The following is a 57,671-nucleotide window of genomic DNA, read 5'->3' as shown; positions in this document are numbered from 1 at the left end:
AGGAGGTTGCCCAGTCCCTGCTCCGTCGCCGCCGCGGTCGGTGGAGCGCTCACCGCGATCCCTCCCCGGTTCCGCCGGCGGGCGCCTCCGCGTCCCGGGCCGGGCCGCCGGTGGACGCCTGCGCGCCCTCGGGCGGGTTTCCGGTCAGGTGGAGGAAGACCTCGTCCAGGGTGGGTCTGCGCAGGCTGAGCACCTCGGGTTCGATCCCCGCCCCGTCCAGGGCGCGGGCCAGGCGGGCCACCGTGCCCGCGTCCGGCGCCGGGACGATCAGCGCGCCGTCCTCCTCCTGGACCCCGGCCGCCTCCGAGCGCAGCAGTTCCCGGGCGCGCCCGCGCTCCTCCGGGGGGACCCGCACCTCGCACACCGATCCGCCGACCCGCGCCTTGAGCTGCTCAGGGGAACCCTCGGCGACGAGTCCTCCCCGGTCCACGACCACGACGCGGTCGGCGAGCCGGTCCGCCTCCTCCAGGTACTGGGTGGTGAGCAGGACGGTGGTGCCCGCGTCGCGGCGCTCGCGCACCACGTTCCACAGGTCGCCGCGCGTGCGGGGGTCGAGGCCGGTGGTGGGCTCGTCCAGGACCAGGACCGGCCGTTCCACGATGAGGCTGGCGGCCAGGTCCAGGCGCCGCCGCATCCCGCCCGAGTAGGAGCCCACGGAGGCGTCCGCGGCGTCGGACAGGCCGAACCGGTCGAGCAGCTCCCCGACCCTGGCCTTGGCCCTCGCCCGGGGCAGCCGCAGCAGCCGGGCGAAGAGCATCAGGTTGGCTCGGCCGGTCAGGACCTCGTCGACCGCGGCGAACTGGCCGGTGAGGGCGAGGGAGGAGCGCACCCCGGCGGGGTCGGTGCGCACGTCGTGTCCGTCGACGACCGCCGTCCCGCGGTCCGGGACGAGCAGCGTGGAGAGGCAGTGGACGAGCGTGGTCTTTCCGGCGCCGTTGGGTCCGAGGAGCGCGGTCACTGTTCCGGGGGGCACGTCGAAGGTGACCCCGTCGAGCGCGGTCACCTTTCCGAACGTCTTTCCGATTTCCTCGACCCGTATTCCCTGGACACCCACTCGGTGGTCGCCTCCTTGCGTTCTCTGGTGAACCCGTCACGCCCTTTTTCCCCGCGGCGGGGGCTGCCATGATGCCACAGCCGAAGCCTCGCGAAGAAAGGGTCGCGAAAGGCGGATCGCCGCCGGGACGGCGACCCGCCGCGGGCGGCGCCGATCAGGACGAGACGGGCGTCTGCTGGTGGAACAGCAGCCGCCAGGCCCCGTCCCTGCGGGCGTAGACGCTGGTCATGTACAGGCGGTAGACCATGTCGCGGCCGGTGACCTCCGCGGTGGCCCGGTAGGTCAGGACCGCGCTGTCGTCGGTGATGCGTACCAGTTTCGGATTTTCCAGGGTGAATCCGACGAACGGGCTGTCATTGGCCTCGATCTCCTCCACGAGGTCCTGTCCGGTTCCGACGCCGTCGTGTTCGACGACGACGGTGTCATCGGTGACCATTTCTCGGTAGAAGTCCGCGTTCGCGCTGGAGATCGCCTCCCATCCGCGGTGCTCCAGGTCGAACAGTTCCTTGAGCAGGGCGTCGGCGGTGTTGTCGGACATCGTTCTCTCTTTCCTTTTCTCGGCGTTCTCGTCGCGGTTCTCAGGGCGTGGAGGGCCAGGGGTCGTCGGCCGGGGCCAGGCCCACCTGCGCGAGCAGCGCCCCGACGACGTCCCCCGGCCGGTCGATGAGGTAGAAGTGCCCGCCGGGGAACCCCGCCGAGCGGAACTCCCCGTGGGTGACCGCGGCCCAGTCCCGCGCCTCCTCCGCGGTCACCTCCGGGTCCTCGGTGCCCCGGACGGCCAGGACCGGCGTGGCCAGCGGCGGCCCGGGGCGCGGGCCGTACCCCTCGATGAGCGCGTAGTCGGCCCGGATGGAGGGCAGGACCAGGTCGCGCACCTGCTCGTCGCCGAACAGCGCCGGATCGGTGCCGCCGAGCCTGCGCACGTCCTCCAGCACGGCGGCCTCCCCTCCGGCGGAGACGGCGGTGTCGCGCTGCGTCCGGGGCGAGGGGCGGCCGGACACGACCAGGGACCCCAGCGCGCGACCGGTGCGCGCCTCCAGCGCACGCGCGACCTCGTAGGCGACGGCGGCCCCCATGCTGTGCCCGAAGAGCACCAGGTCGGGGCCCGCGGCCGGGGCCAGCGCCTCGGCCAGCGGCCGTACCAGCCCGTCCATGTCGCGGGCCGGGGGATGGGCGATGCGGTCCTGGCGCCCGGGGTACTGCACGGCGTGCAGCACGGCCCGGTCCGGCACCAGCCTGGCCCAGGGGCGGAAGAAGCCGGCGGTCCCGCCGGCGTGCGGGAAGCACACCACCGAGACGGCGCCGGGCCCGGCCGGAGCGCTCAGACGGCGCAGACCGGCCGCGGTCGCCTCAGGTACGGACACGGCGGTGTTCCTCCTCGGCCTCGGACGGCACGCGTGCGCGCAGCTCCTCCAGGGAGAGCGGCACCGGTTCGGGTTCGTGCAGCGGCTCCGGCCGGCCCAAGGGGGCGGAGGCCTCCTGCCAGACCCGGGACAGGGTCAGGTGGTACTGCCCGCGGCGCAGGGCGTCCTCGGCGGCGTCGGCCGCCCGGCTCAGCTCCGCCAGCCCCAGCTCGGCGGCCCGCGGCCAGAGCCCCGTGAGGATCTCCCGGTACCCGGGCGCCGAGGCGGGTCCCCACGGCTGGACGCTGGGCAGGTCCAGATGCGCGGCCTCGGCGTCGCCGTAGTCGGCCAGCTCCCGGCCGGAGCGGGGGAAGTGCGGCCGGGGACTCCACAGGACCGGGCCGTGGGCGTTGGCGAGCAGCAGATGGCCGCCGTCGGCCCCCGCGGTCACGCGCAGGAGGACGTGGGCGTGGTTGTCGGGGTCGGCGGGGTTGAGCTGGTTCTGCACCCGCAGGGTCACCGGGACCCCGCCGACCGCGCCCTCGACCGTGCGGAACGGCCCGCCCGCCCCGGTGGCGTCCGCGCCGGTCGCGGCGGTGAAGGACCAGGGTCGCCACCGGCCCACGGCCGCGCCGACGACGTCCAGGGCGTGGTAGAGCACCTGGAGGCCGCAGACGACCTCGACGTAGCGCAGCGGCTGGAGCGAGCGCAGCGCGCGCACCCCGCCCAGGAAGCGGCGCACCGGGGCGACCCGGTCGTAGTGGGTGCTGACGCGGTAGGCCGCCCCGCCCTCGCGGGCCGCGCCCAGGGTGGCCGCGAGTTCGTCGTGGTGCAGCGGGCCCTCCTGGATCACGTGCACCCCCCGGCGCAGCAGGGCGCGGGCCAGCTCGCTGCCCGGTCCGCCGTTGACCCCGGCGTAGACGGCGACGCAGGCGAAGCGCACGCTCGCGGGCAGGTCGTCGACGGAGGTGTACAGGGGGACCCCGGCCGCGCGGGCGCACTCCGCCGACCTCGCGCTGCCCCGGGCCAGGACCCCGGCCAGGCGCAGGTCGGGGTGGTCGCGCAGGGCGGCGAGGTAGACGCGGCCGAAGCCGGTCCCGCACACGACGGTCTCGCCGCGCCCGTCTCCGGTGCCTGTCACAGGACCCCCTCCTCGACTCCAGAGTGCGCGTCATCGTCGTCGGTGAGGCGCAGGAACGCGACTCCGGGCGCGTCCCGCAGGCCGTCGAGGACCCCGGCGGTCGGCAGCGCCTCGCCCGCCCAGTGCGTTCCGTCCGCCGCCCCGCCCCCGGCCGCGAACCGCACCGCCAGGGCCGCGGCCTCGGCGCTCAGGGCCGGGCCCGCGCCGGTGAGCGCGAGGACCCGGGTACGCTCACGGCCGCCGATCCGGCCCCCGGCCCGCAGCACCAGCGCCTGGTACTGGGTGCGGCCGAACACCTCCAGGCCGGAGGCGCGCACGAGCAGGTCCGCCAGGGCGTCGGGGTCGGTGACGCCCCGGCCCCGCGTCCCGGCGAGCGCGTCGGTGGTGCGCGTCCCCTCGAAGACGTGCCACCAGTCCAGGCGCTCCAGGGACAGGGCGCGTGCCAGGCGCTCGGCCTCGGGGCTCAGGAAGGGGTGCAGGGACACGGGCCGGGGCAGGAAGGGCAGCCGCGCGTCCGCCTCGGGCCGCAGGGCGCCCGCGACACGGCGGCCGCCGCGCCAGGCCGCCAGCGAGCGGTCCGCGCCGGAGGCCAGCCCCGCGACGTAGTCGCGCGCGGCCGCCGGGGTGAAGCGCTCCAGGCCGCCGGAGTGGACCGTCATGTCCGTCACCCGGTCGAAGCCGTCGGCCAGGACGCGGGGCAGCAGTGTGCTCAGCCCCGGCAGCAGGCCCGCCCCCAGCAGGGCGCAGCGGCCCGGCGCCGGGGCGGGGTCGTCCGGTCCCGCGGGGGAGAGGTGGTCGCGTCCGTCGTCCCCCACTGACACGTAGTGGGCGCCGGCCGCGGCCGCGGCCCGCAGGATCCGGTCCCCCAGGAGAGCGGAGGGGCCCGCGCAGTTGACCACCACGTCGTGGGAGGAGCAGAACTCCGCCAGCCCCGCGGGGTCCTCGGCGTCGACCACGCGCACGGCCGCCCCGGGGGGAGGGTCGGACAGGCGGCCGGGGTCGCGCACGCCCGCCGTCAGGCGCGCCCCGGTACCGGCCAGCCGCGCCAGCAGCGCGGAACCGACCGCCCCCGCACCGCCGAGTACGCCCACGCGGGTCATCGCGGCCCCCTCCGTCCCGTGCCGTGCGGCGCGCGTCGGCCCGCCGCGAGGAGGAGCCGCGCGGTCGTGTCCACGTGCGGCTCGCGCAGACAGGAGAAGTGGTCCCCGGGCACGTCCTGCACCGTCAGCTCGCCCAGGCACAGGTCCCGCCAGAACCGCGTCATGTCCTGGCGCAACCAGGGCAGGAACCTGGTGTCGGAGGCCTCCCGCAGGAAGACGGCGTCGCCCGCGTAGGGCTGGGGCCGGTGCGCCGCCACCGCGGCCATGCTGTGGCGGTACACCGGGTACAGCGCCGCGACGTCCTCGCCCGCGAGCCCCGGACCCACCGCTTCGGCCATCGTCTGGAAACGGGCCGCGGCCCCCTTGTCGGCGAGGGCCCGGAACGCCCGCGCCGCGTCGGCCAGGCCCTCCTCCTCGGGGAGCCGGGCCAGCGCGCCCTCGGGCACCCGTCCCGGCGTCCGCGCCAGGACGGCGTCGAAGGCCCGGGCGAGCACCGCGTCGTCGGGGTAGCCCAGCTTGGCGGTGTCGGCGCCCAGCACTCGGGCGAAGACGAACTCCAGGACGAGCTCGTCGCGGACATCGTGGGGCAGCCGGTAGCTGCTGATGATGCTCAGGCTGGCCACGTCGGCCCCGGCCTCGGTGAGGTTGCGCGCGACCTCGGTCGCCAGCAGCCCGCCCATGCAGTAGCCGACCACGTGGAAGCGGTCCCCCTCGCGGAGCAGGGACTCGGCGTAGTCGGCGGCCAACCGGTCGATGTGCCCCTCCGGGGGGTCGTCGTCGATCCGGCCGCCGTCCAGCGCGATCCCCAGGAGCGGGCCGTCCGCGGCCAGCAGGGGCGACAGCGACCGGTAGGGGTTGAGCGTGCCCGTGCCGTCGTGGACCAGGACGCGGGTGGCCTCCGTGTCGGATCCGCCCGTGCCCACCAGTGAGAACCCGGGGGAGCGCCGTCCGGAACCGGCGGGCGCGGCCGTCCCGGCGTCCTCCCCCAGGGCCGCGGCGAACCCGGAGACGGTGGGGTGGTTGAGCAGGGTCCGCAGGACGGTGTCGTAGTAGTGGGCCCCGACCTCGGGGACGCTCTCGCGCATCCGCCCGGCGACCTGGGCGATGAGCAGGGAGTCCCCGCCCAACTGGTAGAAGTCCTCGTTGCGGCCCACACGGGAGACCGGCAGCAGGTCGAGCCAGACCCGCGCGATCCGCTCCTCCAGGCCTTCGCGGGGCTCCTCGGCGGCGTCTCCGCCGCCGCCGGAGGCCCCGGGCAGCGCCCCCGCCAGGCGTTCGGCGTCGACCTTGCCGTTGGAGGTCAGCGGCAGGGAGTCCAGCACGGTCACGCTCGCGGGCACCATGTGGGCGGGCAGCGCGGCGGCCAGTCGCGCGCCCAGTTCGGCGGGGCGCGGGTGCGCCCGGTCGCTCTTGTACACGGCGGTGAAGACGTGCTGGCCCAGGGAGTCGGCGGGGTCGTCCGGGCCGGGCAGCACCGCCGTGGCGTCCGCGCCCGACTCCGCGAGCAGCCTGCTCCACTGCGCGACGGACAGGAAGGTCTGGTCGGTGCCCCGGCGCTCGTCCCGGTAGTCCCACTCCCGCGGGTCGTCCTCGGGCATCATGAACTCCATCGAGGTCATGATCTGGAGGTTCTCCCGGGTGGTCTCGATGAACACGAGCCGCCCACCGGGAGCGAGCAGGCCCGCGAGGCGTTCCAGCACCTGCCCGGCGTCGCGCGAGTTGTGCAGCACGTTGGCGGCGACCACGACGTCGTGGCTGTTGGGCGCCAGGCCCTGCTCCCTCGGCTCCCGGTTGATGTCGAACAGCCCGTAGTCCACCCACGGCAGGTCGCCGTGGCGGGCCCGGGCCTCGTTGAGGAAGAACTGGGAGACGTCGGTGAAGGTGTACCTGACGTGGGCGCCGGTCAGGCGCGGGATCAGCTCACTGCTGGTGCCGCCCACGCCCGCGCCGACCTCCAGCACCCGGCAGGGCCGGTCGGGGCCGAAGGCCGAGGCCGCGCCGACCACGCTCTCCACCGCGGCGGCGTTGACGTAGCGGCTGATGACGTTGTCGCGGTAGGCGGCGTGGGAGACGTCCACACGCCCCTCGGGGAACAGCAGGGGCAGCGGGTCGGTGTCGTCGCGCAGCAGTTCGGGCAGCCGCAGCAGGCTCTGGCGGAAGTAGTCCAGGAGCAGCCGGGGGTAGGCGTCCTCGCGCTGGAGCCGCATCGCGTGCGCCCAGGCGCGGTCCCGCGCACCGGGGTCGAACGGGAGGCCGGCGCTGAGCAGGTCGCCCTCCCTGCGCAGCAGTCCGTCGCGTTCGAGCGCCAGCAGCCAGCGGCGCAGCAGCCGGTGGTGGCGGGGCGCGGCGGCGGTGGCGTCCGCGATCTCGTCCACTGTGTGCCCGCGCCCGGGGTCGGCGAGGACCCCCTGGGACGCCAGGGCGTGCAGCATGCCCTGGCGGCAGGCGTCGTCCAGCCGGGACATGAACGCGGCGGTCTCCTCCGGGTCGACGTCGCCGACGGCCGCGGAGGCGCGGGCGTGCGCCCGCGCGCGCTCGGCGCCGAGGTCGGGGCGGACCGCGCCGGGAAGCGGGGCGGGTTGGACGAAGGCGGCGAGCCTGCGGGTCAGCGGGCTGTCCCCGACGGGGAGCACGACGGCCGCGCCGACCTCCGGCGCCTCCATGAGGGCGGCCTCGACCTCCCCGGGTTCGATGCGGTGGCCGCGCACCTTGACCTGGCGGTCGCTCCTGCCCAGGAACTCGATCGTGCCGTCGCCGCGGTAGCGGCCCAGGTCGCCGGTGCGGTAGAGGCGCTCCCCGCTCCCGGGGCGGGTCACGAACCTGTCCGCGGTCCGCTCCGGGTCGCCCAGGTAGCCCGACGCCAGTCCCGCCCCGCCGATGTACAGCTCGCCCGGCACGTGGTCGGGGCGGTCGCGCAGGGCGTGGTCGAGGACGTGGAAGGTCTGGTTGGCCAGCGGCCTCCCGTAGGGGATGGAGGCCCAGGCGGGGTCGACCTCGTCGACGGGGAAGGCGATGGACCACACGGCCGCCTCGGTGGCTCCGCCGAGGGAGACCACCCGCAGGCCGGGCGCCCGGCGGCGGATCCGGTCGGGCAGGGCGACGGGGATCCAGTCCCCGCTGAGCATGGCCAGCCGCAGGCTGCCGACGTCCCGGCCGCCTCCGGAGGCGAGGTGGTCCTCCAGCATCTGCATCTGGGCGGGTACGGAGTTCCAGACGGTGACACCGTGGCGCTCGACCAGCTCGGCCCAGTGGGAGGGGTCCCCCCGCCGGTCGGCGTCGGGCAGGACGAGGCAGGCCCCGGCGCCGAGGAGCCCGAAGACGTCGAAGACCGACAGGTCGAAGCCGAGGGAGGCCAGGGCGATGCCGCGGTCGTCGGCCGTGACGCCGAAGCGCCCGCGCACGTCGTGCAGCGTGTTGAGGGCGGCCCGGTGGGAGACCATCACGCCCTTGGGCCTTCCGGTGGAGCCCGAGGTGTAGATGACGTAGGCCAGGTCGTCCGGGCCCGCGCCGGTCGGGTCCGGCACGTCCGACGGTTCCGGGACGGAGTCCGCACCGTCGTCGTCCACGGTCAGGACCCGGGCGCCGGTACCGGCCGCGGCTCCGTCGGCCGTCCACGGCTGGGCCAGGACGAGGCCCGCCCCGGCGTCGCCCAGCAGGAGCCCGCGGCGGGCCGCGGGCTGCCGGGCGTCCACGGGAAGGTAGGCGCCTCCGGCCAGGAGGACGGCGAGGACGGCCACGACCTCCTCCCAGCCCTTGTCCATGACCACGGCGACGACGTCCCCGCGGCGCAGCCCCTCCCGCCGCAGCCGGTCGGCCAGGCGGACGGCCCGGGACAGGACCTCGCCGTGGGTCAGGACGCGTGTTCCGCACACCAGGGCCGGGCGCTCGGGGTGGGCCCGGGCGGAGGCGACGGCGTCCTCGTGCAGCAGCCCCTCGGGCAGGGGAGCGGCGGTGTCGTTGGCGGCGAGCCTGGTCCGGGCCTGGTCCGCGGGCAGCGCCACCGGCGCGGCCTCGTCCCAGGCCCCTCCCTCGGCCAGGCGGCCCAGGAGACCGTCGAAGGCGGCGAACATCGCCTCCACGACACCCTCGCGCAGCACTCCCCGGCGCACGTCCCACCGTGCCGACAGGCGGCCCTCCTCGGCGACGGCCTGGGCGTCGATCCACACCTGGGGGGTCTGGCTGCGCCCGTAGGTCGGGGTGCCGAGGGTCCCCGGTTCCCGCTGTTCCGCCTCCTCCATCCCGACGGTGCTGGTGAAGACGACCGGCATGAGGGAGGCGCCGGGGCCGCGTGTGCGGGCCGTCTCGCGGATGACCTCGACACCGCTGAAGGAGCGGTGTTCGAGGTCGGTCAGGAGCTGCTCCTGCGCGGCGCGGGCGCGCCCGGTGAAGGAACCGGCGGAGTCGGTGTGCAGCTCCAGCAGGTTCACGGAGGTGAAGTCGCCGACCAGGCGGTCCACGTCGGGGTGGTGGGCGTTGCGGTTGAGCAGGGTGAGGTTGAGGCAGAAGGCCGGTGCGGCGCTCCAGGCCCCGACGACCTCGGAGAACGCCGCGAGGACGGCGGTGGACGGGGTGATGCCGCGTGCCCGGGCCTGTTCCTGGAGGCTCCGCCAGGCGTCGGGGTCCAGCCCGGTCTCCCACCGGTCGAACCGGCCCGGCGCACCGCGGGCGGCCCCGGGAAGCACGGGGAGCTCCGGTCCCGGGGGGAGGCTGTCCACGCGCCGCGCCCAGTAGGCGCGGTCGCGTTCGTACACGGGCCCCTCGCGCAGGCGGTGCTCGGCCAGCAGGTGGTCGCGGAAGGTGATGCCGAGCTCCGGCAGTTCGGCCTCCGGGTCGCGGTGCAGGAGGTCGAGTTCGCGCACCAGGACGCGCACGCTGGCGTAGTCGGCGGTGAGGAAGTCGATGGAGACGTGCAGGAGGTCGCCGTCGTCGGCCCGGGTGACGCGCACGTCGAACATCGGCCACGTGCCCGGCTCGTAGACGCGGTGGTCCATCTGCTCCCGGACGCGCAGGCGGCGCGCGCGCACCTCCTGCGGGGGCCGCCCGCGCACGTCCTCCACGGCGACGGTGTACTCGGGGACCTCGGGCCGCACCCGCTGGTGGCCTTCGGGGTCCACGACGGCCCTGAGCATGTCGTGGCGGCGCACCAGCGCGTTCCACGCCCATTGGAGGCGGTCGGGGCGAAGGTCGCGCACGGGCATCTCGGCGTAGACCTGGCAGGGGGAGCCGCCGTAGTCGAACGCCCCTCCCCGGCCCAGGAGGTAGGAGGACTGGACGTCGGTCAGCGGGAAGGGGTCGTGGCGGCCCTCCGCGTCGTGGCGGACCGCGTCCGAGGCCTCCTGGAGGCAGGCGATCAGCCCTTCCCTCCGCGCGCTCAGGCGCTCGCGCAGAGCCGGGTCCAGGACCCCCCGGGGCGCGCGGAAGCGCAGCCGTCCCTCCTCCACCCACAGGTGGACCCCGAGGTCGTGGAGCTCGGCGAGGAGCTGTGCGTGGCCTCCGTTGTCGGAAGTCATAGGGTTCCTTCCTCGAACTCGTGGTCGGCTGAGGACGGGCCGCGGTCCAGCAGGGCGGCCAGGCCCCGGACCGTGGGCGCCTCGAAGACGCGGCGCAGGGGCAGTTCGGCGCCGAAGCGGCGGCGCAGGGCCTCGGTCATGCGGGTGGCGAGGAGGCTGTCCCCGCCGAGCGCGACGAAGTCGTCGTCGCGGTTGACGGTGTCCAGGCCGAGCAGGTCGGCCCAGATGTCGGCCACCGCCCGTTCGGTCGCGCCCTCGGGCGGTGCGCCCGCGGCGGCGGCGTTCCCGGCCTGCTGCCCGGCCAGGGCCGTCAGGGCGGCCCGGTCGACCTTGCCGTTGGCGTTGAGCGGCATCCGGGGCACCGTCACCACGTGGGCGGGGACGGCGTGCTCGGGCAGCCGTTCGGCGAGGAAGTCCCGCAGCGAGTCCGGAGCCTCCCGGCCCTCCACGGCGGTCACGAACGCGACCAGGCGGGGTGAGGGTGCGGGGGAGACCACGACCGCGGCCGTGCCCACTCCCGGGTGGGCGCGTGCGGCGGCTTCGACCTCCCCGAGTTCGAGTCGGTGGCCCCGGATCTTGATCTGGTGGTCGTCGCGGCCCAGGAACTCCAGTCGTCCGTCGGGCCGGTAGCGTCCCTGGTCGCCGGTGCGGTACCAGCGTGTGCCGTGTTCGTCGGTGACGAAGCGGGCGGCCGTCGTGGCGGGGTCGCCCCGGTAGCCCACGGCCACGCCCGCGCCGCCGATCCACAGCTCGCCGGGTACCCAGTCGGGGCGGTCACGGCCGTCGGGTCCCACGACCCGGAAGCACTGGCCGGACAGGGGGCGGCCGTAGGGGATCGAGGGCCAGTCCGGTTCGAGCTCCCCGACCTCTTCGTAGTTGGACCAGATCGCGGCTTCGGTGGCCCCGCCCATCGCCACGAAACGACAGTCCGGAGCCGCCCGCGTGACCTGCCCGGGCAGGTCCAGGGGCACCCAGTCACCGGAGACCATGACCACCCTCAGCCCCGCCAGGGACTCCGGTGCGCCGACGGCCGCTTCCACGAGCATCTGGGCGAGGACGGGGACGGTGTTCCAGACCGTCACGCCGTGTCGGCTGACGGCCCTGCACCAGGCGGCGGCGTCCCGCCGCTGCTCCTCGGTGGGCAGGACCACCGCGCCGCCGACGCCGAGGAGGCCGAACACGTCGAAGACGGACAGGTCGAAGTCCAGTGCCGACACGGCGAGGACGCGGTCGTCGGGGCCGATGCCGAAGCGTGCGCACACATCGGTCACGGTGTTCACCGCCGCCCGGTGGGTCACCTCCACACCCTTCGGTTCGCCCGTCGAGCCGGAGGTGAAGATCACGTAGGCGGACGCGTCCGCCCCGACCCGGGCCGGTCGCTTCCAGGGCTTCGCCGCCAGGGCGGGGCCCAGGTCGTCCAGGACCAGTGCGGCGTCGGCGCGGTGGAACATGCGTTCGCGGCGCAGGGCGGGTTGGTCCACTCCCACGGGTACGTAGGCGCAGCCTGCGGCGAGGACGCCCAGGACCGCCGCGATCTGGTCGGGGCCCTTGGGCAGGCTCACCGCGACGGTGTCGCCGGGGCGGGCGCCGTGTTCGTTCAGGTGGGCCGCAGTGCGCAGGGCGCGTTCGGCCAGTTCGGCGTAGGTCCACCGGCCCCCGTCCCAGACCACGGCGACGCGGTCGGGTTCGCGTTCGGCCCAGGCGAAGAAACCGCCGTGCAACAGGTCCGAAGCCGGACGCACCGGGGTGTCGGCCGCGATCCGGTTCACCCGCTCACGCGTGAGGAGCTGCTCCGGCGGGGGAGTGTGCACCGGACGCCGCGTCCAGTCGCCGTCCAGCAGTTGGCGCAGCACGCGGCCGTAGGCGTCGAACATCGCGTCCAGCACGCCCTCGGGGAACAGGCCCGACACCGCGTCCCACACCAGGGCCAGACCGCCGTCGCGCTCCACCACCTGGTGGTCCAGCCACACCTGCGGCGTCTGGGACACACCCCAGACCGGCTCGGCGAAGGAGGGGCGTACGGCCGCGTCGCCCGTTCCGGTCGCGCCTATCGTGCTGGTGAAGACCACGGGCATGGACACGTCCAGGGAGCCCCGGTGGCGGGCCAGTTCGGACAGGACCCATCGGGCGGTGACCTCGCTGTGGTCCAGGTCCTGTCCCATCCGGCGGTGCAGGCGCGTGACGCGCTCGGCCCAGCTGTCCTCCGGTTCGGGCTGGTAGCCCGCCAGGAGCAGGGAGGTGAAGTCGCCGACCAGGGACCCGACGTCGGGGTGGACGTCGCGGCGGTCGAACAGGGTGAGGTTGATCGTCAGGTGCGGGTTCGCGCTCCAGGCGCCGAGCGTCTCGCAGAACGCCGTGGCCAGCACGGCCGAGGCGGTGACCCCGTGGGCCCGGGCCGCGGCGAGCAGGGCCTCCCGTTCGCGGGTGTCCAGCCACTGCTCGCGCCGCTCGAAGCGCGGGGCCCGCACGAGAGAGGGGTCGGTCGCCAGCGGCAGCTCCGGCGGACCGGGCAGGGCGCGGACCCGGGCGGCCCAGTGGCGTTCGGCGCGTTCCCGTCGCTCCGGGGACGGGTGCACGCCCAGCACGTAGTCGCGGAAGGTGAGCCCGAGCGGTGCCAACCGGGCGTTCGGGTCGGCGTAGAGGCGGTCCAGCTCGCCCAGGAGGATCATCGCGCTGAGCGCGTCCACGGTGAGCGCGTCGATGCTCAGGCCCAGACGGACCCTTCCGCCGCCGTAGCGCACCGCGCGCAGGTCGAACAGCGGCCAGGTCTGCGGGTCGATGAGCTGGTGGGACATGGCCGCGCGCAGGTCCGCCAGGGCCTGACCGGCGTCCTCGTCGGAGGCGTCGGTGACCGGGACGGTGAACCGGGGCACCTCGGGGAGGACGCGTTGGCGTCCGTCCGGGGTGAGCACGGCCCGCAGCATGTCGTGACGCAAGATGAGCAGGTTCCAGGCCTCCTCCAGCCGTGCGAGGTCGATGTCGGCACCGTCGTACTCGGTGTAGAAGTGGCAGTCGACCCCGCCGAGCGCGAAGTCGTCGCCGCGGCCGATCCGGTACGCCTGCTGCACCGAGGTCAGCGGGAACGGTTCGTGGCGCTCCTCGGGGCGTGCGACCGGAGCGCTGAAGCCCGCTTCGCCGGTCCCGTCCCGCAGTCCCCGGGCGAACTCCCGCAGCGAACCGGCGGAGAACAGCAGGCCCAGGTCCGCTCCGCGCAGCCCCCGGTCGTTGAGGCGGACGATCATGCGGGTGGCGAGGAGGCTGTCCCCGCCGAGCGTGAAGAAGTTGTCGTCGCGGTTGACGGTGTCCAGGCCGAGCAGGTCGGCCCAGACGTCGGCCACCGCCCGTTCGGTCGCGCCCTCGGGCGGTGCGCCGGTCGCGGCGGTTCGTCCGACCTGTTCTCCGGCCAGGGCCGTCAGGGCGGCCCGGTCGACCTTGCCGTTGGCGTTGAGCGGGATCCGGGGCACCGTCACCACGTGGGCGGGGACGGCGTGCTCGGGCAGCCGCTCGGCGAGGAAGTCCCGCAGGGCCTCCGGTGCCGTGCTTCCTCCGGTCACCGTCACGAACGCGACCAGGCGGGGTGAGGGTGCGGGGGAGACCACCACCGCGGCCGTGCCCACCCCCGGGTGGGCGCGTGCGGCGGCCTCGACTTCTCCCAACTCCAGCCGGTGGCCCCGGATCTTGATCTGGTGGTCGTCGCGGCCCAGGAACTCCAGTCGTCCGTCGGGCCGGTAGCGTCCCTGGTCGCCGGTGCGGTACCACCGCACTCCCCGCTCGTCGGTGACGAAGCGGGCGGCCGTCGTGGCGGGGTCGCCCCGGTAGCCCACGGCCACGCCCGCGCCGCCGATCCACAGTTCACCGGGTACCCAGTCGGGTCGGTCACGGCCGTCGGGTCCCACGACCCGGAAGCACTGGCCGGACAGGGGGCGGCCGTAGGGGATCGAGGGCCAGTCCGGTTCGAGCTCCCCGACTTCCTCGTAGTTGGACCAGATCGCGGCCTCGGTCGCCCCGCCCATCGCCACGAAACGGCAACCGGGGGCCAGGTCCTCGATGCTCCGGGGCAGGTCCAGCGGGACCCAGTCACCGGAGACCATGACCACCCTCAGCCCCGCCAGGGACTCCGGGACACCGGTCGCCGTCTCCGTCAGCATCTGGGCGAGGACGGGGACGGTGTTCCAGACCGTCACGCCGTGTCGGCTGACGGCCCCGCACCAGGCGGCGGCGTCCCGCCGCTGCTCCTCCGCGGGTACGACCACCGCGCCGCCGACGCCGAGCAGGCCGAACACGTCGAAGACCGACAGGTCGAAGTCCAGTGCCGACACGGCGAGCACCCGGTCGTCGGGGCCGATGCCGAAGCGCGTACACACATCGGTCACGGTGTTCACCGCCGCCCGGTGGGTCACCTCCACACCCTTGGGCTCACCCGTGGACCCCGAAGTGAAGATCACGTACGCCGACGCCTCCGGGGAGACCTCGGTCGGGCCGTCCCACGGCCGCGTCTTCGACACCGGTTCCAGGTCGTCCAGGACCAGTGCGGCGTCGGCGCGGCGCAGCATGCGTTCGCGGCGCAGGGCGGGTTGGTCCACTCCCACGGGTACGTAGGCGCAGCCCGCGGCGAGGACGCCCAGGACCGCCGCGACCTGGTCGGGGCCCTTGGGCAGGCTCACCGCGACGGTGTCGCCGGGGCGGGCTCCCCGCTCGCTCAGGTGGGCCGCGGTGCGCAGGGCGCGTTCGGCCAGTTCGGCGTAGGTCCACCGGCCCCCGTCCCAGACCACGGCGACGCGGTCGGGTTCGCGTTCGGCCCGGGCGAAGAAACCGCCGTGCAACAGGCCCGCACCGGCGGCCACACCGTCCGTCAGCGGCGAGGCGGCCATGGCGGCCTCGTTGACCCGTCTCCTCACCGCCAGGTGGTCCCGTGTCGGTACGGCGACCACCGGTGTCGACCAGTCGCCCGCCAGGACCTGTTCGAGCACGCGGCCGTAGGCGTCGAACATCGCGTCCAGCACGCCCTCGGGGAACAGGCCCGACACCGCGTCCCACACCAGGGCTAGACCGCCGTCGCGCTCCACCACCTGGTGGTCCAGCCACACCTGCGGCGTCTGGGAGATCATCCACCCCGTCTCACCCAGAACCTCGCGGACCCGCGGTTCGATCAGCTCGCCCATGCCGACGGCGCTGGTGAACACCACGGGAGCGGGGGCGGGCGGCCCGCCCCGCCGGGTCAGGTCGCGCAGCACCTCCACACCGCTGTAGTCGGAGTGGGCGACGTGCTCGCGCAGACACGCCTGGGCGGCGGCCACCCGGTCGGCGAAGGAGGCGGTGCCGGTGAGGTCGAACGCCACCAGGACGAGGTTGGTGAAGTCGGCCACGACCCCCTCGACACCGGCCCCCGCCCCGTCTAAGGCCTCGCGGTCGAACAGGGGCAGGTTGAGCAGGAAACGGGGTGTGGCGCTCCACGCGCCGACCACCTCGGCGAACGCGGCGGCCAGGACCATCGGCACCGTGGCCCCGTGCGCCCGGGCGAGTCCGGCCAGCCGTTCCCGGCGCTCGGGGCCGAGCCACTGCTCGCGCCGCTCGAAACGCGGAGCACCCGCCCGGGCGGGATCGGCCGCCAGCGGCAGCTGCGGCGGACCGGGCAGTTCGGGTACCCGCGACGCCCAGTAGTCGCGGTGCGCGTCACGGGAGGGGGCCCGGCGACTCTCCCGCGCGGCGAGGTAGCTCGCGAAGTCCGTGCCGAGCGGGGGCAGCTCGTCCCGGGGGCTGCGGTAGAGCTCCGCGAGTTCGACGAGGGCGATGCGGATGCTCTGGACGTCGGTGGCCAGCAGCTCGAAGTTCAGGTGCAGCCGGTGCCCGCCGTCCGGCAGCAGGGAGAGGCAGGCTGCGAGCACCTGCCCGGAGGCGATGTCCAAAAGGCGGTGGGAGAGGCGCTCCCTGCGCTCCTCCAGGCGCCGGTCGGCCTCCGCCTGGTCGAGGTGGCGCAGGTCGTCGGTCTCCAGCGGCTCCACGCGGGGCTCGGGGAGGACCCGTTGCCCGCCGTCGTCGGTGTAGGCCGTGCGCAGTGCGGGGTGCCGCTGGATCAGCGCGCGCAACGCCCTCTCCAGGCGCCGGGGGCGCAGCCCGCGGCCGTCGAGTTCGACGTAGAAGTGGCAGGCGACGCCGCCGAGGACCTGGTCGTCGCGGCGTCCGATCCAGTAGGCGTGCTGCACGGGCGTCAGGGGGAAGGGTTCGCCCTCGGCCGCGGCCGGACCGGCTCCGTCCGGGGAGCCCGTGCCGGGCGAGAGCGCGAGCAGTTCGGTCCACGCGCGCACGGTGGGGCGGGCGAAGAGGTCGGGGAACCGTACGCCGAACCCCTTCGCCCTCTGGTCGTTGGCGAACTGCATCGTGCGCAGTGAGTCGATGCCCAGACCGATGAGGTCGTCCTCGGGTCCGACCTCGGAGAGGGGGCGGCCCAGCAGCGCGGCCACCGTCTCGCGCACCTCCTCGACGTCCACCGGTCGGGAGGGGGCGGGCGGTGCCGGCGCGTGGGCCCCGGGGGCGGGTGCGCCGGTCGCGGCGACCGGCAGGAAGTCCGTGTGGAGGGCCCCGTCCAGCGCGGAGTGCAGTATCCGCGCGGGCACCGGTGCCTCCGCGTCGTCGCGGTCCGCGACCGCGCCGCGCGGCAGCACGACCACACCGTCGGGGACGAACCCGTGGGCGTCGGCGGTGGCCGCGCGCACCCGGCGGGCGGCCGACCGGTGGTCGCCGCCGTGCCCGTCGTCCTCCACGAGGACGTACACGGGACCGCCGTGGAAGGGTTGCAGGACACGGACCCGAGAGGGCGACAGGGAAATGCTTCTGCCGATCCCGGCCTCGATACTTCCAATTCCGTGCCGTTTACCCTGGACGAGGACACAAAGCGTGTCCGCGTCTCGTTCGCTGTTTAACACATCGCCAATCGTGCCAAGTGCGGAGTGGGTCTTCAACCCCCTAATCCGGTTACCCGGAGGCCCGGAGAGAAAACACCGCCATGCTTGGCCTTAACCATTCAGGGGCCTCGCGCCGGCCACCGGTACCTCCTGCCGGGCGGGCTCCGGCCTGTGCCGACCGGAGGAGGAGCGCCCCTGCTCAGAGGGCTTTCGACCGACACGGAGAACCCTTTTCCGTGTGCTTCGCCGGGGCGGCGCGCACGGGCGTGGAACCGGCCGCGGACGTTTCCGTGCGCCGGTCCGGCCCGCGTGGGCCCCGCCGGGCCCGGGTCCGCGCCGACGCACGGGCCGGGGTGGCCGTGAGCGGGTCAGCTCCTTCGTGCCGGTCCGTCATCGTGGACCGAATCCCTTACGGAACAGGGGACCGCGGTGGTGGCGCCGAGGTCCGTGTGCTGAGCCGCCGGAGCCGCGGCGGGCGAGTCCGCGGGTGCGATGACCTGCGCGGAGTCCCCGGGGCGGGTTCCCGACGGTGGTGCGGCGATCGGCGGGGCCGTTCCGGTGGGACGGGCGAAACCGCTTTCCTTTTCGTTACTCAGAGTAGGGAAAGCGACCCAAAGAAGTGAAACGCAAGGGCCAATCCTATAGTTCCGGGCAAACGGCGGACGAGAAGCAAGGGAAGGCATGCCTAATTTATGCAAACCTTGGTAGCCATATGGGCACTTGCGCCTGAACAGAGTCTTCATATATTGAATTATGGTAGACCCAGAGTGCGCCAGGGAGGTGCCTGCGATCATTTCCTCATATAGAGAAAAACCTCCGGTCCCAGAGCCCGGTGAGATCGGGGGGCCCGAGGAGGCATTCGCGCTCGGAGACGAATACGTCGAGTGCCTCGGAAAGATCATCAACAGCCACGTGCGCAACGAGAGGGCCGGAGCGGCCGCGTTCGACGAACCCTCCATCGCGCACGCGCCCACCGCCAAGGACAAGTGGCTGGCCTGCCGGATGGCGATGGAGGAGTACGGCCACCACCTGCAGTTCAACAAACTGGCCGCCGCGCTCTCCCTGGAGGACCCCTACACGCGTCCGCCCCTGACGGTGTTCGAGGAGGAGCTGTCCAGTTGGCCGGAGTACGTCCTGTCCAAGGCGCTGATCGACCTCGCCGAGATCGTCCTGATGGAGGACCTGTGCTCCTGCTCCTACCGGCCGCTGCGCGACCTGTGCGTCTCCCTGATGCCCGAGGAGCGCTTCCACGTGCGCTTCGGGCGGGACGGCTCGCGCAGGCTGGCCCGTGACCCCGCCCGACGCGGGGAGATGCAGCGCGTCGTGGACGGCATGGTCCCGGTCACGATGACCTTCTTCGGGCGCAGCGACTCGCCCAACAACGCACGGTTCCGCCGCTGGGGGATCAAGCGGCTGACCAACGACGAGTGCCGGCGGATCTTCTCCGAGCGCGCCCGGTCCATCGTCGAGGACGATCTGAACCTGGTCTTTCCCGAGGTGAAGCAGACATGGAACGGCTCTATGAACTGAACCGTCCCCCCGAGGACACCGAAGCCCTGCTGGGCGCGGGCGGCCCCCGGGTCGGTGCGCTGCTCCGCGGCCTGTGCGGGGGTAGGGCGGTCCCCGTCGCGGGGAGGGGCCGGGCGGTCGGCCTGGCGGAGGCGCTGAGCCTGGCGGACCGGGTCGACCCCGCGTGGGTCGCCGGTGTGGAGCGACGCAGTGACCGCGCCCGGACCCGTCTGCTCGACGCCGGACGCGGCGCCGACCTGGAACTGGCACTGCACATGACCATGCTCCTGTGCACGCCCTGTCTGGACCCCGCGGACGACGAGGACGTGGACGCACACGCCGTCTCCGGCGCCCTGCTCTGGCTCGCCTGCCGACTGGTGGGACCCGCCCTGTGCGGCGACCCCGACCGGGAGGGCCTGGAGTCCCTGTTGGCGGACGGTTGGTGGCCGCTGGGCCGTGTGGACGGCGCGCTCGTGGCCACCGCCTACCGCGGCCCCGGGACGCGTGCGCTGTTCGCCGCGCCCGGGCCCGAGGCCGCGCACACCCGGGCGCGCACGTGTTGAACCTCGCCCACGACCTGTCCCGCCTGTGCGGGGAGCGCGGATGGCGCGACCGCCCCGCCTGCCTGGAGGACGGCGCGGTCTGGACGCACGGCCAGGTGCACGCGACCGCCGCCCGCTGCGCCGCGGTCCTGGCCGGGCGCGGGGTCGGACCGGGCGACCACGTGCTGCTGGCCCTGCCGGACGGTGCGGCGTGGGTGGTGTCCTTCCTCGCCTGCGCGCGGATCGGGGCCGTGGCGGTCACGGTCAACCCCGACCTGTCCGGGCGCGAACACCGCTACATGGCCTCGGACTGCGCTCCCGTGCTCGTCCTGGCCGAGGAACACCTGCACGAGCGGTTCCCGGACGCGCCCGCGCTCACCGGCGCCGCCCTCCTGGCGGAGGGCGCGACCCGCGCCCCCGCCCCTCCCGTGCCGACGGGCCCGGACGCCCCGCTGTACGTGCAGTACACCTCCGGGACCACCGGACAGCCCAAGGGGGTCGTGCACCGGTGCGCCGACCCCGCCTCGTACATGGAACTGGTGGGGCGTCCCGTGGCGGACGTGGGGCCGACGGACGTGACCCTGTCGGTGTCGAAGATGTTCTTCGCCTACGGCTTCGGCAACGCCTTCGTCTTCCCGCTGCTGTCGGGCTCGGCCGCGGTGTACACCGCCGGGCGGCCCGGGGCCGCCGAGGTCGCCGGCCTGGTGGCGCGGCACGGTGTCACCCTGCTCTACGGGGTGCCCTCCTTCTACGCCAACCTGGTGCGCGAGGCCTCGCCCGCCGACCTCGCCAGCCTGCGCCTGGCCGTGTCGGCGGGGGAGCGGCTGGCGCCCGACCTGGGGGAGCGGGCGCGCGGCCTGCTCGGAGTGCCCCTCCTGGAACAGCTGGGATCGACCGAGGCCGGGCACGGCTTCTGCTCCAACACCGTCTCGCGCGACGTGCCCGGCACCGTGGGCCGCGTCCTGCCCGGGTTCCGCGTCCGGGTGCTGGACCGCGACGGCGCCCCCGTGGCCCCGGGCGGCACCGGCGAACTCCACGTCACGGGGCCCACCCTGATGCAGGGCTACCTCAACCTCCCCGAGGACACGCGGCGGACCCTGCCCGAGGACGGCTGGCTGCGCACAGGCGACCTGGTGACCGCGCTCCCGTCCGGGGACCTGGTGCACCGGGGCCGGACCGACGACCTGGAGATGGTCGGCGGCATCACCTTCTCGCCCGTGGAGGTGGAGGACCTGCTGCGGTCCGACCCCCGGGTGCGGGAGGCGGCGGTGACCAGCCTGCCCGACGAGCGGGGAGCCACCCGCCTGCACGCCTTCGTGGTCCCGGCCTCCTCCGCGGACTCAGCCGAGACGCTGGAGAGCGAACTCATCGACGGTCTGCGCGGACGGGTCGCCCCCTACAAGGTGCCCCGGAGCGTGCGCCTGGTGCCCGACCTGCCGAGGACGCCCACGGGCAAACTCCGCCGGTTCCAGCTCCGGGCCTCCCTGGCGGCCGCCTCCCGGCACGACCCCGCGCAGAGCGCCCCCGGCTCGCCGCCGGCGGGCCCCGCCCCACTCCCGTAAGCAGTGAGAACGGCTCGGAGAGCCATGCACACGTTGCTCATCGACAACTACGACTCCTACACCTACAACCTCTTCCAGCTGATAGCGGCCACGACCGGGGTCGAACCCGAGGTGTGCCGCAACGACGACCCGCGGCTCCTGGGCTCCGGTCCCGACCCCGACGCCGTGGTGGTCTCACCCGGCCCGGGGCGCCCGGACCGGCCCTCCGACCTCGGACACGCCTCCGCGTTCCTGACCCGCACACGCGCGCCCGTGCTCGGCGTGTGCCTGGGCCACCAGGCCCTCGGCTGGCTGGCGGGCAGCCCCGTCGTCCCCTCGCCCCGGCCCAGGCACGGCGCGGTCGAGCGCGTCCTGCACAACGGCCGCAACCTGTTCACCGGCCTCCCCCAGGGCTTCCCGGCGGTGCGCTACCACTCCCTGTGCCTGCCGGACGGGGTGAAGGAGCACCTCGACGTGGACGCCCGGACCGAGGACGGCGTCGTCATGGGCGTCAGCGACCCCCGGCGCGCGTGGTGGGGGGTGCAGTTCCACCCGGAGTCGGTCGCCACCGAGCACGGCGCCCGGCTGGTGGGGAACTTCTTCTCGCTGGCCCGCCCCACGGCGCGCGGCGGATCGGTGCTCGGGAAGGGGAGGGCCGCCGACTCCGCGGTGCGGCGCGCGCCCTCCCCGGAGACCCGCCCCCGGACGCCCTGGCTGCTGCGGTGGCGGCGGCTGGAGCGCGCGCCGGAGGCCGAGTACCTCTTCCGCCTCCTGTTCGCGGACCTGCCGTACGCCTACTGGCTCGACAGCAGCCGCCCGGTCGAGGGGTTCTCCCGCTTCTCCTTCCTCGGGGCGCCGTCGGGGCCGGACGCCGAGGTCCTGACCTACGACGCCGGTGCGGGCCGCCTGCGCGTCGGCGACGGGGAGGGCGTCCCGAGGCACACCGAGGAGGGGTCGGTCTTCGACCTGCTGGAGGCGCGCCTGTCCGCCGCGCGCACCCCCTCCCCACGCGAGCTGCCCTTCGACTTCAACGGCGGTTACGTGGGCTACATGGGCTACGAGGCCAAGGCGGACTGCGGGTCCCCCAACCGCCACACCGCGCACACCCCGGACGCGCTGTGGATGTCGGCCACCAGGACCGTGGCCGTCGACCACCGGGACGGCGCCACCTGGCTGCTGGCCTCCTGTCGCGACCTGCCCGCCTCGGTGGAGGCGGCCGACCAGTGGCTGGACAGCGTCCAGGCGCTGGCGGGGGGAGGCGTGCGGCACTCCCGGCCCGCCCCCGCGGCCCCGGACCCGGTGGAGCCGACGCCGTTCCTGAGGCGTCGGCGCGCGGGGTACGTGGCGGACGTGCACTCCTGCCTGGAGGAGCTCAGGGCGGGGGAGAGCTACGAGATCTGCCTGACCAACGAGGTCAGCCTCCCGTGCTCGGGCGACCCCTTGGAGACCTACCTGCGTATGCGCCGGGCCAATCCGGCCCCCTACGGGGCCTTCCTCCGCGCGGGGCCCGCGAGCGTGCTGTGCTCGTCACCGGAGCGCTTCCTGCGGGTGGACGAGGACGGCACCGCCGAGTCCAAGCCGATGAAGGGGACCGCGCCGCGCCACCCCGATCCGGCCGCCGACGCCCGGCTGCGCGCGTCCCTGGCGCGGGACCCCAAGACGCGCGCGGAGAACCTCATGATCGTGGACCTGGTCCGCAACGACCTGGGACGCGTGTGCGAGGTGGGCGGGGTGAGCGTCCCCCGCTACATGCAGGTCGAGTCCTACACCTCCGTGCACCAACTCGTCAGCACGGTCGAGGGCAGGCTCAGGCCGGGGGTGGGGGCCGTCGGGGCGGCACGCGCCTGCTTCCCCGGCGGATCGATGACCGGCGCCCCCAAACTCCGCACGATGGAGATCATCGAACGCCTGGAGGGACGGGCCCGCGGAGTTTACTCGGGCTCGCTGGGGTACTTCGCCCTGAGCGGGGCGGCCGACCTGAACATCGTCATCCGCACGGCGGTGGTCGCCGACGGCCGGATGACCGTGGGAGCGGGGGGCGCCATCGTCCTGGACTCCGATCCCGAAGCCGAGTTCCAGGAGATGGTCCTCAAAGCCCGGGCCGGACTGTGCGGAACCCGGGCGGACGAGACCGGACCGGCCGACTCCGAACCCGGATCCTCCCCGCGGCCGTCGCGCGCGAGCCGCGACACCGCGCGGTGACGGCCAGCGTTCCCGCCCCGCTCTCCCATCCGACCGGCCAAGCACGAGGAGCCGTTATGACCTCCACCCATGAGCACGTCGACCAGCTTCCCGTTCCCTGCGCCCCGGAGAACGGCCCGCCCCTGATCCCCCTGTGCGACCGCGAGCACGAGACCATGGTGGTCGGGCCCGACTCGCCCGGTACCGAGGCGACCCTGCGCGCGCTGCGCTCCATGGACTGCACCGCGGGCGTCCTGGCCCACTTCGACTGTCCCGCCGAGGCCATCGCGCACCTGGGTCAGCGCAGATGGGACTTCGTCTTCCACGTCCGCCGGTCCGGCGCCGAGGACACGGCGGCCCTGCGCGAGGCGGCCCGGGGGGCACGGGGCAAACACCTGTCCGTGCTGTCGGCGTCCGACCGTTCACCGGGGTGCCCGCTCAACGAGACCGGCACGGACGCCCTGGTCTCGGTGGACGAGCTGTCCCCGGCCGACCTGCACTTCGCCTTCTGGCAGCTCGAACGGGGCCGCGTCTACCTTTCCCCCGGTCTGGTCGACCGGGCCGCCGCCCACGGGCGGCGCCTGCACGGCGTGCCGGGTCCGGCCACCCGCCTGACCGAACGCGAACGCCAGACGCTGGCCCTCATGGCGCGCGGGCTGGAGAACAAGGAGATCGCCGCACAGCTGCGGATCTCCCTGCACGGGGCCAAACGCAACGTCGCGCAGGTCCTGACCAAGCTCGACTGCACCAACCGGACCATGGCCGTGGTCAAGGCGATGAGCGGGACGGCGTGCGGACTCGACCACCTGGCGCGGGGGAACTGAGGCGACCCCGGGTCCCGTACCGGCGCCGCCCCGGGCCCGGCCCGTCGAGGCGCGGCGGCACGGGCGGTACCGTCCCGCGCGTGTCCGCGCCCGCCCCGGCGGCGTGCCCTTCCGGCACCGGCCGCCCCGGGCGTCAGTCGCCGTCCTGTTCGAGGTCGAAGCGCTCGCGTGCCCGCTCGATCTCGGGCGTGTGCGCCGAGATCCAGTCGAGCAGCACGTCCACCGGGTGCCGGAGCGTCTTGCCCAGCGGGGTGATCCGGTACTCCACGGCGACCGGCCGTGAGCCGACCACCGCGCGGTGCACGATGCCGTTGCGTTCGAGGCGGCGCAGGGTCGCGGTGAGCGACTTCTGGGTCACCGAGGGGATCGCGCGGCGCAGTTCGTTGAAGCGCGAGGGGCGCTCGCAGAGCACGTTGAGCACCTCCATCGACCACTTGTCCAGGATCTGGTTGAGGAGCTCGCGGTGCGGCGCGGTGATCCCGATGTCGTCGTGGGCTGTCTGCCCGGTATCCGTCATGACACCTGGTTTCGTTGAAGTTTCCTTTTGATACCAGGTATCAACATTAGACCAAGTCGGTACCAGTAGCGAGGACACAGGCAATGGCCGTTCAGCGTTTCACCCCCGAGGGCATGATGCAGCCCACCCCGTACCACCACGTCGCGGTCGGCACCGGTACGCGCCACGTGCACGTCAGCGGACAGGTCGCCCGCCGCGCCGACGCGACCCCGGTGGCCCCGGGCGACCTCGCCGGGCAGGTGGCCCAGGTGCTGCGCAACACCGCGGCGGGCCTGGCCGGGGCGGGAGCGACGTTCGACGACGTCCTGCGGCTGACCTTCTACGTCACGGCGTGGGAGCCCGGCAAGATCGACGCCTTCATGGCGGGGGTCGCCGAGGTGGCCGAGGAGATCGGTCTGCCGACGCCGCTGCCGCCCTCGTCGCTCATCGGCGTGGACTACCTCTTCGAACCCGACGTGCTCGTCGAGGTCGAGGCGACGGCCGTCCTCGACTGACGGCCGCCACCGGGCGCGGCGGGCGGAGGACGTTACGTCCCCGCCCGCCGGGTGGGAAGGGGCGGTCGCCGGTTCGCGGGCGCGGGGGCGCGACCCGCGGGCGCGGCGGTCTCGCACACACCCCGTTCGGGTTGGCAGAGGGGCTCTGACGTGGTTATTTGTCGTGTGACAACAAAAAATTCGCTCTGCGGCTTTTGAAGTCGTTTCTGTGGGAACAGTAGTGGTCGCACCGGCGCCGCCCGCCGGGCCGCGGCACCCGAACCGCGGTCGCCAGCGGGTCAGCGCACCGGTGTCTGCCGAGGCAGACAGACAGGAGCACGCAGGACCAGAGCACCGGGGGTTTCCTCTTGTCCACCACGCTGAACCAGGACACCGTGTCGCAGACCGACACCGACCACACGACCCTCATCCCCGGGAGGCGCACGACCTCCCCGGGAGAGGAGATCCCGGTCGAGGAACTCCTCGCCGAACTCCACGGCCTGGACGGCGACGACCCGCGCGCGGTCAGGCTGCGCGAGGAGGTCGTGGTCCGCTACCAGCCGCTGGTCAACAAGCTCGCCCGCCGCTACAACGGCCGCGGCGAGCCGCTGGAGGACCTCAAGCAGACCGCCATGGTCGGCCTGGTCAAGGCCATCCGCGGCTACCGGCCCGACCGGGGCAAGCCCTTCATCTCCTACCTCATGCCCACGGTCACCGGTGAGATCAAGCGGCACTTCCGCGACCACACCTGGGCCATCCGCGTCCCCAGGCGTCACCAGGAGAACCGGATCAAGCTGCGCCAGGTGCTCAACACCTTCCAGCAGACCCACGCGCGCGTCCCCACCAACGCCGAGATCGCCAAGGAGATGGGGCTGGACGAGGAGGAGGTCGTCGAGCTCGTCCAGGCATCGGAGTCCTACCGCTCCCTCTCGCTGGACGCCCCCGACTCCTCCGACTCCGACGGCCAGGAGGGCTCCCGCCTGGAGGACCACCTGGGCAGGGAGGACGAGGGCCTGGAGCGGGTCGTGCAGCGCGAGTCGCTCAAGCCCGCCCTGGCCCGCCTGCCCGAGCGCGAGCGCGAGATCCTCAAGCTGCGCTTCTTCGGCGACCACACCCAGACCGAGATCGCCGACCGCATGGGTTACTCCCAGATGCACGTCTCCCGGCTGCTGAAGAACACCCTGGAGCAGCTGCGCGAGGAAGTCGGCGAGCGCGGTCCCGCCCGGGGCTGAGGACCCCGCCCGCCGTCCGGAGGGCGCCACGGGGGCCGCCCTCCGGACAGCGGAACGATCCCGGTCCGGCCCTGCGGCGGGTGCGGCGGGCTGCGGAAGCCCGAGAGGCGTTCGACCGGGCCGTGCCGGACCCGACGGGCCCGGCACGGCCCGGTCCGCCTTCTGGCCGGTGCGGCGCCGCGGGGAGGCCGCCCTCAGCGGTCGCGGGTCCGAGGCGCTCAGCCCGTCGGCTGCGCCGCCCCGGCGTCCTGCTCGGCCGCCTCGTCCTCCGCCTCGGTCCGCACGCCGCCGAACACCTCCTCGACGAGCCTCCGCGTCGTCTCCTGGAACGTCCGCGCCAGGGACAGCTCAGCGTCGTCCACATAGGTCAGCGAGGCGGTCAGGATCCTGCCGCCGTCGGCCGTGGCGTACATCAGCGCCGCTGAGCCCGCGATACCGCCGTTGTGGTGGAAGAGGGTGCCGTCGGCCGTCTCCTGGACGAACACCCCCAGGCCGTAGCCGACCTTCTCCTCCGGCGTGCGCATCTCGGCCAACAGCTCGGTCGGCAGGAGCCTGCCGCCCATCAGCGCGGAGAAGTACGTCCGCAGGTCCCGGGTGGTCGAGATCATGTCGCCGCCGCTGGAGATCCAGGAGGGGTTCTGCCGGGTGACGTCCACCGTCTTCTCCCCGCCGTCCTCCTCGTACCGGTAGTAGGCGTGGGCGTGCGGCTCGGGGACCTCCGTCCCGGTGGTCGGCACCACGGTGCCGGTCATCCCCAGCGGCCCCAGGAACAGCCGGTGCATCTCCTCGGCGAGCGAGCGGCCGGTCACCCGTTCGATCAGCAGCCTGGCCAGTACGTAGTTGGTGTTGGCGTAGCTCCAGTCCGTCCCCGGCTCGAACCGGGACGGCTTGGACAGCGCCAGCCTCACCAGCTCCTGCGGCGGGTAGGTCCGGAACCGGTCCTCCACCCACTCCCGGCCCGCCCAGGCGACCCCCGGCGCGAACGTCCCGTCCTCGTAGAGCTCGCCGGTGTGGTTGAAGATCCCGCTGGTGTGCTGGAGCAGCATCCGCACCGTGATCCGCCGGTCCAGCCCGAACTCGGACAGGTGCTCGGCCACCTGATCCTCCAGCCCGACCCTGCCCTCGGCCACCAGCATGAGCACCGTGGTCGCGACGAAGTTCTTGGTGGCGCTGCCGATCCGGAAGTGCCCCTCGACCGGCGGCCGCTCCGGCTCGCCCAGCCTGCGCGCCCCGGCGCTGCCGACCCACTCGCCGTGCTCGTCGTACACGCGCAGCTGCATCCCGACGAAACCGGAGTCGACGATCTCCCGCATGGTCTCGTGCAGTTCCGGGCGGTCCTGCTCGGTGGGGGTGAGGGACATGGTGGTGTGCTCCTTCGAAGCGGTGACGCGGTCGGGGTGCGGGGAGAGGGGGTGCCGCCGGGGGTGGTGTCGCGGAGGTCGGGTTCGGTGGCGCCGTCGTCCCCGAGGGCGTTCGGCGCTTTTCCTTCCTCAGAGGCGGAGCTGGCGCGGCCCGCTGTTTCTGATGATGGAAAAGCTACGTTGCGTTCATGGTCGTGGCAATGGAAATTCCATGCGGGATCCCCGTGTGTGCAGGTGAATGCCGGGAAATTGTTGCAATGGTTTGGAATCTAATGCAACGAACTCCACCCGGTGCGTTGCAATGGCTGGAAATCTAACGCTACGGTCGCCCGTCCCCGGCGATCCCGCGCGAGGCGGTGCGCGACGGGGGACCGTTCCTCCCGCCCCTCCCGCCCCTCCCGGCTCCGCCGTGGCCGCCCCGTGCCGTCGGCGCGGGACGGCCGGGCCGGTGGGCGCGGTCAGAACCCGAGGCGCCGGGAGGGCGTGCGCCAGGAGCCGGTGAAGAACGCCGGCGACGTCTCCGGGTCCTCGAAGTTCCCGATGCGCTGCCCCTGGAGGAGTTGGAGCGCGGGGAACCTGCCCTTCTCGAACAGGAGGATGTTCAGCGAACCGCCGTACTTGAAACACCCGATCTCCTCCCCCTTGTCCACGTCGACGGGGTCCTCGCGAGTCACCTTGGCGAATTTCTGCCTGAACTCGACGGAGGCGATCGAGTTCAGGCCGACGGGGACCATTCCGACGAGACCGTTGCCGTTCCCGCCCGTGGCGATGACGAGATAGCCCCGGCGGAAATGCTCGAACATGCTGTAGTCGTACCCGTATACGATGTTGCCCTTGTTGAGCATCTCGGGGAAATTGCGCATTCCGTAGTAGACTCCGCCGACGTCGTCGCGTGATTCCACCACGCGTCCCGCGACGGGGGAGTGGTACCGGTGGTACGACTTGGGCAGCAGGAAGCAGGACACCGCCGTGCCGCCGACGAACCTGCTGGCGTAGTCGGATCCGTCGAGCAGCTGCCTGACGTTCATGGTGACCGTCTTGACCGGGATCCGCGTCTCCTCGGTCAGTTCGCCGACGATCATGTTGATGACGCAGTCGGCCGGAGCGACCACCACGGACCCGTCACCGGGCGCGTCGACCGGCCGCTTTCCCCGTTTGACCCCGCGGACGAAGAACTCGTTGAAGTTCCTGTAGCCGCCGGCCGGGACGACGTAGTCGTCCATCCGCGGCCCGAGTTCCCGCATCCACTCGTCCGCCAGGTCCAGGGATGCCTCGGAGTCCATGTAGCGCCCCTGCAACTCCGTGAAGAGCGCGGTCATCCGGCATCCGGGGCCGGAGGTGAGGAAGACCATGCCGTGGTCGTTCTCGTAGCTGATCCAGCTGAACTTCTCGATGTAGTCCAGCCCGTTGGAGACACCCGGCCGCCACCTCTCCCACTCGCGGAAGAAGTCGCACAGGTCGTTGATCGTCCTTCCGCGCCAGTCGTGGCGGACCTCCTCCGGTGCGTCTTCGGGGACCGGCCGCACGTGCCTGATCGCGGCGTCGTACATGGTGGCGAAGCCCCCGAAATCCTCCCTGTACCAGCTCTCGATCAGTGCGACGAATTCGTCGATGTCCTGGATCTGGTCCTGCGGCAATGTTCCCCCTCTGTCGCGTCTGCCGGGCTTGCTCGGCTTCGGCGCGATGGTCGGCGATCAACCGTTGGGCGCGTTTCCGCCGGATGTGGAAAACGGTGGAACGGGCGCGGCTCCCCTTCGAAGGGCCGACCCCGCCCGCGATGCGGTGCGTATGCGCGACATCGAGGATTCCCGAGGTTCGCGGGGCCGTAACCCCGGGGTGCCTTTCTGCTTTTTCCACGGCAGGATTGGTGATCGCTCTTCCTTTTTGGGGCGGCGGTGCGAGGGATTTGTCCGTGTGCTTTCGGCTGGGCTCCGTCCGGGTTTCCCGCATGTCCGCGCCGGGAGGTTCCGCGCCGGTCGGCGCGGTACGCGCTGAACGCGCCCTGCTCACCGGGCTGCGCGCCGCGCCCCCACCACGGTGACCACGGACGGGACCGCGCCGTCCGGTCTGACGGGGGGCTAGGGTCGTCCCCCGGAGGTGGTCCGCCGTGGACATGGACTGGGACGGATTCGAAGCCGACCTCACCACGGAACTGGAGGGCTTCGCGCGCTCCTGCCTGGCGCGGGGCGGTCGCGTCTACGCGGTGGCGGTGTACCTGTTCTACGCCGAGACCTGCGGCCGGATCATGCTTCCCGTCTTCGCCGCCGCCACCGAGGAGTGGTTCGAGGAGCACCTGGCCGCCGACCGGCGGCAGCGGGAACACCCGCCGAGCCCGGAGCGGGACCTGCGCTGGGACCCCGCGGACTGGCCCCACCAGCACTTCGACGCGGACTGGTCCGACCCCGGGGCCTTCTTGGCCTGGAGCAGGGCCCTGACCGAGGCCGCCTCCGGCGACGGGGCCTGGGACGGCGGCCCCGAGGAGGGCGAGGAGTGCGACGAGGAGCACTGGGAGCGGGTCCACGACCGCTACACCGACGTCGTCGCGCGGGCCTGCCGCGGGGTGGCCGCGACGCTGCGCCGTGAGCGGACCGCGCCCGACGGCCTCGTCGTGGTCGCCCTGGACGAGGGGGAGGAACTCGTGCCGCGCACGCTCACCGCCCCCGAGATCCGTCGACACTTCCCCCACCCGGACGCCGACCACGGCTGGGGCCGGGGCGGACGCCCCGTTCCGCACTCCTGGGAAGGCAGCACCGACCATGGCCGGTTTCTTCGAACGTCTCCTCGGCCCCGAGCCCATGAGAAGGCCGATCGACCAGGGCACGGTCGACGAGGCGCAGGCCCTCGTGCGGGCGGACCGCAAGATCGAGGCCATCAAGCTCGTGCGCGAGCGCACCGGCGCGGGACTGGCCGAGGCCAAGCACGTCGTCGACGCCGTCGAACAGGGCCACTGGATCCCGGTCGAGCCCACGCCCGGTCAGAGCCTCGCCGACCGGGCCCGGGAGCTGCTCGCCCAGGACCGTGCGGCCGACGCCGTCACGACGGTCTCCCGCGAGACCGGGATGACCGAGGCCGAAGCCTCCCGCTTCGTCGACTGCCTCGACCGCTGAACCCGGCGGCGCAGGTGCGCCGCCCCGCCCGCCGACCCCGCACGGTGCGGTTGCGTCGAGGACGTGCCGGGCCCGGCAGCGCCGCTGGGCAGTCCCGCCCCCGCCGGGCCTGTTCGCCGTGACGGGTCCGGGGCCCGTGGCGCCGGTGCGGCCGCGCCGTGTCCGCCGCCGCACGCCGTCCTCCGGAGGGCCAAGGCCGTCCCGCTCCGGCGGTGCGTGACGGGGGTGAGACGATATGCGGGAGATGTCAGAGAGCCAGCCGTGCCGTCCGTTGCGCGCCGGGGTGTTCACCCTGGTGTGCGCGAGCGTGTCCGCGCACGGCCACGCCCTCGGCTCCGGCCACGACGTCCCCCTCGCGAGTCTCCTGTTGGGCTGCGCGGCCGTCCTCGGTGTGTCCTGGGCCGCCGCCGGACGCCGCTACGGCCCGGTGATGCTCGTCGGCTGGATGCTGTGGGGACAGCTCGCCCTCCACGTGGCCTTCAGCTACACCCAGAACACGGGGCGGGACCAGAGCGCGCACGGCGCCCACTCCGCTGACGCGGTCACCCACTCCGCCCTGTCGGGGTGGCAGATGATCGCCGTCCACGTGCTGGCCGCCCTGGTCAGCGCGTGGTGGCTGCACCGGGGGGAGAACGCGCTCTTCGCGTTCCTGCGCTTCATGGCGCTCACCCTTCTCCCGCTCCTGCTGGTCCTGGGCTGGGGGCCTGTGCCGCCGGTCCGGGCGGGCGGCCCCGGGCGGTGGAACGACGAGCGCCCGCCGTCGGTCCTTCCCTACCTGCGCCACACCCGGGTCCTGCGGGGCCCGCCCTCCCCGCTCGGCGCCGCCTGAGCCTCCAGCGCCTTTCCGGGCCGTCGCACCACCCGTGCCGGGCCCGCTCCCGGCGCGCGGAGCCGTCGTGCGCGCCGTGACCTTCCGCCGCGCCCCCGGCCGCGGTCCTCTCCCGTGCCCGGGCCGCTTCGCGTCGCCCTTCGAGGGCGTCCGCCGACCGGCACGCCCGGGCCCCGGTGACCCGGCCCCGGTGATCCGGCCCCGGTGATCCGCCGTCCCCGGCACGCCCGGGCGGATCCCGCGCCGCCTCGCGCGCTGCGCACGGCCCCACGCGCCCACGGCGCGGGGCTCCCGTGCGCCCTGTGCGGCGCGCGTGCGCCGCGACCCGCAGCCCGTGCCCGGTACGGCCGCCCGGCCCGCGAGGCCGGGGAGCCGTGCGGGGGAGGGACGGTCACTCCTGCGGATCCACCCGAGCAGAGCCACATCAGCCACATCCGGCCCTTCCAGGCCGTCCAACGACTTACGGAGACACACGATGACCCGATCGCCCCTCTCCCGCACGGTGCGCGGCGCGCTGGCCGCGGCGGCCTCACTGGCCCTGGTCACCTCCTGCGCCGCGGACCCGGCCGAGACCCTGGCCGAGACCGAGTACTTCCTGGACCTGTCCGACGAGCCGATGGCCGCCTCCACCGTCCGGCTGGCCACGGTCGAGGGCGAACCCTGGACCTTCGCCGACGTCGCCGACGACCGCCTCACCCTGCTCTTCTTCGGCTACACCAGCTGCCCGGACGTGTGCCCGATGACCATGGCCGAGATCAACCTGGCCCTGGACCAGGCGGGGGAGGAGGCCGGGGACTACGACGTCGTCATGGTCAGCACCGACCCCGGGCGCGACACCGACGAACAGCTGCGCTCGTGGCTGGACCGCTTCGACCCGGCCTTCCAGGGGGTGCGCGGGGACATCGACGCCACGGTGGACGCCGCCGCGGACTACGGCATCCCGGTCGAGGCGCCCCAGGAGAGCGAGGGCGAGTACCTGGTCTCGCACGGAGGCCGGATCGTCGTCCTGCTCCCCGACGGCAGGGCGGCGGGCATGTTCGACGAGGGCACCGAGGCGGACCAGATCGCCGCACTCCTGCCCGAACTCCGGGGTGCGCTGCTGTGACGGGGGACGCGCACGAACCGCCCCGTTTCTCCAGGCGCGGTCTGCTCACCGCGGCGGGGGCGGCGGGGATCGCCGGAATCGGCGCCGGAGGGCTGACGGGGTACGCCTCCGCCGCCGCGGGCGCGGAGGAACGGGACGCCCCCGCCCTGGACCCCGCCCGCTCCAGGACCGGCTCGCGGGAGGGACGCCCTCCCGCGCTGCTGACGCCCACGCCCGCGCACGTGCGGGTGGTGGCCGTGGACGTGAACGCCCAAGACGCGGCGGACGTGCGCGGGGCGGCGCGCGAGCTCCTCGGCACCTGGAGCCGTGAGGCCCGTTCCCTGCACGAACGGGGCCCGGCCGCCCTCGGGGAGGGGGCGCCCTCCCAGGGGCTGCACCCCGCCTCGCTGGGGGTCACCCTCGGGCTGGGTCCCTCCCTGCTGGAGCGCGCGGGGCTGGCCGACCGGCGTCCGCCGCACATGGAGGACCTGCCCGACTTCGACTCCGACCGCCTCGACCCCGCCTGGTGCGGCGGCGATCTCATGCTGCACGTGGGAGCCGAGGACCCCCTGGTCCTCAGCTCCGCGGTCGACCACCTGCTGCGCGCGGCCCGGGGCCGGGCCAGGGTCCGCTGGTCGCTGTCCGCCTTCCAGCGGTCGGCCGCGGCCGCCGCCGACCCCGCCGCCACACCGCGCAACCTCATGGGCCAGATCGACGGGACGGTCAACCCGCGCCCCGACGACGCCCTGTTCGCCACCCAGGTCCTGGCCTCCCACACCGAGCCGTCACTGGCCTGGATGGACGGGGGGTCCTACGTGGTCGTGCGGCGCATCCGCATGCTGCTGGACGACTGGTTCGCCCTGGGGACCCGACGGCGCGAGGACGTCATCGGACGCCGCCTGTCCGACGGCGCGCCCCTGGGCGGGGACCGCGAGCACGACCGGCCCGACCTGTCGGCCAGGGACGGCGCGGGGGAGCCGGTCATCGCCCGTGACGCCCACATCAGGCTCGCCAGCCCCGAGAGCACGCTGGGAGCGCGGATGCTGCGCCGGGGCTTCAGCTACGACCTGGGCTGGGACGCCGACGGCCGCAGGCAGGCGGGCCTGCTCTTCACCGCCTGGCAGGCCGATCCGCGTACCGGGTTCACGGCGGTGCAGCGCAACCTCGACGAGGGCGGGGACGCGCTCGGCGCCTACGTCAGACACGAGGGCAGCGCCCTGTTCGCTGTGCCGCCGGTGCGGGAGGGGGAGCCCCGTGTGGCGCACACCCTGCTGTGAGACCGGGGGGTTCGGGAACCGGAGCGGTTCCCGCGACGACATCACGGTCGGGCCCGGCAGCGCGGGGCCCGACCGGACGTGGGGGAGAAGAGGCGAGTGAGGACCATGCCGCGTACACAGGCTGACAGGCGACGTATCGCACGCCGCGCCGCACCGGCCGCCCTGGGGGTGCTGCTGTGCGTCACCGCGTGCGGGGGCGGACAGGGCGCCTCCGGGGAGACGGCCTCCGCCGCTTCCGCGAGTGAGCGGGGCCGGGCCGAGGCCGGGCACCTGCTGGTGTCGGAGGCATGGATGCCCGAACCGGCCAACCCGGAGGTGGGGGTGGTCTACCTGCGCGTGTCCAACTCGGGGGAGTCGGACGACGCCGTCACGGGGGTGTCCACCGACGCCTCCGACGACGCCGACCTGTGCAGTACCGAGACCACCGACTCCGGGGCCGCGCGCATGCGGGTCGTGGAGGAGATCCCGGTTCCGGCCGGGGGAGCGACCACCCTGGTCGAGGGCGGCTACCACGTCATGGTCAACGACCTGCCCGAGGCCCCGGCCGTCGGGGACGAGGTCACCGTCACCCTCTCCTTCGCCAGCGAGGAGGAGCTGGAGGTCACCGTCCCGGTGGAGCCGATGACCGCGGAGCAGGAGGAAAGCGGCTCCGGACACGAGCACCACCATTGAACCCGCCGCTCCGGCCCGAGGGGCTGGCCGCCGCCCGGCGCGGTGACCAGCCCCTCGGTGCCTCAGCCCCTTGGCCCACGGGTCAGGCGCGCCCGCGGCCCTCCGTCACAGGCTCCGCGCCCCGGACGCGGGCGCGCCCGCGGATCCGGGCGCGGCCGGCCCGCCGGTGCCCGGGGCCCGACCGCCCGGAGCGGAACCCCCCGGAGCCCCCGACCGGGCCCGCCACCCGAGAACGGCGTCCACGGCCAGGAACACCAGCAGCGAGGCGCCCAGCAGCGGGGCCGCCCAGCCGACCAGGGCCAGGACCGCCACCACCGCGACCCTGGACAGCGGGGACAGGGCCGTGAAGGAGCCGCGCGGGTAGGGGCGTCCCACGCCCAGGACTCGGGACCGGGTGGGGCGCCGCTGCCACCACATGCGGTAGCCCAGCACGATGACGGCGATCAGCCCCGCGGCCAGGGCGGACAGCACCAGCTGGTTCGGCACGCCGAACAGCACGCCCATGTGGGCGTCGATCCCCCACCGGCTCAGCTTGGCCATGAGCGGGTAGTCGGCGAAGCGGACCACGTCGGTGACCTCGGCGGTGTCCGGGGCGACGGCGGCCGAGTCCACCCGCGTCGGCCAACCGCGGTCGATCTGGCTCACCACGTAGGGGGAGGCGTGGTCCTCGGGCAGGGCCACCTCGACGGGGCCGTCCAGGCCCGCCTCGCGCGCACTGGCCAGGACGGCGTCCACTCCCGCGTCCACCCCGGGCGAGGCCACCGGCGCCTCCGTGGACACCGCGGGGGTGCTCCAGTCCAGCCGCTCGCGCAGGTCGCTGATGTTGGCCCCCGCGTACTGCGACCACGTCATCCCCGTCACCGACAGGAACAGCAGGCCCACCAGGAGCCACAGACCGGCGGCTCCGTGCAGCGAGACCGACCTGGACCGTCCCCCGGCGGTGCCCGCGCCGGGCAGCAGCAGACGGCGGAGGCCGCCGCGCGGGCGCCGGTTGCGCGCGACCCACAGGGCGACACCGCCCAGGGCGACCACCCACATCCAGCTCGCCGCCAGCTCGCTGTACAGGCGTCCGACGTCGCCCAGGTGCAGGCTGCGGTGCAGGGTGTCGACCCACGTGCGGGCCGGGAGGGCGCCGCTGGTGCCGTAGGTCTCCATCACCCCGAGCACCTCGCCGCCGTAGGGGTCGACGAACACCGTCGTCCTGTGGCTGGCCTCCAGCCCCGGCACGTCGAACAGCACCCGGGTGGAGTCCTCCGCGCCGGTGGCCGGTCGCACCGCGTCGAGTTCGGCTCCCGGCAGCTCCTCCTGGGCGACGCGCACCTGTGCGTGGAGCGGGATCGGTTCGCCGGAGGGCTCCACCCGAAGCTGCCCGGCGTAGACCGCCTGTTCGATCTGGGGCGTCCACACGTACAGCAGTCCCGACACGGCGGCGACCAGGACGAAGGGGGCGACGAGGACCCCCGCGTAGAAGTGCAGGCGCAGCACCAGGGGGCGCAGCGCCGCCCAGGTGCCGCGCCGTCCGGGCTCCGCGCGCGTCCCGCCCTGCGGGGGTGCGCTGTCTTCCTGTCCCATGGGGCCGCTCTCCTCCTGGCTGGCGCGACCGTTGCGGTGGCACCGCGGTGCCCCCCGGTCGGTGCGGGGCGCGCCGATCGTGATGGTCTCCTCCTGTTCGGGTCGTCCCGGAGGACGGGGGAGTTCCCGGTGGGGGGCGATTTCCCCGGAGCCGCGTACGGACCGCCGTGCCCCCGGTGGCCGTGGGACGCACGCGCCGCCGGGGCGCGGCGCGGGACGTACGGCCGCCCCGTACCGTCAGGGGTCGGCTGCCGGGGATCAGGAGGGGGAAGCCGGTCGCTCCGGGTCCGGCGGCGGTGGCCTCACACTCCGTCGCGCGCGGCCTGCGGGGCCGCGGCGCCGCGGGAGCGCGCGTGGTGCGCCGCCGCGAGGCAGGCCGCTACCAGCAGGAGCGCGAAGCTGCCGACGAGGGCGGCCCGCAGACCGAGGAGGGCGAGCAGGCCGCTCACGGCGATGACGCCGAGCGAGCTCGCCGTGCGCAGGAGCGCGAACATCTCCGCGCGGCGGTCGGGCGGCGCGAGCCCGTCCAGGGCGAGCGAGTAGAACGTGCCCAGCATCGGCAGGAAGAGCCCGATGGCGGCCGCGCCGGCGAGCGTCAGGGAGAGGTGGCCGCCGACCAGGACCAGCCCGGATCCCGCGGTGGTCGCCGCGAGGAAGGCGACGACCTGCCAGGGGGCGGGCGTGCGGTTGCGCACGCTCACCCAGACCCCGCCCGCGACCGAACCCGCGCACAGCACGAGGGCGAACAGGAAGGCCCAGCCCGGTTCGAGCCCGAAGGACAGCGCGAAGGAGACCGCTCCGACCTCGACGGCCGCGACCGCCCCCGAGCTCGCGGTCGCGCAGAACAGCCACAGGAACACCGCGCGGGGTACCGGCGTCCGTACGCGGGGCGCCCCGCTCACCTCAGGCCCGCGGGCCCCGGGCACGCGCGGAGTCAGGAGCAGCGGGCCCACGCCCAGCGCGGTGACCGCCGCCATGGCCCAGACGGGCGAGACGGCGCCGAGCACCGAGGCGAGCACGGGGGACAGTGCGAAGCCGACCTCGTTCAGCGTCGCGGCCACGCCCAGCGCGCGGGGGAGCCCGGACGGTTCCACGAGGTGGTTGAGCAGGAGCCGCTGGTAGCCGTACGCGGCGCCGTTGACGGCCCCCGCCGCGGTGACCGCGACCAGGAGCAGCCCGAAGGGGGCCTGCACCGCCGCCAGCACGGTGACGGCGGCGAGCGCGAGCGTTCGGACGGCGATGAGTGCGCGCAGGTAGTGGACGCCGTTGAACCGGCGGCCCAGACGGGACACGGGGACGGCGCCGAGCACCTGCGCGGCCGTCATGGCGAAGACCAGGGCCGCGCCGGACTCGGCCGTGCCGGTGATGGGGAGGGCGAGCAGGGCGAAGGCGATGGGGGCGGCGGCCTGGGGCACGCCGAACATCCCGTACCCGACCTGCCAGCGCACGACGTCGAGCCGGGAGCGCGACGCGCCGGTGTCCCGCTCGGGCGGCCTCGCCTGGGTCCGTGCCATCAGGGCCTCGCATCCTCGCGTTCGCACGCCGTGGGGGTCGGCCCGAGGACGAACAGGGCAGACGATGGGCAGTATAGTGCTCACTGGTGTGACCGTCGACGGAACTGCTGAGCGAGGACGCGTGGCCGAGCGGATACGACCCGAGGTGGCCGTCCTCGTGGGCAGGCGTATCCGCTCCCTGCGGTCGGAGGCGGGACTGAGCGTCACGGGGCTCGCCGAGCTCAGCGGGGTCAGTCGGCGCATGCTCACCCAGATCGAACTCGGCCAGGCCAACCCCAGCCTCGCGACGGTGGACCGGATCGCCGCCGCGCTCGGGACGACGTTCCCGGCGCTCGTCGGACTGCTTCCGGACCCCTCGCCCGACGGGGTCGAGGTCTGGTCGACCCCGAACGGGAGCTGGGCCTACCTCCTCAAGGCGACGGAGACGCCCCAGGTGTCGGTCGAGCTGTGGAAGTGGCACATCGCCGGGGACGACGGCTACCGGGCGGCCCCGGCGGCGGACGCCTCCGACTCCATGGCGCACGTGCTGCGGGGCCGCCTCCGCGTCCGGTCGGCTTCGGGCGACCTGTCGGTGGGCGAGGCCGAGTCGGCGCGGATCGCGAGCGGCTCCGGGCACACGTTCGAGGCCGCCTCGGACGCGGTCGACTTCCTGTGGGTGGTGACGGTCCCCCGCACCGGCGGCTGACGGGTGGCGCCGCCGTCGCGGTGGGGCCGACCGGGAGGACCGGCCCCCACCGCGACGGCGGGGCAGGGACGGTCGACTCACAGGCCCTCGCCGAGGAAGGCGATGACCTCGCGTGAGTAACCGGCGGCGGCCAGGGGGGGCGACCACATCGCGGTCCAGGTCGGGCAGGTAGCCGAACAGCACGTCGGCCGGGCCCGCGATCTCCACCCCGCCCAACGCGGCGGGCAGCAGCAGCGTCCGGGCCCGGCCCAACTCACCGCGCCAGTCGCCGCAGCGCACCCGGACGGGCGCCCCGACGTTGGTGAGGACCTGCGCGGTGGCGAACGTGTGGCGCAGGGGCTCGGCGGTGCCCGCGTGCCAGCGTTCGAGCGCGAAGTGCGGTCCGGCGCAGCAGAACACCCGCTCCACGCCGTCGCCGACCCCGATCCTCAGCCCCGGGTGGAAGTCGGGCCTGTGCTCCGGCCGGACCTGGGCCATCAGCGCCTCCAGGTTCGCGCGCCACCGCTCGTCCGGGACCGGTGAGCCGTCCTCCATCTCCCAGCGCATCGCGTGCTGCTGGACGTCGGAGGTCTGCTCGATCTCGTAGACCAGGGTCCGGGGGCCGAAACTGTGCACGGTGCCGCCCGGGACGTAGACCGTCTCGCCGGGCCGCACCGGCAGGCGGCGCAGCACGGCGTCGAAGTCCTGGTCGAGCAGTGCCCGGTGGAGCCGTTCCCCGGACACCCCGCTCCTGACCCCGCACAGCGCGGTGGCGCCGGGAGGCGCGTCGAGGATGTGCCAGGCCTCGGTCTTGCCGTTGGGCTGTCCCTCCAGCCGCCGGGCGGTGGCGTCGTCGGCGTGCAGGTGCACCGGCAGCGTCCCGGAGGCGTCGATGAACTTGGTCAGCACCGGGAAGACCTCCCCGGACCAGCCCTCGCCCACCAACCCCTCCGGCCACCGCGCGACGAGCTCGCGCAGGGACCGGCCCGCGAGGGGCCCGTCGAGTACCGTGCTGCCGTTCCCGTCGACGTCGCTGACCTCCCAGGTCTCCGCGACCGCCCAGTCGGGCAGCCCCTCCCGGCCCAGGTGGCGGGCGATGGCGTGGCCGCCGAACACCAGCTGTCGAGCCGGGGCGCTCACCCTCAGCGGGTACCAGTCCACGGCCGCCCCCGTCACAGGACCGGTTTGCCGCCGGTGACCGCGACGCGGGCGCCGGAGACGTAACTGGACTCGTCCGACGCCAGCATCACGTACACCGGAGCCAGCTCCGACGGCTGCCCGGCGCGGCCCATCGGTACCTGGGAGCCGAAGCCCTCCACCTGCTCGGGCGGCATGGTCGAGGGGATCAGCGGGGTCCAGATCGGCCCCGGCGCCACGGAGTTGGCCCGGATGCCCTGGGGCGCCAGCATCTGGGCCAGCGTGGCGGCCATGTTGGCGATGCCCGCCTTGGTGGCGTTGTAGGGCAGCAGGGTGGGCGGCGGGGAGTCGGAGTTGACCGACGTGCTCGCGATGATCGAGGAGCCGGGCCGCATGTGCGGCACGGCGGCCTTGGCGAGGTGGAAGAACGCGCTGAGGTTGGTGGCCAGGGTGTGGTCCCACTCCTCGTCGGGGATCTCCTCCAGCGTCTCGTGGGTCATCTGGAAGGCGGCGTTGCTGACCAGGACGTCCACCCGGCCGAACTCCTCCACCGCCTTCGCGACGAGGGCCCGGCACTGGGCCGGGTCCGCCAGGTTCCCGGGGGCCAGGACGGCTCTGCGGCCCGCCTCGCGCACCCAGCGCTTGGTCTCCCGCGCGTCGTCGTGCTCGTCCAGGTAGCCGATGAGCACGTCGGCGCCCTCGCGGGCGAAGGCGATGGCCACCGCCCGCCCGATGCCGCTGTCGGCGCCGGTGATGACGGCCGCCTTCCCTTCGAGCCGCCCCGACCCCCGGTAGGACTCCTCGCCGTGGTCGGGTCTGGGGTCCATGGCGTCGGTGCGACCGGGCGGGGTCTGCTGCTGTGACGGCTGGGGCACGAGGTCCTCCCGTAGACGAAGTCACCACAAGGCTACGTTCCGTGCGCGCCGGTGGCGGGGAGGGGCGCGGCGCTCCCGGTGAGAACCGGGCCCCGCGCGCGGGCGCCTCCCCGCGGCCCGGGTCCCGGACCGCGGCGGCGCCGGAGCGAACGCCCCCGCCCGGATCGTCGCGGGACTCTCCGCGGCACGCTTGGGCGGCGCGTCCACGGACGTGACCACCGGTCAGCGCACGTCCTGGGACCGGCCTCCGGGACCGGACTGTCGCCGCGGGTCCGGATGTCCTAGGGTGTGTGGTCCGTTCCGTGAACGCCGTACGAGGAGGTGGTCGTGATGGGGACGTTGACCTAGCCGCCCGCCCGGAGGGTCCGGGAGAGGGCGGCGGGTTCCGGAAGGAACGAGATGTCCCGTACGGACAAGACCAAACCGCTGTGGGTGCGCCAGCGCGAACACGGAGCGGTGGCGCTGCACGACCACAGCCACGGCCCCTGCGACCTGCCGCCGGAGCCGACGCGTGCGACGCCCGACACGCGGTGCCGGTGGGCGCACCCCGATTCGGTGCCGATGGGCCACGGATGCTGTTCCGGGTGCCACAGGCGCGGATGCACCGCGGAGTGGCAGCAGTACGTCAAAGCCGGCAACCGCAGGCGCCGCCACGGTGACCGCCTTCTGACGCACCTCTGGGTGCGCGAGGCGAACAGCCGCTGAGGGGGCTCTTCCGCGTCCCTCCGCGCGGGTGCTTCCGTCGCGCGGAGGGCGCGGTCCCGTCCCCACTCGGCGGCCGGAGGTCCGCCACACGTCCCGCGGAGAGGAGAACTCTTCGGAGGGGGCTTCTCCGGCGTTCTATTCTAGTACTAGAATGCGGCGTGTGGAGCTGACACCCGCCGAACTCACCGTCCTGGGCCTGGTCATCGAGCGCCCCCGGCACGGCTACGACCTGGAACAGGCCATCGGGCTGCGCGGCGTCCGCCAGTGGACGGACATCGGCTTCTCCTCGATCTACTACCTGCTCGCCAAACTGGAGAAGCGGGGCCTGGTCCACGTCCCGCGGGCCCCCGCCGCCGCGAAGTCGCGCCGGGTGTTCCACGCCACCGACACCGGAAGGCGGGCGGCGCGCGACGGCGCGCTCGACCTCATCCGACAGCCGCGGCCGGTGGCGCACCCGCTACTGGTAGGCGTCGCCAACCTGCCCCTGCTCTCCGAACGCGAGTACGCCGAGGCGCTGCGCGACCGGCTGGCCGGGGTGTGCGAGCGCATCGCCGCGGTCCGGGAGGCCGAGCGGGCGCAGGCGCCCTCCGCGCTCGCGGCGCGCGAGGTGTTCTCGTACTCACTGAGCCTCCTGGAGGCGGAAAGGTCGTGGCTCGCCAGCCGAGTCCAGGTGCCCGATGGCGGACAAGACCGATTTCAAGAGAACCCTTGACGCCTACCGGGCGCGACGGGACCGGTTCCGGATCACCCGGGTGCCGGACCTGCGCTACCTCATGGTCGACGGCCACGGTGACCCCAACACCTCGCCGGCCTTCACCGAGGCGGTCGAAGCGCTCTACCCGGTGGCCTACAAGCTCAAGTTCGCCAGTAAGCGCGACCTCGGGCGCGACTACGTGGTCATGCCCCTGGAGGGCCTGTGGTGGGCCGAGGACATGGACGCCTTCACGGCGGCGCGCGACAAGTCGCGGTGGGCCTGGACGATGATGATCATGGTCCCGGACTGGACCGACCAGGACATGTTCGCCGCCGCCGTGGAGCAGGTCGCCGCGAAGAACAGCCCCGCGCGCCTCGGCGACGTCCGCATGGAGACGCTGTCCGAGGGCCTCTGCGTGCAGACGCTGCACGTCGGATCCTTCGACGACGAGGCCGACGTCCTCCGGCGGATGCACCACGAGTTCGTCCCCGACAACGGGCTGCGCATGGTCGGCAGGCACCACGAGATCTACCTCAGCGACTTCCGCAGGGCCGCGCCGGACAGGCTGCGCACCATCCTGCGGCAGCCGGTCGCCGCCGTCTCCGGGAGCGGGGCCGGGCCCGCCGCCTCGGAGGGGTGAGCGGCGCCGCCCGCCCCCGGTGTCCGGGGCGGCCCGCCACCGCGTTCCGGGGACCCCCTCCTCCCGGTCGGGGCGGGTCCCGTGCGCGTCCCGTTGTCCTCGGCCGCCGATAGTGTCCCGCCATGAGTTACGCGCTGACGACCTATGTGGTCGACCTCGACGTCCTGCACGGCTCCGTCGGGTCGAGGGACGACAAGCTGCGCCGCATGATCGGCGGCCGGTTCAGGCAGCACCTGGCCCACTTCGACTCCCAGTTCGACCACGTCGTCGACGCGGGCGGCCCCACCATCCGCGACGCGATCCGCGCGGTCATCGAGGGAGGGCCCTTCGACGACCGGCACGGCACCATGTACGGCTACGCCTACAAGTGGGTCTGCGAGTTCCACGGCCGCGCCCTGTTCAACAACGACTTCTCCCCGATGAGGTACGGGTGGCTGGAGACGGTCGACGCGGGCCTGAACGCACTGGGCGTGACCGCGGTCGGCGTCGAGGAGTTCAGCTTCGGCGGCGCCCCCTCGCCGATCCCGGCGCCCGAAGAGTTGCCGGGCTACGGCGAGTGGAGCCTCACCGAGTGCCGCAAGGCCCTCGAACAGTGGGAGGCCGCCACCGACGAGGGACGGGCCGCACTCGACCCCGCCGTCCTGAGCGCCGCCGAGACCTGCATGGACTGGTGCCGGACCGCCGCCGCGGCGGGAAGGGGCGTGGCCGGTTTCTTCAGCTGACCGGCGGCCGGGCCCGTCCCCGGCGGGGGTGCCCACGGGGCCGCGTCCCACACCGGGACCGGCCCCGTCGGCGCGGGGACGGTACGAGCCGGTGACCCGGAGCGCCCTGCCGTGCGCCCGCGAACACGACCGCTCCCTCCACCGGCCAGGAGCACCACCGCCGCGGTGCCGCCCGCGGAGCGGGCTGACGGGGCGCACCGGCTCCCGCGCCCCGGGGGAGTCCGCGGACGTCTGACGCTCGGCTTCAGCGGAGCCCGCTCGGGTGCTCCCGCGCCTGGTCGCGTCCGGCCCCGTCGTCCTCCGAGGGGTCCGCGCGCTGGTCGGGGGCCGCGGGCGGGGGTTCGGGCCGGTCGAGGTCGGCCGGCCTGTCCCGCCCGGGCAGGAAGGCTGCGACGGCGAAGGCGGCGAGCGCGGCGAGGGCGCCCAGGCCCAGGAGCAGCGTGAAGGCCTCCCGGGCGGGGAGGACCTCCGCGCCCGCGGTCATGGTCACGTTGGCGATGACCACGCCCGCGACGGCGCTGGCCACGGAGGTGCCGATGGAGCGCATCAAGGTGTTGAGGCTGTTGGCCGCCGCCGTCTCGGTCCGGGGCACGGCCGCCATGACCAGGGCGGGCATGGCCCCGTAGGCCAGGCCCACGCCCGCGCCGATGACGGTGGAGGCGATCACGAGCTGCCAGAGGGCGGACATGAACACCAGGCTCAGGCCGTAGCCGAGCGCGACCAGCAGAGCGCCGACCATCAGGGTCGTCTTGGGCCCCCTCGCCCGGGAGATACGCGCCGAGACCGGGGACATCGCCATCATCACCAGCCCGTTGGGCGCCATCACCAGACCCGCGACCAGGATCGTCTGTCCGAAGCCGTAGCCGGTGACCTCGGGCATCTGGAGCAGCTGCGGGACGACCAGGGACATGGCGAACATGGAGAAGCCGAACACCAGGGACGCGGTGTTGGTGAGCAGAACCTGGCGCCGCGCGCTGACGCGCAGGTCGACCAGCGGGTGCGGCGTACGCAGCTCCCACCAGCTCCACACCAGGAGCACCGCGACCGCGGCCGCGAGCATGGCGGCGGGGACACCGCTGCCCCAGCCCCAGTCCGAGCCCTTGGAGACCGCGAGCAGCAGCAGGAGCAGCGCCACGGACAGGCCCGCCGACCCGGGCAGGTCGAACCTGCCGCCCGCGCGCACCCCGGACGCGGGGACCAGGGTGCGCACCAGCACGGCGGCCCCGGTCGCGAGCCCGGCGGCGACCCAGAACAGCACGTGCCAGTCCGCCTCCTGCACCACGAGCGCGGCGGCGGGCAGCCCGAGCGCGCCGCCCACCCCGAGCGAGGCGCTCATCAGCGCGGTCGCCCCGCCGAGCCGTTCGGGGGGCAGCACGTCGCGCATGATGCTGATGCCCAGGGGGATGACCCCGGCCGCCAGGCCCTGGAGGGCGCGGCCGACGACCATCGGCACCAGGCTGTGGGCCAGGGCGCACAGCACCGAGCCGGCCACGAGGACGGCGAGGCTGAACAGCAGCATGCGGCGCTTGCCGTACATGTCGCCCAGGCGGCCGACCGTCGGGGTGGCGACCGCGGCCGCGAGCAGCGTGGCGGTGATCGCCCACGCGGTGTCCCCGGGCGTGGCGCCCAGCAGGTCGGGCAGGACGGGCACGAGCGGGATGACCAGGGTCTGCATGAGCGAGACGACGATCCCGCCGAAGGCCAGGACGGCGACGATCACGTTCGGCCGTGGGGGAGGAGCGGCGTCACCGGGCGCCGCCGCCCCGCCAGGGGCATGGGTCATGGAGTGGGTCCCCGTTTCCGGACGTACGAAAGCGCCCACTTTTAAGTCAGGCGCATGACTTACGCTAACAGTACGTACCCCGACGGCGCCCGCTGCCGGGCGCGGAGGTGAGGAGGGACACAGTGGGCGGCACGTTCGGCGGAGTCCGCGTTCCGGCGGGGAGCGCCCGTGCCGGACGCGCACGGTGCCGGGGGCGGGACCGGATCCCGGAGCGGCCGGAGCCGGTGGGCGGCCGGAACCCGGGATCGGTACGGTGGTCCCTGTGAATGGCAGGGTGACGAGGTCGGACCGGGTCGCCGCTACGCGGGAGACGATCCTGGCGGCGGCGGAGCGGCTCTTCGCCGAGCACGGACTGGCCGGTGTCTCCAACCGGCAGATCAGCCAGGAGGCGGGGCAGGGGAACAACACCGCGGTCAGCTACCACTTCGGCTCCAGGGAGGGGCTGATCCGCGCGATCGTGCGCAGGCACAACGATCAGATCGAGGAACTGCGTCTGCGCATGGTGCTGAGGTCCGACGGGTCCGACCGGGTGAGGGACTGGATCGCCTGCATGGTGGAACCCCTGGCCCAGCACCTCGCCGACCTGGGCACACCCAGTTGGTACGGGAGGTTCAGCGCCCAGGCCGTCAGCGACCCCGCCTACCGTGCGACCGTGGCCGGTGAGGCCCTCAACTCCCCCTCCCTGGTCCGGGTGGGGGAGGAACTGCTCAGGTGCCTTCCCGACCTGCCGACCGAGGTCCGCAGGGAACGCCAGGACATGGCGCGCCATCTCATGGTGCACATGATCGCCGAGCGCGAGCGCGCCCTGGCCGAGGGAGCCGACACCCCCAGGGAGTCCTGGCACCGGGCCGCCGTCGGACTGACCGACGCCCTCACCGGCCTCTGGCTCGCCCCCGTCACCGGGTCCGGGGCGCGGTCCGGCGAGTAGACGCGTCCGTCCGCCGCGGGGGGCCGGACGGAGCGCGGGCGGCGGGAGCCCCGACGGCCCGTGGACGCCGACCGGCCGGCGGCGGTGCCGTCGGCGACCCGTTCCGGGCTGGCCTCGGCGCGCCGTGAGGCGAGGAATTCCCGCACGTCGGCTCGGTTGTGCATAGTGACCGCGGTAAGCCGGGGCCAGGGAACGAGGGAGTCCCCGCGACACCTCCGTCAGGCGGGTCCGCCGCCCACGCGCGAACGGTGGTGTCGTGGAAAGGACCGACAAGACGAGAACCCAGGGGGCATTCATGCGCGCCGTCGTCATGCACGGGCCCGGAGACGTCCGCGTCGAGGACGTCGAGGACCCCGCGATCATCGAACCGACCGACGCGGTCGTCCGCGTCACCGCGACCTGCGTCTGCGGCTCCGACCTGTGGCCCTACCGGGGGGTCGAGGAGGTGCACGGGCCCGCGCGGATGGGCCACGAGTACATCGGCGTCGTCGAGCAGACCGGTCCCGAGGTCAGGGACATCGAGGTGGGCGACTTCGTCGTCGGCTCCTTCGTGGCCTCCGACAACACCTGCGAGATCTGCCGGGCCGGTTATCAGTCCCGCTGCGTCCACCAGGTCATGATGGGCGGGATCGGCACCCAGGCCGAGTACGCCCGCGTCCCGCTGGCCGACGGCACCCTGGTGAAGGTGCCCGGCCAGCCCACCGAGGCGCAGGCGCGCAGCCTTCTGGCCGCCTCCGACGTGCTGGGCACCGGCTGGTTCGCCGCCGTCGCCGCCGAGGCCGGGCCCGGCAGGACGGTCGCGGTGGTCGGGGACGGCGCCGTGGGCCTGCTGGGCGTCCTGGCGGCCAGGCGCCTGGGCGCGGAGCGGATCATCGCGATGTCGCGCCACGCCGACCGGCAGGCGCTCGCCCGGCGGTTCGGCGCCACCGACGTCGTCGAGGAGCGCGGCGAGGCCGGGGTCGCCAGGGTCAAGGAGCTGACCGGCGGCTACGGGGCGCATTCCACGATCGAGGCGGTCGGCACCCAGGAGTCCATGACCCAGGCCATCCACTCCACGCGCCCCGGCGGGCACGTCGGCTACGTCGGCGTCTCGCACGGGGTCGAACTGGACGGCATGGAGCTGTTCTTCGCCACCGTGAGCCTGCTCGGCGGGCCCGCGCCCGTGCGCCGCTTCCTGCCCGAGTTGGTCGACCTCATCATGACCGACCAGATCGACCCGGGGGCCGTCTTCGACCTGACCCTTCCGCTCGGGGAGGCGGCCGAGGGGTACAAGGCGATGGACGAGCGCCGCGCGACCAAGGTGCTGCTCACCCTCTGACACGTGCGCTCCCCACCGGTGGGACACGCTCCCCGTTCCGGGCGCCGTGCCCCGTCCCGCACGAGGGCCCGCCTCGGGGTGGGGAGCCCCGTCGTGGGCCGGGGCGCGCCGGATCGGACCGGGGCCTCCCGTTGCCCCAACATATCAACGGGCGTTAGTTTGTTGGTATGTCCTCCGACTCCTGTGAACTCCTCTGCCTCGACCTGCCCCAGGCCGAGGCGGTCCGCGCCCGCGTGCCCGCCGACGATGACGTCCGGCCCGCCGCCGACCGGGCCCGGGCCCTGGCCGACCCCACCCGGCTGCGCATCGCCCGCGCGCTGGCGGTCGGCGACGAACTGTGCGTATGCGACCTGGCCTGGGTCTGCTCCGCCTCGCAGAACCTCGTCTCCCACCACGTGCGCCAACTGCGCACCGCCGGTCTGGCCGCCTCCCGGCGCGAGGGCAAGCTCGTCATGTACCGCCTCACCGACGCGGGGCACACCCTGCTGGCCCTGCTGCTGCCCGACCCCGAACCGGCCGTGGGAGAGGGCTGAACCGTGTCCGACCTGTGCTGCGGCGGCGACGGGGCGCCCGAGCCCCGCCGGGACCGCCCGACGCCGAACCCGACACCCGCGCCCGCGTCCCGGGCCCCCGCCTCGGTCGCCTGCTCCTGCTGCTCGGGCGGCGACGCCCGCGGGCGCCCCCGCCCGGTCGCCGCCGGCAGTGCCTCCGACGGCGGTCACGCCGGTGTTGGCGCCGGTGAGACGGCCGACGCCGACGGCTGCGGCGACCCCACCTGCGGCGCCGGCGCCCCGGGACCGGAGGAGAACCCGAGTGCGTGGTGGGACTCGGCCACCGTCCGGTGGGCGGGACTGGCCGGTGTCCTGTGGCTGTCCGGACTGGTCGGCGAGTGGCTCGCGCCGGTTTCGGTCCTGGCGACCGTGCTGTTCGCGGGGGCGATCGCGGCGGGCGGGTGGACCTTCGTCCCCGGCGCCCTGCGCGCCCTGGTCCGTGGAAGGCTGGGCGTGGGCACGCTGATGACCGTGGCCATGGCCGGAGCCGTCCTGCTCGGCGAGGTGGGCGAGGCCGCGATGCTCGCCTTCCTGTTCTCCCTGGCCGAGGCCCTGGAGGACCACGCCGTGGCCCGCGCCCGCCACGGCCTGCGCGCCCTGCTCGACCTGGTCCCGCCCCGGGCCACCGTGCTGCGCGAGGGCCGCGAGACCACCGTGGACCCCGCCGAACTCGACGTCGGGGACCTGCTCCTGGTCCGGCCCGGCGAGCGCATCGCCACCGACGGCGTCGTCCGCGCGGGCCGCTCCACCGTGGACACCTCCACCGTCACCGGTGAGTCCGTCCCCGTCGAGGCCGTCGAGGGGACCGAGGTGTTCGCCGGGACCGTCAACGGCGGCGGCGCCCTGGAGGTCGAGGCCAGCGCCCGGGTGGCCGACAACTCCCTGTCCCGCGTCGTGCACATCGTCGAACGCGAGCAGGCGCGCAGGGGCGCCGCCCAGCGCCTGGCCGCCGGGATCGCCCGGCCCCTGGTGCCCGGCATCCTCGTCGCCGCGGCCCTGATCGCCGTCGCCGGTTCCCTGTTCGGCGACCCGGGGGTGTGGGTCGAGCGCGCCCTGGTGGTGCTGGTGGCCGCCTCCCCGTGCGCCTTCGCCATCGCCGTCCCCGTCACCGTGGTCGCCGCGATCGGCTCGGCGAGCCGGTCGGGCGTGCTGGTCAAGGGCGGGGCCGCCCTGGAGTCCTTCGGAACGGTGCGCGTGGCCGCCCTGGACAAGACCGGCACCCTCACCCGCAACGCGCCCGCCGTGGTGGCCGTCGCACCCGCGCACGGGCGCACCCGCGAGGAGGTCCTGGCCCTGGCCGCCGCGCTGGAGGCGCGCAGCGAACACCCGCTGGCCGCCGCGATCCTGGCCGCCCACCCCGACCCCGCACCCGCCCGGGACGTGGCGGCGGTGGCCGGAAACGGCCTGACCGGCACCTCATCCGACGGCACGCCCCTGCGGCTCGGCCGGCCCGGCTACATCGACCCCGGGCCGCTGGCGCCGGAGGTGACCCGACTCCAGGAGCAGGGCGCCACCACCGTCCTGGTCGAGGCCGACGGCCGTCTGGTCGGCGCCGTCGCGATCCGCGACGAGCTGCGTGGCGAGGCCGCCGAGGCGGTCGCCGCCCTGCACCGCATGGGCGTGCGCACCGTGATGCTCACCGGCGACAACGAGCGCACCGCCCGCGCCCTGGCGGCACGGGTCGGCATTGACGAGGTCCACGCCGACCTGCGTCCCGAGGACAAGTCGGCCCTGGTCAGCGCTCTGCGCCGCCACGGGCCGGTGGCGATGGTCGGCGACGGCGTCAACGACGCCCCCGCCCTGGCCACCGCCGACACCGGGGTGGCCATGGGCGCCATGGGCACCGACGTCGCGATCGAGACCGCCGACGTCGCCCTCATGGGCGAGGACCTGCGGGCGCTGCCCCGGGCCCTGGCCCACGCCCGCCGGGCCCGGCGGATCATGCTCCAGAGCCTGCTGTTGTCGGGGGCGATCCTGCTGGTCCTCATCCCTCTGTCGGCGTTCGGGGTTCTGGGGCTGGCGGCGGTCATCCTCATCCACGAGCTGGCCGAGGTCCTGGTCATCGCCAACGGAGTGCGCGCCGGGCGCCGCGCCCCGGTCACTGTCTCCCCTTCCGTCTCCTCGGACGCGGACGCCGCGCGGACACCGGAGCACACGTGAGCGCCGCCGTCACACCGGTTTCCTACTGCCCACCCTCCTGGCGGCGCTGCTGCCCGTCGCGCCCTACGCGGTGTCGCTGTCGGCGGTGGCATCGGTGACCCGGTCGGCGGGATCATGGATCTTGCAGGAGGCACGGGCGACCCCGTGTAGGCACCGTCACGACGCCCCGTTCCCGCCCGCGCGGCGGGAGCGGGGCGTTCGCGTGCGCGGCGCGTTCCCGCGAGCGGAGGCGGACCGGCGCGTACGGGCCTGACAAGGCGGGCCGAGCCCCGGGCCCGTGCGGACCGGAGGCCGCGTCTTGCCCCGAAATCACGGTCTCGCGCGGCCTTCCTCGGTACGGTCGAACCCTCACACCGAGCGCATCCGGAGGTCACGTGCAGCCCTTGTCCCTCGCCCAGATCGCCGCCGCCACCGGTGGTCGGGTCACCGACGCCGATCCCGCGACCCAGGTGACCGGGGTCGCCTTCGACTCCCGCGAGGCGATCCCCGGGGACCTGTTCGTCGCACTGCCCGGACAGGGCCGCGACGGACACGACTTCGCCCCGTCCGCGGTCGAGGCCGGGGCGGTCGCGGTGCTCGCCGCCCGCCCGCTCGGCCTGCCCGCCGTGGTGGTCGAGGACCCCCTCGCCGCGCTGGGCGCCTGGGCCCGCGCCCACGTCGAGGCGCTGGCGGACCTGGACGTGATCGCGGTGACCGGTTCCTCCGGCAAGACCTCCACCAAGGACCTCATCGCCCAGGTCCTCGACCGCGCCGGAGCCACCGTCTTCACGCAGGGGTCGTTCAACAACGAGATCGGCCTCCCGCTCACCGCCCTGGAGGCCACCGCCGACACTTGCCACCTGGTGGTGGAGATGGGCGCACGCGGGCAGGGGCACATCGCCTACCTCACCGGTATCACCCCGCCCCGGATCGGGGCGGTGCTCAACGTCGGCACCGCGCACGCCGGGGAGTTCGGTGGCCCGGACATGACCGCGAGGGCCAAGGGCGAACTGGTCGAGGCGCTGCCCGCCGCGGCCGAGGGCGGCGTGGCCGTGCTCAACGCCGACGATCCGCGGGTGGCCGCGATGTCCGCGCGCACGAAGGCCGAGGTGGTCACCTTCGGGGTGGAGCGCGCCGCGGACGTGTACGCCACCGGCGTCGCCCTCGACGGGCGGGGCCGGGCGTCGTTCACCCTGCACACTCCGGCCGGGGAGGCACCGGTCCGCCTTCAGGTGGTGGGGGAGCACCAGGTGCCCAACGCGCTCGCCGCCGCCGCGGTGGCCGGGGCGGCGGGGATGGACGTCGAACAGATCGGCAGGGCGCTCACCGCGGCGGTGCCGGTGTCGGAGGGGCGGATGCGCGTCACCGAACGCCCCGACGGGGTGACGGTGGTCAACGACGCCTACAACGCCAACACCGACTCCACGAGCGCGGCGCTGCGCGCGCTGGCGCACCTGGGCCGTGAGAGCGGCGGACGCACGATCGCCCTGCTGGGGGAGATGCGCGAACTCGGGGACAGCTCGGAGCGGGAGCACCGCAGGGTCGGCGCGCTCGCCGCGTCGCTGGGCGTCGACGTGCTGGTCGCGGTGGGCCGGGCGGAGGCGCACGCGCTCGCGGACGAGTACGGGCCCGGCGGTCAGGTGGTCGCGGACAGGGGCGCGGCCGGGGAGTGGCTGGAGCGGTACGGCCTCCGGGCCGGGGACGTGGTGCTCGTCAAGGGCGCCAACGCCCTGAAACTGGGGGAACTCGCGGACGCGCTCGCGGCCCGGTAGGCGACCGGGGCCGGGCGGGGCCGCCACGGGCGCCCCGCCCGGCGGGGCACCCGTGGACATCGTCGCCGACCCGTCGGCGGATGCGCCACAATCACCCGATGACCGACGACCGCTTCATGCTGATCCACGACCCCGAACTCCAGGCCAGGGGTGAACGCGTCCTGGGCGCGGAGTTCCGGGCGATGAGCGAGAGGGTGCTGCGGGCCACGGAGCTGACCTCCCGCCTCAACGTCCTGCCGTTCGACGACGAGGAGGGGAAGGCGGCGCTGTTCGAGCAGATCCTGGGCCGCCCCCTCCCGGCGCGGGTGACGATCTATCCGCCCTTCTACACCGACCACGGCCTGCGCCTGGAGTTGGCCGAGCGCGTCTTCGTCAACCAGGGCTGCACGTTCCTCGACTACGCGGGCATCCGCCTGGGCGAGGGCGTGATGGTCGGCCCGAAGACCACGTTCATCACGGTGGGCCACCCGGTGGACCCCGGCGAGCGGCGCCGGTTCCTCAGCGGCGCGCCCATCGACGTGGCGGAGAACGTGTGGATCGGCGCCGGTGCGACGATCCTGCCCGGCGTCAGCATCGGCCGCGACGCCGTGGTCGCGGCCGGGACGGTCGTGGCCGACGACGTTCCGGCCGCGAGCCTGGTGGCCGGGCCCAAGGGCACGGTGCGCCGACGCTGGTAGCGCCGGACCCCTCAGCCCGGACGCACGTTGCCCAGGAACCGTTCCACGGCGATCTCGATGACCACCCGGCCCGGGTTCTCCCGCGGCGTCTTGTAGCGCTCGCCGTAGCGGCGCACCGCCTCCGCCACCCGCTCGGGGTCGTCGGAGACCGTCGCGGAGCCCTCCACCGTGCACCACGCGCGCCCCTCCACCTGCGACACCGACACCCTGGCGCCGGGGTGGGCCGCGAGGTTGCGCGCCTTGTAGCTGCTGCCCGAGGAGATCACCCGTACCAGGCGCGCCTCGGCGTCGTAGGTCGCCCCCACCGGGACCTGGTGGATGGACCCGTCCGGGCGCGGCGACGCCAGCATGCACAGTCGCCGCTGCGCCCAGAACCGCGTGAATTCGTCCTCGTCCATCCTGTCCTCCCTGGTCCGACCGCCCCCAGCATCCCACCGCCCCGCCCCGGCCCTCCACCGGGGCGGGGACACCGCTGTGACCCGAGCGGTCTGGGCGGTCGGTGCCCGCTGACCGAAGCCCGGGGACGGGCAGCGCGGCCGTCCCCGCCGGACATCCGGACCGCCGTCCACGCCCCGCATGCCGGTGGCCGACGAGCCGACACGCCACGGCCCGGGCACCACCTGCGCGGGGACCGGCAAGCCTGGCAGTGCGGGCGTTTCCACGCCACAATCGGCGCCATGACACGTACGCGGTGGGTCCGGGCGGGTGCCGCGGCGACCCTGTTCCTGGGCGCGGCGGCCGTCCTCCTGTGGCTCGTCGGCGGCCCCGACCCGCTCCGGGCACGGGCCGCCGCCGGTGTCGGCGCCGCCGCCGTGCTGACGCTCGCCGTGACCGCGCTCGCCCGGACGGGGCGGGCCGTGCCGCGCCCGACGGCACCGGCGACCGGCGAGGACGCGGCCAACACCCTCACCGGGGGCGTGAGCGGCGGCACCGTGATCCAGGGGCGCACCCTCACCGTTCACCAGCCGAGGCACCACACGGTCATCGACACGCAGATCGTCCACGCGCCGACCGCCGGGCCCGACTGGCCCGTCGTCGTCGGGGTCCTGCCCAACGAGGCCGACCACTTCCAGGAACGGGACCTGACCGGTCGGATGGACCACGCGGCCCGGGGCCGCCCCGGGGCCGTGCCGGGCCTGGTCCTGACGGGGATGGGCGGGGCGGGCAAGACCCAGCTGGCCGCCCACCACGCCCGCGCCCTCCTGGCGAAGGAGCGGGTCGACCTGGTGGTGTGGGTCCCCGCGGCCGAGCGGTCCGCCATCACGCAGACCTACGCCGACGCCGCCCGCCGGGTCGTCCCCGGCCACGTGGACGAGGACCCCGAACGGGCGTCCCACCAGTTCCTCGCCTGGCTCCAGACCACCGACCGGCGCTGGCTGGTCGTGCTGGACAACCTCGACGTCCCCCGGCACGCGAGCGGCCTGTGGCCGCCCAACGCCACCCCCGCCGCCCACGCACCGGGGCCGCAGGGCCGCCTCGTGGTCACCACCCGCCGCACCGACACCGCACTGGCCGGTCGGGGCCGCACGTTCGTCGGCGTCGGCACCTACGCGCCGCCGGAGTCCCTCGCCTACCTGGCCACCGCGCTCCGTGACCTGCCCCGGGTACCCGGCGGAGCGGAGCTGAGGGCCCTGGCCGACGAACTGGGCCACCTGCCGCTCGCCCTGTCCCACGCCGCCGCCTACGTCCGCGACCGCAGGGACGGCATGACCTGCGACTCCTACCGCGCCCTGCTCCGGGACCGCCGGCGCACCCTGGCGAGGGTGTTCCCGGAGGGGGAGAGCCTGCCCGACGACGGATCCCGGACGGTGGCCGCAACCTGGGCGGTCTCCGTCGAGCACGCCGACACCCTGGCACCCGAAGGGCTGGCGCGGCCGATGATGCGGCTGGTCAGCGTGCTGGACCCCACCGGCATCCCCGCCGCGGTCCTGACCTCGGAGCCCGTTCTGGGCCACCTCCACCGCGCACGCCCCGACGGCCCACGGCCCACCGCCCAGGACGCCGACGACGCCCTGTCCGCGCTGGCCAGACTGCACCTGGTCACCCGCACGGGGTTCGGACACGACGCCGTGGTGGGCGCGCACCGCCTCGTGCAGCGCGCCACCCGGGACCACCCCGCGACCGCCGTCGACCGCGACACCGTGCACACGGCCGCCGAGGCGCTCCTGTCGGTCTGGCCCGTGCGCGTGCACGCCAGCCCCCTGGGGCAGCGGCTGCGCGCCAACGCCGCCGCGCTGGACGAGCACGGCGGCGAGTGGCTGTGGGGGGACGGCGCGCACCGGGTGCTGTTCGCGCTCGGGAGCAGCTTCGGCCGTTCCGGCGCGCTCTCCCAGGCCACGGCCCGGTTCGAGTCCCTGGTGGAGGCCGCCGACCTCCGGCTGGGTCCCCGGCACCCGGACTCGCTGGCGGCCCGCCACGAACTCGTCCTGTGGCGCGGCATGGCGGGCGAGGCCACCGACGCCGCCCGGGGCTTCCGGGACCTGGCCGAGGACATGACGCGGGCCCTGGGCGCGGACCACCCCCAGACCCTGGTCACCCGGGTCCAGGCGGCGCGGTGGCGCGGACGGGCGGGTGACTCCCGAGGCGCGTGCGAGGCGCTGGAGGACCTTCTGCCGGGCCTGCTGCGCCGCCTGGGCCCCGACCACCCCGAGGCGCTGGCCGCGCGCGGCCACCTGGCCTCCCTGAAGGGTCGGGCGGGGGACGCCCGGGCCGCCTTCGAGACCTACCGGTCGCTGATCGGGGACCACCGGCGCGTGCTGGGCCCCGACCACCCGAGCACCATGGTCATCCGCGGCCAGACCGCCCGGTGGCGGGGGAGGGCGGGTGACGTCGACGGGGCCATCGCGGGCTTCGAGGCACTGCTCCCCGACCAGCTGCGCCTCCTGGGGCCCGGCCACCCCGACACCCTCAGCACCCGCGGCCAGATCGCCGCCTGGCGGGGCGTCCGAGGAGACCACGCGGGCGCGCTGGACGGGCTCGGCGAACTCCTGACGGACCAGGTCCGTTATCTGGGCGCCGACCACCCCCACGTCCTCACCACCCGCCACAGCCTGGCCCGTTTCCGCGGTGAGGCGGGCGATCCCGTGCGGGCGGCCGAGGCGATGGAGGCCCTTCTGCCCGACCAGCTGCGGATCCTGGGGCCCGATCACCCCAGGACCCGGGAGATCAGGGCCGACCTGGAGCTGTGGCACCGGAGGGCGCGGGCCGGCGGGGGAGGGTGACGCGGTGGCCCCGGCGGGGCCACCGCGCTCCCGGACGCCGCGCTCAGTCGGCGAGGTTGTCGATCAGCGCCGAGGTGACGTCCTTGGTGGAGGCGCTACCGCCCACGTCCGCGGTCAGCACGCCCTGGGCGCACGTCGCCCGGATGGCCCGCTGCACCCGCGCGGCCTCCTCGTCCAGGCCGAAGTGCTCCAGCATGAGGGCGGCGCTGCCGACGGCGCCGATCGGGTTGCACACGCCCCTTCCGGCGATGTCGGGGGCCGATCCGTGCACCGGTTCGAACATGCTGGGGTAGCGGCGCTCGGGGTTGAGGTTGGCGCTGGCGGCCAGGCCCAGGCTCCCGGCCAGGGCGCTGCCGAGGTCGGAGAGGATGTCGGCGTTGAGGTTGGAGGCCACCACCACCGACAGCTCCTCCGGGCGCAGGACGAACTTGGCGGACATGGCGTCGACCAGCACGCTCTCGGTCTCCACGTCGGGGTAGTCGGCGGCCACGCGTTCGAACACCTCGTCCCACAGCACCATGCCGTACTGCTGGGCGTTGCTCTTGGTCACCGACGACACCTTGCGCCGGCTGCGGGTGCGGGCCAGGTCGAAGGCGAAGCGGATGATGCGCTCGCAGCCGGTCTCGGTGAAGACCGCCGACTGCACGGCCACCTCGCCGCCCCGGCCGCGGGCGGAGAAGTTGCGGCCGCCGAACCCGCCGTACTCGCCCTCGGAGTTCTCACGGACCACGACCCAGTCCAGTTCGGTGGTGTCGGCCTTGCGCAGGGGGCTGGTGACGCCGGGCAGGAAGTGGACGGGCCGGACGTTGGCCCACTGGTCGAAACCCTGGCACAGGCGCAACCGCAGGCCCCACAGGCTGACGTGGTCGGGGACGGTGGGCCAGCCCACGGCGCCGAAGTAGAGCGCGTCGAACTCCCTGAGCCGTTCGGGGCCGTCGTCGTCGATCATCTTGCCGGTGCGGGCGTAGAAGTCCGAGCCCCACGGGAACTCCTGCCAGGTGAAGCCGAGGGTGCCGTGCGAGGCCGAGGCCAGGGCGTCGAGCACCTGGCGGCCCGCGTCGACCACCTCGCTCCCGACGCCGTCACCGGGGATGGCGGCGATGCGGAAGTGGCGGGTCTGGGTCATGTCTCCTCCGTCGGTCGGGTTCCCCGGAAGTCAAGCGCGCCGTCCCCGGCCGCGTCCAAGACGCATCGGCGATGTGACCCATAGGCGGTGCCTATGCCTGCGCGGAACCCTCCGGCTCCGCTTCCGGGCGGGTCCTGGCGTAGTGCTCGGCGACGCCGAGGAAGGCCTGCGCGGCGGGCGTCATCCGTGAGGCGCGGCTGACGATGACGACGCGCAGGCGGGAGACCGGTTCGATGAGGCGGACCCGGGCGCCCATGCGCGTGGCGATGGGCTTCCAGGAGGAGGGCATGACGGCGTGGCCGAGCCCGGACAGCACCAGGGGCAGGATCGAGGTGCGGTGGTCGACCTCGGCGGCCAGGTGCGCGTCGGTGCCGCCCGCCAGGATGTCGTCCACGATCTGGCGCATGAGGCTGCCGCGCTGGGAGGCGATCAGCCGCAGACCGCCCAGGTCCGCGCGGTCGATCCGGTCCTGGCCGGGACCGGTGCCGCCGGACCCGGCCCGCTCCGGCGGGGCGCCCTCCTCCTCGGGCGGGGACAGCAGCACCAGGGGCTGCTCCTCCACCGGCAGCACCCGCAGGTCCGCGGTGCGCGGGTGGCCCGCCGAGCCCAGCAGCCCGATCTCGGCCGCCCCCGAGCGCACGTGCTGGACCACCTCCTCGGGAGTGAAGGCCCCCGCCACGTTGACCGTCATCAGCGGGTACTCCCGCGCGAAGGAGGCCATCAGCGTGGTGAGCGGCTCGATCCCCGGGGAGGGCGTCGAGACCAGGTCCACCCGCCCCCGCCGCAGCCCGCGGGCCGAGCGCGCGGTGTCGCGCACCGCCTCCAGGTCCCGGACCACCTGGCGGGCCGGTTCGATGAGGCGGGTGCCGGTGTCGGTCAGCACGACGCCCCGCCCCACCCGGTGGAACAGGTCCACGCCCAGCTCCCGCTCCAGACCCCCGATGGCCTGGGACAACGAGGGCTGGGCGATGTGCAGGTGCTCGGCGGCCCTGCCGAATCCGCCGTGGTCGACGATGGCCAGGAAGTAGGACAGCTGCCGCGCGTCCATGTCAGCTCACCCACCGATTCATAGGCGCAGTCTATGGGTCTGAGAGAAACTACGTCTTGGACGTGATGGCGGTCACACGTTGAGAGTGGTCTGCGCACCGACCGAAGGAGAGCGCATGTCATCGGAGACCACGCCCGCACCACCCCCCGCCTCCCCGCCACCCGACCCGACCGGGCGCACCGACGTGGAGGCGGCCCTCCTGGGCGGTCGGTCGCAGGAGGACCTGGCGCGGCAGAGGCTCTCGCCCGCCGAGGAGCGGTTCGAACGGGGCCGGGCCACACTGGGGTGGGTCCTGGCCCCCGCGCTCGCGATCGTCTTCGCCCTGCTCCCGCTGGGGATGGACCGGCAGCAGCAGCTGCTCGCCGCGGTCCTGCTCGGGGTGATCG

44 protein-coding genes and 1 pseudogene (2 of these 45 only partly in view) are annotated in these 57,671 nt (G+C 74.2%); 27 read left to right on the top strand and 18 right to left on the bottom strand.

Annotated elements, in window-relative coordinates; all coding sequences use genetic code 11:
• The 8 genes from G011_RS0105320 to G011_RS0105285 all read right to left on the bottom strand — a co-directional run.
• Positions 1-53, bottom strand: the beginning of a protein-coding gene (locus tag G011_RS0105320) for an ABC transporter permease (protein WP_019607592.1). 742 nt of this gene lie to the left of the window's left edge; the window shows 53 of its 795 coding nt (coding positions 1-53); it begins with the start codon at positions 51-53; the stop codon falls past the left edge of the window.
• Positions 50-1,054 carry a daunorubicin resistance protein DrrA family ABC transporter ATP-binding protein gene (locus G011_RS0105315; RefSeq protein ID WP_036552207.1) on the bottom strand — a complete coding sequence of 335 codons (1,005 nt, stop codon included), beginning with the start codon at positions 1,052-1,054 and terminating at the stop codon, positions 50-52. The genes G011_RS0105320 and G011_RS0105315 overlap by 4 nt, the downstream gene beginning before the upstream one ends.
• Positions 1,055-1,208: 154 nt before the next feature.
• On the bottom strand, positions 1,209-1,592 hold the full coding sequence (locus tag G011_RS0105310) for a nuclear transport factor 2 family protein (RefSeq protein WP_019607590.1): 384 nt from the start codon (positions 1,590-1,592) through the stop codon (positions 1,209-1,211).
• Positions 1,593-1,632: 40 nt separating this feature from the next.
• Positions 1,633-2,418: a thioesterase II family protein gene (locus G011_RS0105305; protein WP_019607589.1), complete on the bottom strand. Its 786-nt coding sequence runs from the start codon at positions 2,416-2,418 to the stop codon at positions 1,633-1,635.
• Positions 2,405-3,538: a Gfo/Idh/MocA family oxidoreductase gene (locus G011_RS0105300; RefSeq protein WP_019607588.1), complete on the bottom strand. Its 1,134-nt coding sequence runs from the start codon at positions 3,536-3,538 to the stop codon at positions 2,405-2,407. The genes G011_RS0105305 and G011_RS0105300 overlap by 14 nt, the downstream gene beginning before the upstream one ends.
• A complete protein-coding gene (locus G011_RS0105295; RefSeq protein WP_019607587.1) occupies positions 3,535-4,638 on the bottom strand; it encodes an NAD(P)H-binding protein in 1,104 nt (367 codons plus the stop codon). Before G011_RS0105295 ends, G011_RS0105300 begins: the two co-directional genes overlap by 4 nt.
• On the bottom strand, positions 4,635-10,148 hold the full coding sequence (locus G011_RS0105290) for a non-ribosomal peptide synthetase (RefSeq protein ID WP_019607586.1): 5,514 nt from the start codon (positions 10,146-10,148) through the stop codon (positions 4,635-4,637). Before G011_RS0105290 ends, G011_RS0105295 begins: the two co-directional genes overlap by 4 nt.
• Positions 10,145-16,921, bottom strand: a complete 6,777-nt coding sequence (locus tag G011_RS0105285) for a non-ribosomal peptide synthetase (RefSeq protein ID WP_019607585.1) — start codon at positions 16,919-16,921, stop codon at positions 10,145-10,147. Before G011_RS0105285 ends, G011_RS0105290 begins: the two co-directional genes overlap by 4 nt.
• 1,041 nt (positions 16,922-17,962) lie before the next feature.
• On the opposite strand from G011_RS0105285, the gene G011_RS0105280 reads away from it, so the two are divergent.
• Genes G011_RS0105280 through G011_RS0105260 form a run of 5 tightly spaced genes read left to right on the top strand, consistent with a single transcriptional unit; the run spans position 17,963 to position 23,647 of the window.
• Entirely contained in the window at positions 17,963-18,580 is a 618-nt protein-coding gene (locus tag G011_RS0105280; RefSeq protein WP_019607584.1) for a Phenylacetic acid catabolic protein, read from the top strand.
• Positions 18,559-19,122, top strand: a complete 564-nt coding sequence (locus G011_RS0105275) for a hypothetical protein (protein WP_019607583.1) — start codon at positions 18,559-18,561, stop codon at positions 19,120-19,122. The genes G011_RS0105280 and G011_RS0105275 overlap by 22 nt, the downstream gene beginning before the upstream one ends.
• Positions 19,116-20,663 carry an AMP-binding protein gene (locus G011_RS0105270; RefSeq protein WP_231391380.1) on the top strand — a complete coding sequence of 516 codons (1,548 nt, stop codon included), beginning with the start codon at positions 19,116-19,118 and terminating at the stop codon, positions 20,661-20,663. The genes G011_RS0105275 and G011_RS0105270 overlap by 7 nt, the downstream gene beginning before the upstream one ends.
• 24 nt (positions 20,664-20,687) lie before the next feature.
• Positions 20,688-22,844 carry an aminodeoxychorismate synthase component I gene (pabB, locus tag G011_RS0105265; RefSeq protein ID WP_019607581.1) on the top strand — a complete coding sequence of 719 codons (2,157 nt, stop codon included), beginning with the start codon at positions 20,688-20,690 and terminating at the stop codon, positions 22,842-22,844.
• A gap of 56 nt (positions 22,845-22,900) precedes the next feature.
• Positions 22,901-23,647, top strand: coding sequence for a LuxR C-terminal-related transcriptional regulator (locus G011_RS0105260; RefSeq protein ID WP_019607580.1), 747 nt, complete (start codon positions 22,901-22,903; stop codon positions 23,645-23,647).
• Between the two features lie 133 nt (positions 23,648-23,780).
• On the opposite strand, the gene G011_RS0105255 is transcribed toward G011_RS0105260, so the two are convergent.
• Entirely contained in the window at positions 23,781-24,164 is a 384-nt protein-coding gene (locus G011_RS0105255; protein WP_019607579.1) for a helix-turn-helix domain-containing protein, read from the bottom strand.
• Between the two features lie 83 nt (positions 24,165-24,247).
• On the opposite strand from G011_RS0105255, the gene G011_RS0105250 reads away from it, so the two are divergent.
• Both G011_RS0105250 and G011_RS0105240 read left to right on the top strand, forming a co-directional pair.
• A complete protein-coding gene (locus G011_RS0105250) occupies positions 24,248-24,658 on the top strand; it encodes a RidA family protein (RefSeq protein ID WP_019607578.1) in 411 nt (136 codons plus the stop codon).
• Between the two features lie 347 nt (positions 24,659-25,005).
• A complete protein-coding gene (locus G011_RS0105240; RefSeq protein WP_019607577.1) occupies positions 25,006-25,869 on the top strand; it encodes a SigB/SigF/SigG family RNA polymerase sigma factor in 864 nt (287 codons plus the stop codon).
• 218 nt (positions 25,870-26,087) lie between these two features.
• On the opposite strand, the gene G011_RS29535 is transcribed toward G011_RS0105240, so the two are convergent.
• Positions 26,088-27,230 (bottom strand): serine hydrolase, encoded by a 1,143-nt coding sequence (locus G011_RS29535; RefSeq protein WP_019607576.1) that lies wholly within the window; start codon positions 27,228-27,230, stop codon positions 26,088-26,090.
• A gap of 458 nt (positions 27,231-27,688) precedes the next feature.
• Complete coding sequence (locus G011_RS0105230) at positions 27,689-28,867, bottom strand: phosphatidylserine decarboxylase (protein WP_019607575.1); 1,179 nt, start codon at positions 28,865-28,867, stop codon at positions 27,689-27,691.
• A gap of 476 nt (positions 28,868-29,343) precedes the next feature.
• Between G011_RS0105230 and G011_RS32765 the strand changes: the two are divergent.
• From G011_RS32765 to G011_RS0105205, 6 genes and pseudogenes are all read left to right on the top strand, one after another.
• Positions 29,344-29,829 (top strand): annotated as a pseudogene (locus G011_RS32765) (DUF4303 domain-containing protein); the annotation flags it as partial.
• A 157-nt stretch (positions 29,830-29,986) separates the two neighbouring features.
• The gene (locus G011_RS0105225) at positions 29,987-30,337 is read left to right on the top strand and encodes a ribosomal protein L7/L12 (protein WP_019607574.1); all 351 of its coding nucleotides are present in this window, start codon (positions 29,987-29,989) and stop codon (positions 30,335-30,337) included.
• A gap of 235 nt (positions 30,338-30,572) precedes the next feature.
• Complete coding sequence (locus G011_RS0105220) at positions 30,573-31,166, top strand: hypothetical protein (protein ID WP_026338042.1); 594 nt, start codon at positions 30,573-30,575, stop codon at positions 31,164-31,166.
• Positions 31,167-31,641: 475 nt separating this feature from the next.
• Positions 31,642-32,271: an SCO family protein gene (locus G011_RS0105215; protein ID WP_019607572.1), complete on the top strand. Its 630-nt coding sequence runs from the start codon at positions 31,642-31,644 to the stop codon at positions 32,269-32,271.
• Positions 32,268-33,527: a Dyp-type peroxidase gene (locus G011_RS0105210; RefSeq protein WP_019607571.1), complete on the top strand. Its 1,260-nt coding sequence runs from the start codon at positions 32,268-32,270 to the stop codon at positions 33,525-33,527. Before G011_RS0105215 ends, G011_RS0105210 begins: the two co-directional genes overlap by 4 nt.
• A 105-nt stretch (positions 33,528-33,632) precedes the next feature.
• Complete coding sequence (locus G011_RS0105205; RefSeq protein WP_026338040.1) at positions 33,633-34,199, top strand: copper chaperone PCu(A)C; 567 nt, start codon at positions 33,633-33,635, stop codon at positions 34,197-34,199.
• A gap of 105 nt (positions 34,200-34,304) precedes the next feature.
• Here G011_RS0105205 and G011_RS0105200 read toward each other — a convergent pair whose 3' ends face one another.
• Positions 34,305-35,771, bottom strand: coding sequence for a PepSY domain-containing protein (locus G011_RS0105200; RefSeq protein ID WP_019607569.1), 1,467 nt, complete (start codon positions 35,769-35,771; stop codon positions 34,305-34,307).
• A 302-nt stretch (positions 35,772-36,073) separates the two neighbouring features.
• On the bottom strand, positions 36,074-37,285 hold the full coding sequence (locus G011_RS0105195) for an MFS transporter (RefSeq protein WP_019607568.1): 1,212 nt from the start codon (positions 37,283-37,285) through the stop codon (positions 36,074-36,076).
• A gap of 88 nt (positions 37,286-37,373) precedes the next feature.
• Between G011_RS0105195 and G011_RS0105190 the strand changes: the two genes are divergently transcribed.
• Positions 37,374-37,970 (top strand): helix-turn-helix transcriptional regulator, encoded by a 597-nt coding sequence (locus G011_RS0105190; RefSeq protein WP_231391379.1) that lies wholly within the window; start codon positions 37,374-37,376, stop codon positions 37,968-37,970.
• 316 nt (positions 37,971-38,286) lie between these two features.
• A complete protein-coding gene (locus G011_RS32010) occupies positions 38,287-38,556 on the top strand; it encodes a hypothetical protein (protein WP_019607566.1) in 270 nt (89 codons plus the stop codon).
• 565 nt (positions 38,557-39,121) lie between these two features.
• Here G011_RS32010 and G011_RS0105180 read toward each other — a convergent pair.
• On the bottom strand, positions 39,122-39,961 hold the full coding sequence (locus G011_RS0105180; RefSeq protein WP_019607565.1) for an SDR family oxidoreductase: 840 nt from the start codon (positions 39,959-39,961) through the stop codon (positions 39,122-39,124).
• 399 nt (positions 39,962-40,360) lie between these two features.
• Between G011_RS0105180 and G011_RS0105175 the strand changes: the two genes are divergently transcribed.
• From G011_RS0105175 to G011_RS0105160, 4 genes are all read left to right on the top strand, one after another.
• Positions 40,361-40,666, top strand: a complete 306-nt coding sequence (locus G011_RS0105175) for a hypothetical protein (protein WP_019607564.1) — start codon at positions 40,361-40,363, stop codon at positions 40,664-40,666.
• Positions 40,667-40,817: 151 nt separating this feature from the next.
• Complete coding sequence (locus G011_RS0105170) at positions 40,818-41,378, top strand: PadR family transcriptional regulator (protein WP_019607563.1); 561 nt, start codon at positions 40,818-40,820, stop codon at positions 41,376-41,378.
• Positions 41,344-42,000 carry a GyrI-like domain-containing protein gene (locus G011_RS0105165; protein ID WP_026338038.1) on the top strand — a complete coding sequence of 219 codons (657 nt, stop codon included), beginning with the start codon at positions 41,344-41,346 and terminating at the stop codon, positions 41,998-42,000. The genes G011_RS0105170 and G011_RS0105165 overlap by 35 nt, the downstream gene beginning before the upstream one ends.
• 122 nt (positions 42,001-42,122) lie before the next feature.
• Positions 42,123-42,722 carry a hypothetical protein gene (locus tag G011_RS0105160; RefSeq protein WP_026338037.1) on the top strand — a complete coding sequence of 200 codons (600 nt, stop codon included), beginning with the start codon at positions 42,123-42,125 and terminating at the stop codon, positions 42,720-42,722.
• Positions 42,723-42,966: 244 nt separating this feature from the next.
• Here G011_RS0105160 and G011_RS0105155 read toward each other — a convergent pair whose 3' ends face one another.
• Positions 42,967-44,505, bottom strand: coding sequence for an MFS transporter (locus G011_RS0105155; RefSeq protein WP_026338036.1), 1,539 nt, complete (start codon positions 44,503-44,505; stop codon positions 42,967-42,969).
• A gap of 274 nt (positions 44,506-44,779) precedes the next feature.
• Between G011_RS0105155 and G011_RS0105150 the strand changes: the two genes are divergently transcribed.
• From G011_RS0105150 to G011_RS0105125, 6 genes are all read left to right on the top strand, one after another.
• On the top strand, positions 44,780-45,433 hold the full coding sequence (locus tag G011_RS0105150; RefSeq protein ID WP_019607559.1) for a TetR family transcriptional regulator: 654 nt from the start codon (positions 44,780-44,782) through the stop codon (positions 45,431-45,433).
• 295 nt (positions 45,434-45,728) lie between these two features.
• Positions 45,729-46,751, top strand: coding sequence for a zinc-dependent alcohol dehydrogenase family protein (locus tag G011_RS0105145; protein WP_019607558.1), 1,023 nt, complete (start codon positions 45,729-45,731; stop codon positions 46,749-46,751).
• 167 nt (positions 46,752-46,918) lie between these two features.
• Positions 46,919-47,284 carry a metalloregulator ArsR/SmtB family transcription factor gene (locus G011_RS0105140; RefSeq protein WP_019607557.1) on the top strand — a complete coding sequence of 122 codons (366 nt, stop codon included), beginning with the start codon at positions 46,919-46,921 and terminating at the stop codon, positions 47,282-47,284.
• 3 nt (positions 47,285-47,287) lie between these two features.
• Complete coding sequence (locus G011_RS0105135; RefSeq protein ID WP_019607556.1) at positions 47,288-49,462, top strand: cation-translocating P-type ATPase; 2,175 nt, start codon at positions 47,288-47,290, stop codon at positions 49,460-49,462.
• 374 nt (positions 49,463-49,836) lie between these two features.
• On the top strand, positions 49,837-51,213 hold the full coding sequence (gene murF / locus G011_RS0105130; RefSeq protein ID WP_019607555.1) for a UDP-N-acetylmuramoyl-tripeptide--D-alanyl-D-alanine ligase: 1,377 nt from the start codon (positions 49,837-49,839) through the stop codon (positions 51,211-51,213).
• Positions 51,214-51,311: 98 nt separating this feature from the next.
• A complete protein-coding gene (locus G011_RS0105125) occupies positions 51,312-51,890 on the top strand; it encodes a DapH/DapD/GlmU-related protein (RefSeq protein ID WP_019607554.1) in 579 nt (192 codons plus the stop codon).
• Positions 51,891-51,901: 11 nt separating this feature from the next.
• On the opposite strand, the gene G011_RS0105120 is transcribed toward G011_RS0105125, so the two are convergent.
• Positions 51,902-52,288 carry a pyridoxamine 5'-phosphate oxidase family protein gene (locus G011_RS0105120; protein ID WP_019607553.1) on the bottom strand — a complete coding sequence of 129 codons (387 nt, stop codon included), beginning with the start codon at positions 52,286-52,288 and terminating at the stop codon, positions 51,902-51,904.
• Between the two features lie 279 nt (positions 52,289-52,567).
• Between G011_RS0105120 and G011_RS0105115 the strand changes: the two genes are divergently transcribed.
• Positions 52,568-55,111 carry a tetratricopeptide repeat protein gene (locus G011_RS0105115; RefSeq protein ID WP_019607552.1) on the top strand — a complete coding sequence of 848 codons (2,544 nt, stop codon included), beginning with the start codon at positions 52,568-52,570 and terminating at the stop codon, positions 55,109-55,111.
• A 43-nt stretch (positions 55,112-55,154) separates the two neighbouring features.
• Here the strand turns inward: G011_RS0105115 and G011_RS0105110 are convergent, their stop codons facing one another.
• On the bottom strand, positions 55,155-56,237 hold the full coding sequence (locus tag G011_RS0105110) for a tartrate dehydrogenase (protein ID WP_019607551.1): 1,083 nt from the start codon (positions 56,235-56,237) through the stop codon (positions 55,155-55,157).
• 91 nt (positions 56,238-56,328) lie between these two features.
• Positions 56,329-57,285: a LysR family transcriptional regulator gene (locus tag G011_RS0105105; RefSeq protein WP_019607550.1), complete on the bottom strand. Its 957-nt coding sequence runs from the start codon at positions 57,283-57,285 to the stop codon at positions 56,329-56,331.
• Between the two features lie 115 nt (positions 57,286-57,400).
• Here G011_RS0105105 and G011_RS0105100 point away from each other — a divergent pair, with 115 nt between their 5' ends.
• A protein-coding gene (locus tag G011_RS0105100; protein ID WP_019607549.1) for a DASS family sodium-coupled anion symporter crosses the window boundary here: on the top strand, positions 57,401-57,671 show its 5' portion. It continues 1,370 nt past the right edge of the window; only the first 271 of its 1,641 coding nucleotides appear in the window; the start codon lies at positions 57,401-57,403; its stop codon lies beyond the right edge, outside the window.

It is taken from the genome of Nocardiopsis sp. CNS-639 (assembly GCF_000381685.1).
Taxonomy (GTDB): domain Bacteria; phylum Actinomycetota; class Actinomycetes; order Streptosporangiales; family Streptosporangiaceae; genus Nocardiopsis; species Nocardiopsis dassonvillei.
This window is presented reverse-complemented; position numbering and strand designations above follow the sequence as displayed.

What these genes read in the sequence shown, in the direction of transcription:
- G011_RS0105220 (WP_026338042.1), top strand. Translation starts at nt 30,573, where the DNA reads ATGCGGGAGATGTCAGAGAGCCAGCCGTGCCGTCCGTTGCGCGCCGGG.
- G011_RS0105165 (WP_026338038.1), top strand. Translation starts at nt 41,344, where the DNA reads ATGGCGGACAAGACCGATTTCAAGAGAACCCTTGACGCCTACCGGGCG.
- G011_RS0105160 (WP_026338037.1), top strand. Translation starts at nt 42,123, where the DNA reads ATGAGTTACGCGCTGACGACCTATGTGGTCGACCTCGACGTCCTGCAC.
- G011_RS0105295 (WP_019607587.1), bottom strand. Translation starts at nt 4,638, where the DNA reads ATGACCCGCGTGGGCGTACTCGGCGGTGCGGGGGCGGTCGGTTCCGCG.
- G011_RS0105105 (WP_019607550.1), bottom strand. Translation starts at nt 57,285, where the DNA reads ATGGACGCGCGGCAGCTGTCCTACTTCCTGGCCATCGTCGACCACGGC.
- G011_RS0105170 (WP_019607563.1), top strand. Translation starts at nt 40,818, where the DNA reads ATGCGGCGTGTGGAGCTGACACCCGCCGAACTCACCGTCCTGGGCCTG.
- G011_RS0105140 (WP_019607557.1), top strand. Translation starts at nt 46,919, where the DNA reads ATGTCCTCCGACTCCTGTGAACTCCTCTGCCTCGACCTGCCCCAGGCC.
- G011_RS0105120 (WP_019607553.1), bottom strand. Translation starts at nt 52,288, where the DNA reads ATGGACGAGGACGAATTCACGCGGTTCTGGGCGCAGCGGCGACTGTGC.
- G011_RS0105115 (WP_019607552.1), top strand. Translation starts at nt 52,568, where the DNA reads ATGACACGTACGCGGTGGGTCCGGGCGGGTGCCGCGGCGACCCTGTTC.
- G011_RS0105155 (WP_026338036.1), bottom strand. Translation starts at nt 44,505, where the DNA reads ATGACCCATGCCCCTGGCGGGGCGGCGGCGCCCGGTGACGCCGCTCCT.
- pabB (WP_019607581.1), top strand. Translation starts at nt 20,688, where the DNA reads ATGCACACGTTGCTCATCGACAACTACGACTCCTACACCTACAACCTC.
- G011_RS0105145 (WP_019607558.1), top strand. Translation starts at nt 45,729, where the DNA reads ATGCGCGCCGTCGTCATGCACGGGCCCGGAGACGTCCGCGTCGAGGAC.
- G011_RS0105260 (WP_019607580.1), top strand. Translation starts at nt 22,901, where the DNA reads ATGACCTCCACCCATGAGCACGTCGACCAGCTTCCCGTTCCCTGCGCC.
- G011_RS0105125 (WP_019607554.1), top strand. Translation starts at nt 51,312, where the DNA reads ATGACCGACGACCGCTTCATGCTGATCCACGACCCCGAACTCCAGGCC.
- G011_RS0105225 (WP_019607574.1), top strand. Translation starts at nt 29,987, where the DNA reads ATGGCCGGTTTCTTCGAACGTCTCCTCGGCCCCGAGCCCATGAGAAGG.
- G011_RS0105290 (WP_019607586.1), bottom strand. Translation starts at nt 10,148, where the DNA reads ATGACTTCCGACAACGGAGGCCACGCACAGCTCCTCGCCGAGCTCCAC.
- G011_RS0105215 (WP_019607572.1), top strand. Translation starts at nt 31,642, where the DNA reads ATGACCCGATCGCCCCTCTCCCGCACGGTGCGCGGCGCGCTGGCCGCG.
- G011_RS0105200 (WP_019607569.1), bottom strand. Translation starts at nt 35,771, where the DNA reads ATGGGACAGGAAGACAGCGCACCCCCGCAGGGCGGGACGCGCGCGGAG.
- G011_RS0105195 (WP_019607568.1), bottom strand. Translation starts at nt 37,285, where the DNA reads ATGGCACGGACCCAGGCGAGGCCGCCCGAGCGGGACACCGGCGCGTCG.
- G011_RS0105175 (WP_019607564.1), top strand. Translation starts at nt 40,361, where the DNA reads ATGTCCCGTACGGACAAGACCAAACCGCTGTGGGTGCGCCAGCGCGAA.
- G011_RS0105205 (WP_026338040.1), top strand. Translation starts at nt 33,633, where the DNA reads ATGCCGCGTACACAGGCTGACAGGCGACGTATCGCACGCCGCGCCGCA.
- G011_RS0105310 (WP_019607590.1), bottom strand. Translation starts at nt 1,592, where the DNA reads ATGTCCGACAACACCGCCGACGCCCTGCTCAAGGAACTGTTCGACCTG.
- G011_RS0105110 (WP_019607551.1), bottom strand. Translation starts at nt 56,237, where the DNA reads ATGACCCAGACCCGCCACTTCCGCATCGCCGCCATCCCCGGTGACGGC.
- G011_RS0105275 (WP_019607583.1), top strand. Translation starts at nt 18,559, where the DNA reads ATGGAACGGCTCTATGAACTGAACCGTCCCCCCGAGGACACCGAAGCC.
- G011_RS29535 (WP_019607576.1), bottom strand. Translation starts at nt 27,230, where the DNA reads ATGTCCCTCACCCCCACCGAGCAGGACCGCCCGGAACTGCACGAGACC.
- G011_RS0105250 (WP_019607578.1), top strand. Translation starts at nt 24,248, where the DNA reads ATGGCCGTTCAGCGTTTCACCCCCGAGGGCATGATGCAGCCCACCCCG.
- G011_RS0105255 (WP_019607579.1), bottom strand. Translation starts at nt 24,164, where the DNA reads ATGACGGATACCGGGCAGACAGCCCACGACGACATCGGGATCACCGCG.